Genomic DNA, 57671 nt, shown 5'->3' on the forward strand with positions numbered 1-57671 from the left:
AGCATCTAATGTTGCAGTAAAATATATATAGTTCGATTTTTTATCTTGGTAATTCGATAAGTGTTGGGCTTCTAATAAATCTCCAATTTTTAGTTCTGCTTTAGTACCATGAAAAAAAGGACCATTATCGAGGACATCTGTTTTGCCATTCATACTGATACACTCCTTATATTTTTAGATTTGTGTATAACAATAACAGTATAGTATGCGATTTATAAAAAGAGTAGTCTATAAATAGCCTGTAAGTAATGGTATAATGTAAATAGAGAGAATGGAATCGAACAAGAATTACCTATTTTTCAGTGAAAAATTACACTTAAACTAACGGTCTGCTTTACTAAAAAATAGACAAGAAAAAAGAGCTTGGATCTCCAAGCTCTTTTTTCTATATAAATCATCTACCTTATTTGCCTAATACTGTATTAAATAATTACTTCCTAGCAGCTGTTTGCATTGTTTTTTTACTTTAGTTGCATTCTCAGATAATTCGTAAATAGTTTGAGATTCACGATTTGTTAAACCTGCTATGGACATTGTTAAAAGCGGAAATTGTTCCTCTACTCCGTGCCTATTTTTTGAAATTATAAAACCTCTCATAATATCGTAGGCATAATAGTAGTTTTCAATGGCTTTACTGAATCTTTCAATAATCTCTTCACAAATTTCTTAGCTCCTTGCTACATCTGTAATTAGTATGAAATCATCTCCACCAATATGACCGATAAATCCATTAGGAGGACAGATGTTTTCTAATATCTTTGCTAGATCGGTTATTACCTTATCTCCTTTTTCAAAACCATATACATCATTATATGGTTTAAAATTATCAATATCCAAATACAGTACAATAAGTTCGTTATTATCTTCAATACATTTTTGTAGCTGCTGTTCAATGATAATATTCCCAGGTAATTCCGAAAGAGGATTTAAATGCTTGGCATAGTCTATCTCAAGCTGCATACTTTTTTCTAATAAATCCTTTACGGTGACAATTCCAAAATAATATTCGTCTTTTGTAATAGTGATGAAATCATATAAGTGTAATGGATCACGTTTCATTGCTATCTTCGCAACGACATCAATAGCCGTCCCAGCATCTACTTTCATAAACTGCCTGCTCATGATTGCCGAAATTGGTTTTTTATTGTATAAACTGAAACCGTATGGACCACTGAATTTCAAATGCAGTTTGTTCCTTGTAATTACACCTATAAGCTTATTGTTTTCTTTAATGCAAAAACCAGGTAAGGAATCGTTGGAATCCATTAATTTACTTACTTTGGAAATCGGCATATCACTAGAAATCATATGAAGAGGGGTAGCGATATGTTCAATCGATGTGTCCGTTATGCGATTAGAAATAATACTGTTTTTTCTATTATTATCTTTCTTAATAATACTAATCAATTCACTTCGAACAGGAAACAACATGGAATTTGGCTTTTGAATATAATAGCCTTGACCGAAGTGCACTCCAATATCGATAAGTGTTTGTAATTCCTCCATTGTTTCAATACCTTCAGCAATAATATGTATTTGTGAATAATTAGCAAATTCACATAGGCTTCGTACGAGTAATTGCTTCGTTCTATCCTTATTTATATTACGGGTTAGTTTCATGTCTAATTTAATATAGTGAGGACGCACATCCGTTATAATGTTTAAACCAGAATATCCAGAACCTACATCGTCTATTGCTATTTGATAATATTGTTTTTTGTAGTGATCTATTGTATTGATAAAATCTTTTAAATTGTTTATAGCCTCTCGTTCTGTAATTTCAAAAACAATGGAGTCTGAGTCCATTTGAAAGAGCGACAAAAACTCTTTCGTAAATCCTTGTTTAAACTTAGGATCATTCATAATATTTGGATTTACATTTAGAAAAAGTTTTCCTTCTGCTTGTAATTCGTAAGCACGCTTTAAAGCGTTGGCTCTACAAATATTTTCAAGTTCCCAAAGCTTTCCATTTTTCAGTGCATAATCAAATAAATTCTCCGGATTATACAATACTGTATTGCTAGGTCCTCGTGTTAATGCTTCATAACCGTATATTTGGCCAGTCTGTAATGAAATAATAGGTTGAAAAACTGTTTCTATCGCTTTTTCATCTATTATATAGCTAAAAAGGTCCTGATAAACATCTTCTAAAATTGCCATCCTGTGCTCCTCCTAAAATAAAGCAATATATCCTACCTTATAGTTTATAACTGACTTGTCACTTAAATATGATTTCTATGTTAAGAAATTGTAATAGTTTCCTATTAGTTATTGCAGTTGTTGAATAATTCAAAATGTTATTGACTATTATCCATTTCCAGTGTAATATTGCTATTACTTAATACTTTAGCGAGTTGAATCGCTGATGTGTTGGACGTATAAATGGGGGTTATAAAAGATGAAAAGTAAAAAGAAAAAATTTGGTATGGTTTTATCTGCCGCTGTATTAATATTAGCTGCATGTGGTGGAGAAAAATCCACTTCAACAAATAATACGGGATCCGAGGATACAAAAATATTTAAAATAGGGGTTACACAAATAGTTGAACACCCTTCATTGAACGCTGCTTTTGACGGTTTCCAAAAAGCGATTGAGGATGCGGGCCTTGAGGTCGAATATCAAAAAGAAAATGCACAAAATGATAATAATTTAAATACAACAATTGCTAATAGTCTAGTAAGCTCTGGGGTAGATTTAATATTTGCCAATTCCACACCTAGTGCTCAAGCAGTAGCAGCTCAAACAGAAGATATTCCAATTGTATTTACTTCTGTAACAAATGCTGTTGATGCTGAACTAGTAGATTCAATGGAAAAACCAGGAGGGAATGTAACTGGTACTGTTGATACACAGCCTGATGCTATTCCTAGCACTATTACTTTCTTGAAGGATGAGTTAGGAGCTAAAAATGTAGGAATGGTCTTTAATTCTGGCGAACAAAACTCTCGTTCCCAAGTGGATGCAGTAAAGGAACAAATGGCTGATGCTGGTCTAAACGTAGTGGAAGCTTCTGTTTCTACTTCTGCAGAGGTAAAGCAAGCAACCGAATCATTAATTGGTAAAGTAGATTCTCTATATATTATTACTGATAATACAGTTGTGTCGGCGCTGGAATCTGTTGTAGAAGTTGCCAACGAGCATAAACTTCCTATGATGGTAGGGGAGTTCGATTCAGTAAAACGTGGCGGCTTAGGAGCTTATGGATTTGAATACTATGATATCGGTTATGAAGCTGGTCAAATGGCAGTGAAAATTCTAAAAGGGGAAAGCACTCCCTCAGAATTACCGGTTCAATATCCACAAAATATAAAATTTGTTTTGAATAAAAATACGGTTGATGCCCTTGGAATTGAAGTAAAAGATGAATGGGAATCAGAATTTGTGGAATAGATAGGAGTTTGATGTATTATGTTTTCAGCAATCTTTGGCTCAGTTGAACAAGGATTTATATATGCACTTATGGCACTCGGGGTTTATTTGACATTCCGAGTGCTAGACTTTCCTGACTTAACCGTTGATGGTAGTTTTGTCACAGGGGCGGGAACTGCAGCTGCCATGATTGTCCTCGGTTATCATCCTGCAATTGCAACAGTAGTAGCTATTTTAGCAGGATTCTTAGCAGGATGTATGACTGGTCTGTTACACACGAAAGGGAAGATCAACCCGTTACTATCTGGAATATTAATGATGATTGCTTTGTATTCCATCAATTTACGAATAATGGGGTTCACTGTTGAAAATTCTGTTGGACGACCAAATATTCCTTTGATGAACTCAGAAACGCTATTTAGTCAGTTTTATAGCTGGTGGGGAAGTTTAGGTATAGATGAATCTATAAATGGTTTCTTGACTTCATTAGGAATTCAATACGTACCTAAGACATGGGGAACTGTATTAATAGTAGCTATTTTAATAATTATCATTAAGTTGGTTTTTGATTGGTTCTTAAAAACAGAAGTTGGATTGGCAATTAGAGCTACCGGTGATAATAAAAAGATGATTCGTAGCTTTTCTGCGAATACAGATATACTTGTCATTTTAGGTTTAGGTCTTTCCAATGCACTCGTTGCATTTTCTGGTGCTTTAATAGCGCAATATACAAAAGCTGCGGATATAGGATTAGGTATAGGGATGATTGTAATCGGTCTTGCTTCCGTTATTATTGGGGAAGCGATTTTCGGAACGAAAACAATTGTTCGAACGACGCTTGCTGTTATTGCAGGGGCTATTATTTACCGTATCGTTTTAGCTTTAGCGCTTCGAGTAGAAATAATGGACCCAGGCGATATGAAGCTTATCACGGCAGTCATTGTAATTATTGCTTTAATTTTACCGCAGTATTTTGAAAAACGTCGTGAAAAAAGCAGGAAAGTAAAACGACATGCTTTACGTGAATCTAAACGATTGATCAAAAGTAAGGAGAGTGAAAACCTTGCTTAAAATAAATAATATTAACAAGATTTTCAATGAAGGTACTGCAGATGAGAAAATTGCATTAGATCAAATAAATTTACATTTAAACATTGGTGATTTTGTTACGGTAATCGGCAGTAATGGTGCTGGTAAATCTACGATGTTAAATATGGTTTCCGGTGCACTTTCTCCGGACTTCGGACAAATTATGATAGATGGAAATGATGTAACAAAACTACCGGAGTTTAAACGCTCACGTTTTATCGGAAGAGTGTTTCAAGATCCAATGTCTGGAACAGCACCAACGATGACAATTGAGGAAAATCTGGCCATTGCCTACTCTCGAAATAAAAAAAGAAGCCTAAAGGTTGGCGTAGATAAGCAAAGAAAAGAATTCTTCCTGCACTCACTGGAAAGCTTGCATCTAAATCTAGAAAATCGATTAAATGCAAAGGTTGGTTTACTTTCTGGTGGTGAGCGTCAGGCATTATCGCTGTTAATGGCTACATTTACAAAGCCATCTATTCTATTATTAGATGAACATACAGCCGCTCTAGATCCTTCTCGTGCAGAACTAATAACGAATTTGACGGAAAAGCTTGTCAAAAAAGATAATCTAACGACACTCATGGTCACTCATAATATGCAGCAAGCATTAGACTTGGGTAACCGTTTGATCATGATGGATAAAGGGCAAATTATTTTGGAAGTGGAAGAAAAAGAGAAGAAAAATCTAACGATTGAAAAGCTAATGGAAGAATTCCAACGCATTCGCGGGGAGAAATTTACAAGTGACCGAGCACTATTAACCTCTTAAAAGAAAAGAAGGGCAGCAAAGTAGCTGCTCTTTTTATTTTGCTTAAAAATTGGATAAGACCATGAACACATGTAAAAGGGGAGGGACCAAGAGTAAACTGTTCTGTACCGAGAGTAAACTCCCAATAAAAGTTAGTATTCACCAAAAGCGCTGGAAGACTAGAGATAGCTATACGCTGGAATCTGAACAGGGAGGTTCACTTGTAAAAAGTTATCCGCATGCCAAGGGTATTATCCTTCTTAAACAATAAAAAAGGGCTAGTCATAACATCTGTTACGACCAGCCTCTTTTAGATTTACATATTAAGCCATTGCAGCTTCGACGTTGCCCCATGGAATTTCCATTGCTTGTGCAAGTCCTTGTCCATAGGCAGGGTCAGCTTTGTAGCAGTGAATAATGTGACGAATCTTGATAAATTCTTCTACGCCATTCATGTTACGAGCCGTGTTATCAATAAGAACTTCTTGTTGTTCTGGGCTCATCAATCGGAATAATTTACCCGGTTGCTCGTAATAATTATCATCATCTTCACGGAAGTCCCAAATGCCAGCGTCCCCATGAAGTGGTAAACGTGGTTCTTGATATTGTGGTTGAGCTTTCCATTGACCATAGCTGTTTGGCTCGTAATGAAGTGTTGCTCCTTTGTTTCCATCCACACGCATTGCTCCATCTCTATGGAAAGAGTGTACAGGGCATTTTGGTGAGTTTACTGGAATTTGGTGATGGTTAACACCTAAACGATAGCGCTGCGCATCTCCATATGAGAATAAACGACCTTGAAGCATTTTGTCTGGAGAGAAGCTTATACCAGGTACAACGTTAGCTGGTGTGAATGCAGCTTGCTCAACTTCTGCAAAATAGTTTTCAGGATTACGGTTAAGTTCAAATTCACCCACTTCAATTAGTGGGAAGTCTTTTTTGTACCAAACTTTTGTTAAATCAAATGGATTATAAGGCATGTTGTTAGCTTGCTCTTCTGTCATTACTTGAATGTACATTTTCCATTTAGGGAAGTTACCTTGTTCGATATTATCATAAAGATCACGTTGGTGACTTTCACGGTCTACTCCAACAACTTCAACCGCTTCTTGGTCCGTTAAGTTTTCGATATCTTGTTGTGAGCGCAGATGGAATTTCACCCAAACGCGTTCATTGTTAGCGTTGATCATACTGAATGTATGGCTACCAAAACCGTGCATATTACGGTATGTCTTAGGGATACCTCTATCACTCATTACGATTGTAACTTGATGAAGTGCTTCTGGTAGGGAAGTCCAGAAATCCCAGTTATTATTAGCGCTTCGCATATTCGTGCGAGGGTCACGTTTAACTGCATGGTTTAAATCCGGGAAATTAAGTGGGTCACGGAAGAAGAAAACAGGTGTGTTGTTACCAACTAAATCCCAGTTACCTTGCTCTGTGTAGAAACGCATAGAAAATCCTCTGATATCACGTTCTGCATCAGCAGCTCCTCGTTCACCAGCTACAGTTGAGAAACGAACGAACATTTCTGTTTCTTTTCCTATTTCAGAGAAAAGAGCTGCAGAAGTATACTGAGTAATATCATGAGTTACGGTGAATTTACCGTAAGCCCCAGATCCTTTTGCATGCATACGACGCTCAGGTATTACTTCTCGATCAAAATGAGCAAGTTTTTCTAACAACCATACATCTTGTAATAATAATGGTCCACGTGGTCCAGCTGATTGCGAGTTTTGATTGTCTACTACTGGTGCACCAGCTGCAGTTGTCAATTTGTTGTTGTTTTGATTTTCTGTCATTCAACTTCCCCCTAGATTAGAATATTTATAATACAAGAATTATTATATCAAACAGCCAAATATTTTGCTAGATTTGAGGTATGTAGATTATAAAAATTATATTTTAATGAAATAAAAAATGTAACACCAACTGTTATAAACGTTGATGTTACAAGGCTTTTAGTTATATAAGTAATTCAAATAATGTACTGTCCTTGTTTACTTCCTTATAAGAAAAACCATTCTCATTCATGCGTGAAAGGATACCGGAATAGTCGTTTCTATTTTTCAGTTCGATACCTACAAGAGCAGGACCACTTTCTTTATTATTTTTCTTTGTGTATTCAAAAGTAGTAATATCGTCATCTGGACCAAGTACTTTGTCAAGAAACTGGCGTAAAGCACCGGCTCTTTGAGGAAATTTTACGATGAAATAATATAGTAAACCTTCATAAATTAGAGATTTTTCTTTAATTTCTTGCATACGACCAATATCATTGTTTCCGCCACTAATAACACAAACTACGGACTTTCCTTTAATCTCTTCTTTAAAAAAGTCCAACGCTGCAACTGAAAGCGCACCCGCAGGTTCTGCAATAATCGCATGTTTGTTGTATAAATCTAAAATAGTTGTACATACTTTTCCTTCTGGCACAAGGACAATATCGTCTACGTATTTTTTACTTAGTTCGTAGGAAAGATTTCCGACACATTTTACTGCTGCACCGTCTACAAATTTATCAATTGAATCTAACATGATAGGTCCTTCGTTTTTAAAAGCGGCTTTCATACTAGCAGCACCCGCAGGCTCTACTCCAATAACTTTAGTGGATGGTGAGACGTTCTTAACATATGTAGAAAGTCCAGATATTAACCCTCCACCCCCAATGCTTCCAAAAACAAAATCTATTGGCACTTCGATATCATTCATAATTTCTACTGCTACAGTAGCTTGACCTGCAATAATATCAAGATCATCAAAAGGATGTATGAAAATTCTATCCTCTGCCTCCGCGTAAGCAGTTGCACTTTCCGCAGAATCATCAAAAGTATCTCCAGCTAGAATAATTTCTACAAATTCACGTCCAAACATTCTCACTTGATCTATCTTTTGTGAAGGTGTCGTTAGCGGCATGAAAATTTTCGCAATGATTCCTAATTGTGCACATGCGTATGCAACTCCTTGGGCGTGATTACCCGCGCTAGCACAGACTACACCTTTTTCCTTAGCCACTTTTTCGATGGTTTTAATCTTATAGTAAGCGCCACGTAATTTAAAGGAGCGGACATGTTGTAAATCCTCCCGTTTGAAATAGATAGATGCTCCATATTTTTCAGATAAATAATCGTTTTTTTGTAAGGGAGTATGGTAGACGACATCTTTTAAAAACTGATGTGCAATAAGTACGTTTTCGACCTGAATAGATTTCGTATCTGTTAATTGCATAATAGGGACGTACCTCCAATTTTTTGTAAAAATCATTAATATAGTTTAACACACTACATCACTGAAACGCTAGGTTTAATACCAATAATTCTAAATAGTTTAATAAATTTAAAGATTAAATTGTTCGAATTTAACATCTCATGTATAAATTAAACAAAATATATTGACATTAATGTTTGAATCGAACATAATATGTTCATAGTAAACGTTTTATAAAAAAAGGAGAATTGTATGACTCCAGTATTAAGAAAGAAACGTATCCTTGAAGAGCTTGCTAGAAAGGGAAAAATCGAGATTATAGATTTAGTAAATTTACTCGATGTTTCTGCTATGACAATTCGTCGCGATTTAGATGAACTAGAAAATCAGAAAAAACTTATAAGAACGCACGGGGGAGCTGCAATACCCGAGGCTATTATTGCTGAACAGAGCTACCTGCAAAAAATTTCAGAGGCTCACCCACAGAAAGTGGAAATTGCCGAAATAGCAGTAAAGTTAGTAAAAGATGGCATGAAAGTATTTCTAGATTCTGGAACAACAAACTTCGAGATTGCCAAACGTTTAAAAGGTAAAGAAAATCTTACGATAGTTACAAATGATATTAAAATTGCTGCGGAATTAATGGATAGTAAAGTTGAAGTCATTATGCTAGGCGGAAAAATACAAAATGGTGTTGGTGCAGTTTTTGGAACATACGCAGAAAACATGTTAAAAGAAATCCATGTAGATATTTTATTTCTGGGTGCACATGCGGTTCATTCAACTCTAGGAATTACTTCTGCTACATTGGAAAAAGCTTCGATTAAAAGAGAGATGATTAATAGTAGTGAAGCAGTTTATCTAGTAGTAGATGCACTGAAGTTTGGAAAGAAAGCGTTTGCTAAAATTGCGAGTATAGATTCAGTGACTGCTATAATAACTGATCAAACACTGCCAATAGAAGTGGAAGAATTATACAGTGAAATGACTAGCTTTATAAAGGGTGTGTAAAAATGAAAGTTGGAATTATTGCAGATGATCTAACTGGAGCTAATGCGACTGGAGTGCTACTCTCTAAAAACGGGTTTAATAGTGCTACCGTTGTATTTGGCGGGGAAGTACCAAAAATTGGAGGGTTTACCTCCATCAGTGTAGATACAGATAGTAGATATTGTGCACCTAGTGCAGCACAAACAAGGGTTTTAAGTGCATACGAACAGCTCTCAACATGGGGTGCTAGTGTATTTTGTAAGCGTATCGATAGTACTGTACGTGGAAACCTTGGAGTAGAAACAGACACGTTATTAGATGCCTTAGGAGAAAAAAGTGTGGCAGTAGTCGTTACTTCTTATCCGGATTCAGGACGAATTGTATCTGGCGGGTACTTATTGGTAGATGGTGTACCTGTGGAATCTACAGATGTTGCAAAGGATCCGATGAATCCGATTACAATTTCTCATGTACCAACGATTATGACTGAGCAAAGTAAGTATCCAGTTTCTCATATAGGATTAGGAAGAGTATTAAAAGGGAAAAATAGTATTCATTTAGAAATGATGAAACAAATTGAGGCAGGAAATAGAATTATTGTTGTGGACGCTGTGACCAATGAAGAGATAGATCATATAGCAGAATCGATGGCTGCTATTGATGGTGTCGTTTTTGTACCAGTAGATCCAGGTCCATTATCCGCATCATACAGTCGTATGATTGCTCATCAACATGTATTAACGAACAAATTCATCGTTACAGTTGGAAGTATAACTCCATTAACTGGTAGACAGCTAAATTACTTAATAGATAAGAAAAATGCTGATCCAGTTTATGTTAATACTGAGGCGTTAGCATCTACGACTAATACGTGGGATGAAGAAATAGAGCGTGCGGTGAATGAAGCAATTAGTAAACTGGATGAACAAGAAGTTCTGATTATCACTACTTATGCTCCTGGAGCAGAGAAATTAAACTTAAATGAAATTGCTGCTAGGGAAGGGGTAACTGAAGAAAAGCTTGCCAAACGCTTAACGGAAGGTTTGGCTAGGGTTACTCAAAGTGTTATTGACCAAACAGAACATACAATTGATGGAATGTTTTCCAGTGGTGGAGATGTGACAGCTGCTCTATGTTCTGTTAGTGATGCGCAGGCTATCGGTTTGCAAGATGAAGTACTTCCTTTAGCTGCGTATGGTCATTTTATAGGAGGAGCCTTCGATGGCATTCCTGTAATCACTAAAGGTGGCATGGTAGGGGATAAATACTCTATCTATAAATGTGTAAGATTCTTAACAAACAAAAAAGAAGAAGGAAGTGTTTAGGAAATGACTACAGTTAGAGAAATTATTGCGATTCCTATGGGAGATGCGGCAGGTATTGGTCCTGAAATTACTGTTAAATCTTTGGCAAAAGAAGAACTTTATACAATGTGTAAACCTCTAGTAGTTGGAGATGCGAACATACTTCGTAAAGCAATTGAAGTAACAGAAGTAAATTTAAGGGTCAATGTAGTTACATCACCTTCAGCAGGTTCTTATGAATTTGGGACAATTGATGTAATCGATTTAGCTAATATCAATATGGAAGATTTCGAACCAGGACAAGTTTCTGCGCAAAACGGACAAGCGGCATTTGAATTTATCAAACGTTCAGTGGAACTTGCAATGGCTGGTGAAGTTAAAGCTATCGCAACTACACCGATTAACAAAGAATCGTTAAAAGCGGCTAATGTTCCATATATCGGACATACAGAAATGTTAGAGGATTTAGGTGGGGCTCCAGATCCACTAACTATGTTCCAAGTAAAAGGAATGCGTATTTTCTTCTTGACTCGTCATGTGTCGGTAGCAGAAGCAATCACACAAATGACAAAAGAAAGAGTTCGTGATTACTTGAACAGATGTGACAAAGCTTTACAACGTCTTGGAGTTGAAAATCGTAAGCTTGCAGTTGCGGGATTAAACCCACATTCAGGTGAGGGCGGTCTCTTCGGTATGGAAGAAGTAGAAGAAATTAAGCCAGGTGTTGAGCTTGCGAAAGCTGATGGAATTGATGCTTATGGTCCAGTACCGGCAGATTCAGTTTTCTTCCAAGCATTAAATGGCAAATATGATGCGGTTCTTTCTCTATATCACGATCAAGGTCATATCGCAGCTAAGATGACGGATTTCCACCGTACAATTTCTATTACAAATGGTCTTCCTTTCCTACGCACATCTGTGGATCATGGTACAGCATTTGATATTGCATGGAAAAATATTGCATCTGAAGTAAGTATGTACGAATGTATTAAACTTGCGGCTGAATATGCACCAAAATTTACTCGTGAATCATTGTAAGTATTTTAAATGAAGGAAAGCATATCGCTTTCCTTCTCCTTTAAATAGAGAAATGGAAGGGGTTACATGGGAATGACTTTAGAAATGCAAATGTTACTGGGTTTAGCAATTGGTATTACAGTTCTAATTTTACTTGTTTTAAAAACTAAGATTCATGCATTCTTAGCTTTAATAATTGCTGCATCTATTACCGGATTGGTAGGAGGTATGGAACCACTTAAAGTTGTAAACTCCATTACTACTGGTTTTGGTAATACTCTAGCTTCAATTGGTATTGTTGTAGGGTTAGGTGTTATGATGGGACGCATTTTAGAAGTTACTGGAGCAGCAGAAAAACTTGCATATTCTTTAATCCGTTTGGTCGGAAAGAAAAAAGAAGAATGGGCGATGGCTATTGCTGGTTATATCGTTTCGATACCGATATTTGTAGACTCTGCTTTTGTTATTTTAAATCCATTAGTTAAGTCTTTATCACGTAAGACTGGTAAGTCGGTTGTTACTTTAGGTGTTGCTCTTGCTATCGGTTTAGTAGCCACTCATCATGCAGTGCCTCCAACACCTGGTCCTTTGGGTGTTGCAGGGATCTTTGGTGTTGATATAGGGGAAATGATTTTTTGGGGTCTAATTTTTGCTGTGCCAATTATAATTGTGGGGGTCCTATATGCTAAGTGGCTTGGTAAAAGAATTTATCAAATCCCTGAAGAGAATGGAGAAGGGTTTATTCGTAAAGAACCATCTGATATGGTGTATAACGACTTTTTAACGGCATCTGCTGATCGTGAAAAAGAACTTCCTTCACTATTTAAATCTTTTTTCCCAATTTTATTACCTATTATATTAATTTTCTTAAACACAACTTTGTCTGCATTAGAGTTCACTGGTGGAGCTTGGGATTATGTATTATTCTTAGGACAACCGATTATTGCCTTGGCTTTAGGGCTAGTGGCAGCTATTTACGGCTTGGCTAATTACATGAAACGTGAAGAAGCACTAGACAGAATGGAAGAAGGCATGACTACTGCTGGTATTATTTTACTTGTAACAGGTGCTGGTGGTGCTTTAGGTACTGTATTACGTGAGAGTGGTACTGGTGATTACCTAGCTGAAATAATTGTGGGATTACCACTTCCAGCAATATTAGTGCCTTTCTTCATCGCATCCATTGTACGTTTAATACAAGGGAGTGGTACAGTTGCAATGATAACAGCTGCTTCCATCTCAGCTCCAATTCTTGCAAATTTAGATGTTAATTTGGCTCTTGCTGCACAAGCAGCTGCGCTAGGTGCAATGTTATTCTCTTACTTTAATGATTCCATGTTCTGGGTCGTTAACCGTATGCTTGGTATTTCTAAATTGAAAGAACAAATTTTAGTTTGGTCAGTACCAACAACATTAGCTTGGTTTACAGCATTAATCATGTTAGTGATTGCTAATACAATTGCTGGTTAATAGTATATAAATTCAATGAAGTAGAAGTTGGGATCGCAATTTAGTTTGCGATCCTATTTCTTTGTGTTTGCGACAGCAAGCACTTTTTATTATAAAATATTGTGTTTATTATAGAATGGAAATGTCATAAGAAACCATACATTTTGTTCTTGACTATTACTGTTAGGAGCGAGAAGAAATGAATGATGAAATCGTGGAAAATTACTTTTTTCGGACGAATATTTGGCATCTCTATTGGGACCTTTTCCTTTATCTCGGGTAGAATCATAAAAACGTTTTTTAAGGTAATAGTGTAAGTCCGCAGCACAAGCGGATAATTGTGTGTCAGTTCTAGTAAGATTGGCATGAGGTGTTTCACTAATAGCTATATTAATTGCAGATATTTTTGTTTAATATTACGACAGAGGACGTTCATTGCGAGCGTCCTTTTTTGCGTTTAAGAAATATTTTATAGATGCTTTTATTTAAAAGGTGTATAGTGTTTTAGAGTGATTATTAAGATCGGATGTATTTATTGAAAGGAAGTAATAGGTTTGAAAAATGTTTTTAAAAAGTCAACGATGCTTCTATTGTTTTTGATCTTTGTTTGGGGAGCAAGTTGGCCAATATACAAAATTGCTTTACCATATACACCACCTATATTGTTTGCTGGCATGAGGGCTACACTTGGAGGGCTTTTTTTAGCAATTATATTATATAACAAAAGAGACAAAATAAAGTTGCGTGAAAATTGGCGTTTTTATTGTATTTCTGCATTATTAAATACAGCTTTATTTTTTGGGATTCAAACAGTAGGGTTAAATTATTTACCTGGTGGATTATTTTCCATTTTAGTGTACTTTCAACCTGTTCTTTTAGGTCTCTTTGCGTGGATTTGGTTAGGCGAATTTATGACTCCTGGAAAGATTATTGGGTTGTTAATTGGGTTTATTGGAATTGCCATTGTAAGCCTGGATGGGTTGACCTTTCATGTATCTGTAATTGGTGTAGTCCTAGGCTTAATGACTGCAATTTTTTGGGCATTAGGTGTTATTTATGTTAAGAAAGTAAGTCATCGAGTTAATGCATTCTGGATGGTTTCTATGCAGTGTATTATAGGTGGATTTGTGTTAATCATATTCGGTAGTTTTTTCGAAAACTTTTCCGATATCGTTTGGAATACTGAATATATTAGTGCATTAACTTTTGGTTCCATCCTAGGAATTCCTCTAGCTCAGTTAGTTTATTACAAGCTTATTAGAGAAGGTGAAGCTAGTAAAGTTGGATCCTTTACGTTTATGGTGCCAATTATCGCGGTAATCCTAGGAGCAGTATTCCTTGATGAGCCAGTTACATATTTGCTTGTTCTTGGTCTAATTATGGTTGGATTGAGTATTTTTATAGTAAACTATAGAAGCAAAAAGAAACTTATAGATTATCGTAAAATGGGTAAATAATTAAAACTGAAGGTGAGTATATGAAGAATAAGACCGTAGTTCGTTCAATGGACATCTTAACCTTGTTTCTTGAACACCATGAACTGACTTTTCAAGAGATAATCGAACTGTCTATGATACCGAAAACTTCTGTCTATAGAATGCTTCTTACATTGGAAGAAATGGGATTCGTTGAAAAAGGAAATGATTCAAAATATCGTTTAGGATTATTGTTTCTAACCTATGGGAACCTTGTAGCTTCCCGATTAAACCTAAGACAAATTGCTTATAATATTATGCAAGAATTACATAAAGAACTTAAAGAAGCAATAAACCTAATCATCCGTCAAGGTGATGAAACAATTTATATTGAAAAAGTGGACATCTATCAAAAAGTTCGTTTGTATACTGCTATCGGTAGAAGAAGTCCGCTTTATGCTGGTGCATGTGCTAGAGTTATTTTATCCTTTTTAACTGATCAAGAAATAGAAACTTATCTAAATAAAGTTGAGCTGGATAAAATTGCGTCGGGTACAATAACAACAAAAGAAAAATTATTAAAGACTATAAGAGATGCACGGATAAATGGATATACAATTAGCCATTCTGAATTAGAGGATTATACGTCTGCAATTGCAGCTCCAATTTTTGATTATAAAGGAGAAGTAATTGGGGGATTAAGTATTGCAGGTATTGAAGCAAATTACCAAAATGATAACATTGATTTTTACTCAAAAAAAGTAATGAATGCTGCTGATGAAATTTCTAGAAAGCTAGGATACAGAAAACCTCCTCAATAAAAATTGAGGAGGTTTTAAATTTAGTTTTTTTGTTTATAATTAATCGCTTTTTTAATAAGATTTATCTTTCGTTCATTTTGAATAAATGCATGTTCAGCTTCTTCTAATGTGACTTCTTTAAATTGGATAGTAGCTGTGGGTTGAAGTTGTGCTAGCGTAGGCAAATCTGCAGAAATAACTTGACCAATCTTAGGGTATCCACCAGTTGTTTGTCTATCAGCCATGAGTATGATTGGCTGTCCACTAGGTGGTATCTGAATTGTGCCAAATGTTACACCTTCCGACAGCAGTTCAAATTTTTCCGACAGGGAAAGAGAAGTTCCCTCTAAGCGATAACCCATTCGATCAGACTGTATAGATACAGTAAAAATCTCCATCCAGAGCTTATGTTGACTTTCTAAATCGAACCGATCAAATTCCGTACCCTTAATTACTCGAATTTCTTGATGTTTGCTAAAGTTTATCAACTCATTATAATTTATGCTCCAATTGTCAGCGTTATTGTTGTATGTTATTGGATTCTCGTTTTCTAAGTTATTGGAATGTAATAAAGGAAGAACATCTCCTTTTTGTAGCGCTCTCCCTTTAAATCCTCCTATACTAGCGCGAAGATATGTACTTTTACTACCCATCACTTCAGGAATATCAATTCCCCCAGCTATTGCTACGTAAGCTCGACTCCCTTTAATGGCTGTATTAAATTTTAAAATAGAGTCTTTCATGACAACTATTGGGCTCCATAATGGTGCTGGGATACCATTAATAGTGGGTAAGAAGTCGCCACCGGTTATGGCGATCAGCGTTTCTTTCTCAAATTGAAGAGTCGTCCCGTAAAGTGTTATTTCAAGGGCTCCCTCATTTTCCATATTACCTACTAATAGATTGCCAAGCCTCAATGAATAGGAATCCATTGCACCTCCAACTATTACACCAAACTTTTGTGAGCCATATCTACCTAAATCCTGAATGGTAGTCATAAGTCCTTGGTGAAGAATTTTTATACTCATGTCTTTAACTCCTCGTATGCTAAATATTCCTCCGGCGTAATGGATACAAATCTGATTTGATCGCCTGCTTGCAACAGAGTGGGAGGATTCTCTTTTGGGAGGAATAAATCAAGTGGAGTCCCACCAATAATTTGCCATCCTCCTGGTGTTTCCAACGAATAAATTCCAGTTTGTTTACCAGCTATACCTACAGATCCTCGAGGTATTTTTAATCTCGGAGTTTCTCTTCTAGGGGTTGCTATTCGCTCGTCCATACCGCCCATAAAAGGAAATCCCGGCGCAAATCCCAACATATAAACCAAACATTCACTACTTGTATGAATAGTAATAACTTCTTCTACGGATAGATTATTTAATGCTGCTACATTCACTAAGTCAGGACCAAATTGACCTCCATAGCAAACTGGAATAGTTACAATTCTTGCATCGGTTTTTTTATCCAATTTAATCTGTTTTGATATTTTCTTAATATGTCCACTAACTTTATCGTAAGCGCTATTCGAACCGGGGTGTGAATTATGCACTAAAAAGGGATTATAGTAAACAGTTATATTATTATAAGCAGGCACAAATTCTATTATCCCCTCAAAGGGTCTACTGGAAATTATCGCTGAGAGACTTTTCACTTGTTGGTGTAGTGTAAGATTTATTCCTTCTCCAAGCTGAATAATCAGTGCTGAATCGCCTAAAGGTTTAATGTTAACTTCTAATTGTGATGACTTCATAGCATGTAAACAACTCCTTTAGTTTCGAATTATGGTACTAGAGTTCTTAAAAACGAATTACATAAATTATTATAATTGTCTAAAATTAAATTACAAGTTTTGTTTTCTCGATTTATATAAATATACGATAATTAAAATAATATCTATTCAGAAAAATCAAACTGTGGTAAACTTTTTTTAAGTTTCAAAACTCATGTTCCATAATTCGGAACAAATGAGGTTAGAATCTTTATTTAGGTCTAAGGAGGGGCTAATAGATGTTTAAAGTAGATTTAAATTGCGATTTAGGAGAAAGCTTTGGCCGTTATAAATTAGGTGAACAAAAAGAAATATTAAAATATGTTACATCAGCAAATATTGCATGTGGATTTCACGCTGGTGATCCAAGTGTTATGCGAGAAACAGTAAAACTAGCATTGGATAACAATGTGAAAATTGGCGCGCATCCAGGATTGCCAGATTTGAATGGCTTTGGTCGTAGAGAGATGAATATCTCTACTCAAGAAGCATACGACATGGTTGTTTATCAGATAGGAGCTTTACAAGCATTTTTAGCAACATTTGGTGAAAAGATGCAGCATGTAAAACCCCATGGAGCATTATTCAATATGGCAGCGAAAAACAAAGAGCTTGCAGAGGCTATAGCAAGAGCAGTTTATGATGTGGATTCTTCCATAATTCTCTTTGGACTTGCAAATAGTGAACTACCTGCAGCAGGAGAAAGAATTGGCTTACAAACAGCTCACGAAGTTTTTGCTGATCGTACTTACCAAGCAGATGGAACTTTGACTTCTCGTCAACAGGCAGATGCATTAATAACTGATACGCATAAATCCGTTGAACAAGTTGTCAAAATGATTAAAGAAGGTAAAGTAATTTCTCAACAAAATACAGAAGTAGTGATAAAAGCAGATACAGTTTGTATTCATGGGGATGGAGAACATGCTGTGTCATTTGCACAACAGATTAAAGAAACGTTAGTGAGTAACAATATTACTGTTTCTTCATTAATGGACTAGGGGGAGAGAAAGATGTCAAAAAAGAATACTTTACCATTGAACAATAACAAGAAAGCCACTAATAGTGTATTACTTGGTGCTGCATTTCTTATGGCAACTTCATCAATTGGACCAGGGTTTTTAACACAAACAACCGTTTTTACACAACAATTGGCAGCAAGTTTTGGATTTGTTATTTTAATTTCATTGATATTAGATGTATTTGCCCAATTAAATATTTGGCGAATTATTACGGTTTCTGGTCTTCGTGGACAAGAGATTGCAAATAAGGTATTACCTGGACTAGGTGTGTTTTTAGCGATTCTCATTGTGATGGGTGGATTGGCTTTTAATATAGGAAACGTTGCGGGTGCTGGTCTAGGATTGAACGCTATGCTAGGGATTGATCCGATTACTGGTGCGGTAATAAGTGCAATGTTTGCTATTTTCATATTTATCGTTAAAGAAGCAGGAAAAGCAATGGATAAAGTGGCTCAAGTTGCGGGCTTTGTGATGATATTACTTATGCTATATGTAGCATTTACAACTTCACCTCCAGTTGGAGAAGCGATTGTTAGAACATTTGTCCCAACAGAGATTAGTATCTTTGCAATCGTTACATTGGTTGGTGGTACTGTCGGTGGATATATTACTTTTGCCGGTGGCCATAGATTACTAGATGCAGGTGTAAAAGGAATTGAATCGATTCCAGATGTAACGAAGAGTTCGGTGACGGGAATTGCAGTAACCGGTATTATGCGTGTTGCTTTATTCCTCGCTGTACTTGGCGTAGTTTCACAGGGGCTGTTAATTGATCCAGCGAATCCACCTGCATCTGTTTTTAATCTAGCAGCAGGTGAAATTGGTTATCGAATATTTGGTGTAATCATGTGGGCAGCAGCTATTACTTCCGTTGTAGGGGCAGCTTATACTTCCGTTTCGTTTATTCGCTCATTCCATCCAATGATCGAAAAATATCATAATTGGGTAATTATATTATTTATTATTGTATCTACTTTTACTTTTGCATTTATAGGAAAACCTGTTAACGTCCTACTATTAGTTGGTGCACTTAATGCATTAATTTTACCATTAGCATTAGGTACTTTATTAATAGGAGCTTATAAAAAAGAAGTTGTGGGAGAATATAAACATCCTCTTTGGATGGCAATCGGTGGGGGAATGGTAACGATAGTTATGGGTGTTTTAGGTATTATGACGCTTATCGAACAAATTCCACTGCTTTTCAAATAGTAAGGAGTGTGATTAAATGAATAACTATAATTCTATGCTACCTAGTAATATACGTGAATTGATAAGAGTTGGAAAAATAACTGGTCCTACAGCTGGAATGTCAAAAGGATATACACAAGCAAATTTAGCAATATTAAAAAAAGAATATGCTTATGATTTCCTGCTGTTCTGTCAGCGAAATCCAAAATCTTGTCCTTTGATAGACGTGACTGATGTCGGTTCTTTTGTTCCTAATTCAATAGCTAGAGATGCCGATATTCGAACTGATATCCCTAAATATCGAATATACAAAGATGGCGTTTATATTAAAGAAGTAACGGATATAACAGATTATTGGGAGAATGATATGGTGGCTTTTCTCATTGGTTGTAGCTTCACTTTTGAAACACCGTTACTAGAAGCAGGTATCTCAATTAGACATATTGATGAAAACTGTAATGTACCTATGTATAAGACGAATATCGCTTGTGCAAAAGCAGGCATTTTTGAAGGGCCGACTGTTGTAAGTATGAGACCTATGACCTCGGTAGATGCAATTAGAGCCATTCAAATTACGTCCAAATTTCCGGGAGTACATGGTGCGCCAATCCATATTGGTGATCCAAGTCAAATTGGAATAGCTGATATATCGAATCCAGATTTTGGAGATTCGGTTACGATAAAAGATGGGGAGATTCCAGTGTTTTGGGCTTGTGGAGTTACACCTCAAGCAGTGGCCATGCAAAGTAAACCTTCGATTATGATTACACATGCACCAGGATGTATGTTCATTAGTGATCTGAAGGACGAACAACTTAGTGTTCTATAATAAGTAAATCCATAATTACAAAAAATGCTGTTCATGCCGGTAGCCATGAACAGCATTTTTTTAGATACTAGTAACAATGAATAATCCTATATTTTCCGTTACATTTGGACGTTTGCAAGTTGAGCGAATAGCTATCATCATTTTTGATTGGAGCGCAGGGCGACGACTCAATTGGGAAAGCAAGCGGAAGAGACTTCAGGCTGGAGACAAGCCCGCGGAAAGCTTGCGACCGTATCGGAAATTAACGAATTATCTAGGTTTTTGAAGTTTACTATTGGTATTGCCCAAGTAACGAGAAGAAATGAATGACAAAATCATGAAAAACTTTTTCGGAAGGTGATAGATTTCGTGTAGCTGGGCTTATTATTCCAACGGTTCTTCGTATATTAGGCAACTCAATCGGGATCTTCTTCGTGAATCTCGGGGTAGAATCATAAAAAGTGCTTTCTGGTAACAGTGTTAGTCCAATTCCCGCAGAGACTAATCCTTTAATAGCATCCATATCTTCTCCCTCGGAAGAAACTTTAGGGGAGAAGCCGACCGAGTTACATGCTTCGACTACTAACTTTTGCATTATATAGCCTTCAGGAAAAAGTACAAAATCTTCATTTCGTAAATCTATAAGAGGAATTCTATCTCTATTAGCAAAAGGATGGTTTACATTTACTAGAATAGAGAAATTTTCCGTAAAAAGTATGGTGTTATTCAGATTACTATCTTTAGGTGGGAGAGGACCTAAAAATGCTAAGTTAAGCTCCCGTTGCTTAACAGCTTCTATTAAATAGTTGTATGATCCCTGGCGCAAATGAAAAGCAACATTTGGATGTTCTTTCTTAAACGCAGAAATAACGGTTGGTAATAAGTGTCCTGCTAAACTGGTTGGAAAACCGATTTTAATCGTTCCTTTTTCAGGATTTAAATAATCATCAATTTGATTCTTTGCGAAATCAATGGCTTGGATTGCAGATAGGGTATGCTCTAAGAAAATCTTTCCTATAGGTGTAAGCTTCACATTTCTACCAATTCGCTCGAATAATTGAACTCCTAGCTCATCCTCAAGATTCGCTATTTGTCTACTAACTGCTGACTGTGCAACATGTAAATGGACAGAAGCATCCGAAATATGCTCTCTTTCTGCAACTTCTATAAAGTACCTCAATTGGCGTAGTTCCATCGAATTCTCCTTATCTATCTCAAAATTAGATGATTTATATCCAAATTATATATTGTTTATATTATTTTGAAAACATACAATATTCCTATGATATTTTTTTAGTTTAAAAGGAGGTATAAACATGACATTTCACCAACTACCGCAAGCACAAGGTATGTATGATCCGACTTTTGAACATGACGCATGTGGGATAGGTTTATACGCACATATAAAAGGTAATGCAACACACGATATTGTAAAAAAAGGACTTGAGATGTTATGTCGCTTAGAGCATCGCGCTGGAAGAGGCGGTGATGGGAAAACAGGTGATGGGGCTGGATTAATGGTTCAAATACCTGACATCTTTTTTCGTGTTGTATGTAACGAATGGGATTTACCGGAAAAGGGTAAATACGGAGTCGGTATGTTATTTTTTACAAATGATTCTAACGAGCGCAAACTAATTGAACAAAAAATAAACGAATTGATAGCTGGGGAAGGGCAAGTGCTTATCGGATGGAGAACTGTGCCAATCGATGTAAGTGGTTTAAGTGATAAAGCCAAGGAAACTGCACCATTCGTTCGCCAAGTTTTCATCAAGTCAAATGATGAAATGGAATCATTGGCTTTTGAACGTAAATTATATATCATACGCAAACAAGCAGAACATTGGGCTGAACTTCAAAGTCTGAAATTTTATTGTGCCAGCTTTTCTAATCAAACGATTGTGTATAAAGGACTGTTAACTCCCGAAGAGGTCGATTTGTTTTATGTCGATTTGCAGGACGAATTATTTACTTCTGCGTTTTCACTTGTTCATTCTCGATATAGTACTAATACGTTTCCGAGCTGGGAGCGAGCACACCCTAATCGCTATATTGTTCACAACGGTGAAATCAACACATTACGCGGCAATATCAACTGGATGAAAGCTCGAGAAAAACAATTTGTTTCAAGAGGTTTTGGTGATGACTTAGCTAAGTTGCTTCCAATTATCGATACAAATGGTAGTGATTCTTCTATGTTGGACAATGCATTTGAATTATTTGTTTTAGCTGGTAGAACACCTGCTCACACCGCTATGATGCTTATACCAGAGCCGTGGACTGAGAATCCACATATTACGAAAGAAAAGAAAGCTTTCTATGCATATCATAGCAGTTTAATGGAACCGTGGGATGGTCCAACCGCAATTTCCTTTACAAACGGAAAACAGATAGGTGCCATTTTAGATCGTAATGGATTAAGGCCAGCACGATATTTTGTAACAAAAGACGATTATATTGTGTTTTCCTCTGAAGTTGGAGTAGTGGACATAGATGAAGAGAATATTTTGTATAAAGAACGTCTAAGCCCTGGAAGAATGCTGTTAGTTGATCTGGAGCAAGGAAGAATAATTTCTGACGAAGAAATAAAAACAGAAATAGCAACAGGTCACCCATATCAACTATGGCTCACAGAAAATATGTATAAGCTTCCTATAACAGAAGAAAAAGTAGAACAGCTGGATGATTTGTTATTCCGTCAAAAAGCATTTGGTTATACGTATGAAGATGTGCATAAGTATATGATTCCGATAGCGATTGAAGGTAAGGATCCCATCGGGTCGATGGGGAACGATACGCCCTTAGCTGTGTTATCTGATCGTCCGCAGTCGTTATTCAATTATTTTAAACAGCTTTTTGCCCAAGTTACTAATCCTCCGATTGATTCGATTAGGGAACATATTGTAACTTCAACGATGACACTACTTGGGGCTGAAGGAGATCTACTACATCCGAATTCTTCTAATGCAAAAAGGATATTCCTAGATACACCTGTCTTAACAAATAGTCAATTAGCACTTTTAAAAGAGAACAATATAGAGCACTTTACTAGTGCCGTACTCCAACTTAATATGTCTGAATGTTTAGAATTCGATTTAGACATTCTTTCTAAAAAAGTGGATGAGTTGATAGAACAAGGAACTTCCTTATTCATACTTTCGGATAGACAAATTTCAGAACAGCTGCATACAATTCCGGTTTTATTAGCAGCAAGTCATATACATCAGTATTTACTGCGAACCGGAAATCGGACGAAAGTTAGTATTATTGTGGAGTCTGGTGAAGTGCGCGAGGTACATCAGTTTGCTACCCTCATTGGATTTGGTGTAGATGCGATCAATCCTTATCTGGCTTATGCAACGATTGGAGAAGCTGTACAAGATGGACATATATCAAGTAGTTATTCAGAAGCAGTTGCTAAATATAGTAAAGGAATAGCGGATGGTGTTGTAAAAGTAATGTCTAAGATGGGGATTTCCACCGTCCAAAGTTACCGTGGAGCTCAAATCTTTGAGGCTGTTGGTATTAGTAAGGACGTAATTGCGCGTTATTTTACTGGTACAGTTTCCCAACTTGGAGGAATTGATTTAGATACAATTGCGAAGGAAGCTATCAATAGACATGAACAAGCAGTTACTTCTTCAGTTACTTCATTAGAATCAGGAAGTGATTTTCAGTGGAGAAGTACGGGAGAACATCATGCCTTTAATCCTAAAACGATTCATACGCTTCAATGGGCAACTAGAAGAGGTGATTATGGGTTATATAGACAATATGCAGAAATGGCCAATGAAGAGCGCATTGGATTCTTAAGAAATCTACTCACTTTTAAAAAAGGGATAAAAAGAATTCCACTAGAGGAAGTAGAATCTGTTGATAAAATAGTTAAACGTTTTAAAACAGGTGCCATGTCATATGGTTCACTTAGCCAAGAAGCGCACGAAACCTTGGCTATCGCGATGAACCGAATCGGTGGGAAAAGCAATAGTGGAGAAGGCGGAGAACACCCAAGTCGGTATGATCTGGATGCAAATGGGGACAATCGACGTAGTGCTATTAAACAAATTGCATCTGGCCGATTTGGTGTAAAAAGCCATTATCTCGTTCAAGCAAATGAATTACAGATTAAAATGGCTCAAGGTGCAAAACCTGGAGAAGGTGGTCAATTACCAGGCAACAAAGTATATCCATGGATTGCGGATGTCCGTGGTTCAACAACCGGGGTTGGTCTAATTTCTCCACCTCCACATCATGATATTTATTCCATTGAGGATATGGCTCAATTAATACATGATTTAAAAAATGCCAATAGAGCAGCTAGGATTAGTGTTAAACTTGTTGCAAAATCTGGAGTAGGCACAATTGCAGCTGGTGTAGCAAAAGGAGCGGCTGATGTCATTGTAATTAGTGGATATGATGGAGGAACTGGGGCCTCACCTAAAACGAGCATTAAACATACAGGGCTTCCATGGGAGCTAGGACTTGCTGAAGCACATCAAACGTTAATGTTGAATGGCTTGCGAGATCGCGTAGTGTTAGAAACGGATGGTAAATTAATGACAGGTAAAGATGTTGTAATGGCAGCTATACTCGGTGCCGAAGAGTACGGGTTTGCAACGGCACCACTAATTGTAATGGGCTGTATTATGATGCGTGCATGTCATTTAGATACTTGTCCCGTAGGAATTGCCACGCAAAATCCAGAACTACGTGATAAATTTACAGGAACTGCAGATTATGTAGTTAACTTCATGAAATTTGTAGCGGAAGAAGTTAGAGAATACATGGCATTACTAGGATTTAGAACGGTGGAAGAAATGGTTGGTCGAACTGATGTGTTAGAGGTTAGCGAACGTGCTAAATCGCATTGGAAGGCCAAACAACTAAACTTAGATTCTTTTTTGTATCAAGCTAAGGGTCCGAGAACTTGGAAAACAAAACAGGATCATAAAATTGACGAATCATTTGATATGAAAATTTTACTTCCTAAACTGAAAAAAACAATAGAAAGTCAATCTAAGGCAGAACTCAATTTCCCGATAACTAATAGAAACCGTGTTGTAGGAACAGTAATTGGAAGTGAAATTTCCAAACAATATGGTTCAAGAGGGTTAGCTGATGATTCCATCGTTTTAAGGTTTACTGGGGCAGCAGGTCAAAGCTTTGGTGCATTTGTTCCCAAGGGAATGACGATGTATATTACAGGCGATGTAAATGATTATTTTGGAAAAGGATTATCTGGTGGGAAGCTAATAGTTACAGCACCTATTCAAGGCATGACAGAACAAAATGTTATCGCCGGGAATGTTGCCCTTTACGGAGCAACAAGCGGAACTGCATTTATAAACGGACGTGCTGGCGAGCGCTTTGCGGTTCGAAATAGTGGAGTAGATGTTGTCGTTGAAGGTATTGGTGACCATGGCTGTGAATATATGACAGGTGGCCGCGCTGTAATTTTAGGGGATGTAGGAAAAAATTTCGGCGCAGGAATGTCTGGTGGAATTGCGTATATACTTGTGGATGATGTGAACGGGCTTAAAGAAAAATGTAATACAGAAATGATTGGATTTGAGCAAATACAAACTTCAGATGAGTTACATGCTGTACGCCAATTAATAATGGATCATTATTATTACACTAAAAGTACAAAAGCAATGAATTTATTGGATAACTGGGATGAAGCATCTAGTCGGTTTGTAAAGGTTGTACCAAATGATTATAAAAAAATGCTGGATAAAATCCAGTCATTTAAAGTGCAAGGTTTAACAGACGATGCTGCTGCTATGCAAGCCTTTTTAGCAACTTCAAATGGGAACAATGAAGAAACGAAAGCGCTAGCAAAAAAATAAGGAGAGGGGAGATACTTATGGGAAAACCTACAGGATTTATGGAATTTAAGCGTGAAAAAGGTAAAGAGATGGCCCCTCTCCAACGTATTAATAACTGGAAGGAATATTCTTCTAAATTGTCGGATGATTCGCTACAAAAACAAGGGGCAAGATGTATGGACTGTGGAACTCCGTTTTGTCATATGGGATATGAGGTAAGAGGGGCAACTTCTGGTTGTCCTATAAATAATCTAATTCCCGAATGGAATGATCTAGTCTACAGAGGGAAATGGGAGGAAGCATTAGAACGATTGCTAATGACTAATAATTTTCCAGAATTTACTGGAAGAGTTTGTCCAGCTCCTTGTGAAGGTTCATGTACCCTGGCAATTTCAGATCCAGCGGTATCGATTAAAAATATTGAGCGAACTATTATTGATAAAGGGTTTGAGAATGGCTGGATCATCCCAAGAATACCTCTATCGAGAACTGGTAAAAAGGTAGCCATAATTGGCTCTGGTCCTGCTGGTCTAGCGAGTGCAGATGACCTTAATCAGGCAGGGCATTCAGTTACCGTATTCGAACGAGCAGACCGAGCAGGGGGACTACTCATGTACGGGATTCCAAATATGAAGCTTGAAAAAGCTGTTGTAGAACGTCGAATTCATTTACTCCAGCAGGAGGGTATTGATTTTGTTCTTAATACAGAAGTTGGAGTGGACATTTCGGCAGAGCAATTAAAGGAACAATTTGATGCGGTAATCCTATGTATTGGAGCACAAAAACAACGTGTACTTCATATGGAGGGCAGTGAATCTAATGGGATACATCTTGCAATGGATTATCTTACATCCACTACAAAGAGTTTATTGGACTCTAATTTTAAGGATGGTCAATTTATCAATACCAAAGGTAAAGATGTCATCGTTATTGGTGGTGGAGATACAGGGGCGGACTGTGTAGCGACGGCACTTCGTCAAAAATGTCGCAGTGTAATCCAATTTGGTAAGCATCCACAGCTTCCAGTAACTCGAGCAGAAGATAATCAATGGCCTACAGATCCAACTATTTTTAAACTAGAATATGCTTATGAAGAAGCAGCTGCAAAGTTTGGAAAGGACCCAAGGGAGTATTTAATTCAAACAAAGAAAATCATTGCAGATGCGAATGGAAATGTTAAAGAACTGCATACGATTCAAATGGAAAAGATTCTAGGAGAAGATGAGTTTTACTATTTTAAAGAAGTTCCAGGTAGCGAGAAAGTATGGCCTGCTCAATTCGTATTTATAGCAATTGGTTTTGAAGGACCAGAGACTACATTAGCGGATCAATTTGGAGTTCGGATTACAAATAAAAAGATTGCTGCATCCTCTAAAGATTACTTAACAAACGTTGAGGGGGTCTTTACAGCTGGTGATGCTAGAAGAGGGCAAAGCTTAATTGTTTGGGCTATTAAAGAAGGGCAAGAAGTAGCAAAACGTGTAGATGAATATGTTAGAAAAAAACCGGTCATAATTTCATGACCGGTTTTTACTGTGCTAGTGCACTAAAGTTTTTGTTTTATTTTTCATCATCAGATGGCATAATAGAAACATAACGATATTGGGGGCAATTACATGATTGGAATTATTGATTATGGAGCAGGGAATTTACATAGTGTTTTAAAAGCGATTAAACAGCTTGGTTATAATACGAAACTCATTACGAAAGCAAGTGATCATACCGATGAGATTACTAGGTTGATCCTTCCAGGGGTTGGAAATGCCAAAGTGGCTATGGATGTTTTAAATAGCACCGGTCTAAGTGATTATTTAAATGGAAGAGTTTCAGAAGGGACTCCACTATTGGGTATTTGCCTTGGGATGCAACTTTTACTAGAAAAGAGCGAAGAGGGGAATGTGCCTTGTCTTGGATTTCTAAAAGGAACTGTACCTGAATTTACTGATGTGTCGGAGAAAATTCCGCATATGGGCTGGAATCAAGTGAAAGATGTTCAAAATCATTTTCTATTTGAAAATATTCCAGATGAAACGGATTTCTATTTTGTTCATTCCTATTTTGCAAAACCAGAGAATCAGAAAGATATCTTAGGTGAAACAAATTATGGTATAAATTTTGCTTCGGTAATTGGTAATTCACAAGTGATGGGCGTACAATTTCACCCAGAAAAAAGCGGTAAATATGGGATTCAGCTCTTAGATAATTACTGTAAACAAGGAGATAAATAATATGTTAAGAAAACGAATTGTACCAGCTATTGATGTATTAAATGATCAAGCTGTGAAATATGTTCAATTTAGAAATCCTACTATTATAGGGGATCCTGCGGAACTTGGTAAAAAGTATACCGAAGATGGTGCGGATGAATTAATTTATCTAGATACTACAGCATCGTTGAAAAACCAAGATCTGAAACTGGAATGGATTCAGCGAGTAGCTGAGCAAGTAAATATTCCTTTTTCAGTAATCGGAGGAGTTCGTACGGTAGAAGACTTCAAAAATCTGCTTAGAGCTGGAGCTGATAAAGTAGGCGTAAACTCCGCAGCTGTTCAGCGTCCAGAATTACTCAAAGAAGCTGCTGATATTTACGGAAAACAATGCGTCGTTCTAGGTTTGGATGCTATGCCAATTTATAATGATAATGAAGAAATTATTCGATGGGAAGTTTACACACACTCTGGTTATGAGAAAACTGGATTAGATGTTGTGGAATGGGCACAGCAAGCAGCTGAGCTAGGTGCTGGTGAAATAATTTGTACAAGTATCCATAAAGACGGCATGAAAAATGGCTATGATGTAGCACTTATAAAGTTATTGTCAGAAAAAGTAAATATCCCCATAATTGCTTCCGGAGGAGCAGGAAAAATTGAACACATTGAAGAAGTATTCTCAGAAGGGAAAGCTGACGCTGCATTAGTGGCATCTATGATTCACTACGGTGATTATACAATTGGTGAAATCAAATCCTACTTGCAAACTAAAAATATTAATGTGCGTCTTACCTAATAGAAATGACCTAGCCTTAGTTAAGGCTAGATCATTTTTACAGCTTAAAGTAATGAATCGGACGAATACAATAGTTAATCGGTCGAATAGATGGAACAATCGATGGAATCCTACTGAAAATCGGTCAAATAGCATGAATAATCGTTCGATTTCCATAAACAATCTGTCGGTTTTCGAATAGATTGGATCAGTGACTCCACCTTAATAGATTTCTTAGTTCATAATCTCCCAACCACGCTCACTAGCTAGTTTCTGGAGCTTTTCTTCGGGTCTTACAGCGACAGGATTTCCGACTAGCTCGAGAACTGGCATATCTGAAAAACTATCCCCATATGCATAGCTGTTATCCCAATCTATTTGGTGACCTTTCAAGGCTTCCTGCACCTTAAGTCTTTTTTGTTCTCCATTAATATGCGTGATCTCAGTTTTTGTATAAACTTTGTCATCCTGATAGAATATTTCGGTTCCAATTATTTGATTGAATACAATACCATCAGTCACACGCTCTAAAAACTGTGTATAAGCACCAGATACAAGGAGAATATGTACGTTTTCCTGTTGATGAAGCTTTAATCTTTCTAACACATTGTTATTAAAATCCTGCTGCATTTTAGTTCTGATTTCTTCGAAGTATACATCCATTTCCAGCTTGGTAAGACCTTCAAACGCTTCTAAATAAAGCTGCATGGAACGCTTTTTCATTTTGCTAGAAGGATATATTTTAAGCTTGTGTGCTATGTACGGCGGTACTATTGCACGATAAAAACGTTTATAGGATGAACGATAGGTAGGATGTTCTTTTAGATGCTTCATCAGTAATGTAAATGTTTCTTCTGCATAGATTGTCCCATCAAAATCAAAAATTGCTACTCGCATACATTTCACCCTTTTCATAAATAATAATATATAAATTATTATACATGAATGAACAAAAAATCGCCCCGATAAAAGGGGCGAGGTTAACTATTTAACTCATCATTTTCCCTTGAGCAGGAGCAAATGAGTTCAACATTGCTTGCATACTTTGTTGATCGAGCTGTGGAACCTGATAATAATGGTGCTTGTTTTGATAAATGGAAAGCTCATAAGCCATTTCAATACAGTTTGGAATAGAGTCAGCAAGTACTCGGCGAACAACAGGATTCGTTGTTTCTAAGGCAGCGGCAGTTTTAATAGTTGCAGCGGCTTTAGCAGCTCCAAGAAGGTATCCAGAAATTAGCTCGTCCGAAAGTTCGTTGGCTGATTGGATAGGTTTTTTGGGCTGTGAAGGTTTAACCCCGTATATAAAATCATTTCCAGTTTGCATTTTATAGCTAGTAGTAGGGTGAGATGGATCTGCACCTGTTTTAAAGCATTCTACAGTAATATTATATTCGTCTAATGCAAAAGCATGTTGTCGATCTAAAATAGAAAGCAATTCTTGGTCCTTCACATGTGGACGTAGAAGCGTTTTTAAGTTTAATCCAGATACAACTGTTGATAAAACCTCATGGACGTCAAAAGCTTCATGACCACCATGATTCATGTTTTGTGCAATATTGCCAGTTTGCATATTTTGATGAGTTTGACCTTGACCTTGTCCGAAAGGGTTTTGTGTCATTTTAATTTTTCCTCCTTGTAGAAAATGTGATGAAACATCCTTTGTAGCATGGACAAAATCGTTCATAATATGCAAGATAAGCGAAATAAAAAACAATCCCCGCTTTCTTGCTTTGGGATTGTTTGACGTTTAAATTTATTTTATACTCGCTACGAGCTTAAAGATTAATGTGTATAAAAATTGGTACACATCCTCAATCGTGAAGGAATCATCGTATCCTTTTAAATAATTGATCGGTAGATTTATTTCCCATAATCCTTCATTGCCAGCAAACATCATACTATATTGCACTTTCTCGGGATTGTAATGCTCATCTAAAAAAGCTCTAAGTTCATTTGTATATTTTTTTTGAATGAATAAACCAAACATTGCAGTGTACACTTCAAATACTTCGTCGTATTCAACTGCAATTGCATCCACACTGACATCATCTAATACTTTAGTTTCTAAAAAAGTATACTCCTGTAAATGTTCTTTATAAAATGTTAAAGGGTTTTGTAAAAATTCCTTCGTTTCTTTTGCTATTAGTTCATCAGTCTCTTTGTTGTATCGCTCAATAATGGCTTCGTTAAATAAGTTTTCTGCTTGTTTTGTATTCATAGAAATTGATTCCTTTCCTCTTCAGCTAATTCTTCTGCTACTACTTGTAAATTGTATGCATCGATAATAATCAATCGATAATTATTTTTTTCAGCGTATTGCTCAGCTAGTTTTTTAATAAACTTTGGTGAGCCCTCATTTTCTTCATCATATACGATTAGCATACCATCTGTGTTGCGAATAACGAATTTATTGCGCTCAACAAATTGCCAGGGAGCCTCATACGGTTTTTTCGTAACACTTGTATGATAATCCGCTTGCATTAAGAGCCGCTCATACTTTTCTTTCTTTTGCTCATTCCAATTTTTTTCTTGCTCCAAAAACGGGGTAATAATAGCATATTTTAGATGTGGATATTCATCCTTAAGTTCAAGAATTAGTTCGGCAGTCCATGTTTCTAAACCTTGTTGACCACCTAGAATAATCCATTCTAATCCTTCATCTAATAACACTCGTATTTGATTTTCAAGTGCTTTTTTAATGATTGGAATTCCTGCATGTGAATCATTAAATATACCTAATTCATGTGCTTTATAGCCTGTAACTAACAATCTTTTCATTATATTATCACCAACTTATTAAAACGTCTTCTTTCATCATAGCATGTTATCGCCAATTCTAGGAGAGATGATTAAGGAATAGCGTAAAATAACCAACTAAAAGGGAACTCCCTAGTATTCTTATTTGGTTTACAAATTACAATGAGGTTGTAGACATTTGCGAATTGGAAAATGGGAATGCATCTCAGCCAAATTTCGATAAAGAATGAAAAAGAGATGAGTAGATATATTGATATCTATAGAGAAAAAGAGTATATACCAAAGGATGATAAAGAAGCTTCCCAAAAATATGCGTATGAAGCATATAGCGCCGCTGGTCCTTTAAGAGAAAACTCTATGAAACTAGCTTATTTATTGGATAAACTAAATGTAGATGCTATTTTGTTGAGAACCGAGTATGTTGATGATACAGAGAAACCAGTATTGTTTAAGCAAGCAATTCAAATTGGGGAGCAGCAATTAGATCCCAATTTTGAAGCAGTATGGGGTTATTTACCGAACCGACCTTATTTAAGAGCCTTATTTAAATATGGCTTATGGTGTTTTGAGAAGCAGGATTTTAAGGAAGCATTCGATTTGTTTAACAAAATTTTGCAACTAAATCCAGCCGACCATCAAGGTGTTCGATATCCAGCAGTTGCAACATTAATCGCTTCAAACAGAATAGAGGAAGCGGAAAGTCTAATGAGTCATTATCAGGATTCCGACAATGCATTTTTTAGCTGGTTCAGATGGACAATCGAGAAAAAGAAAGGCTTTTTCTCGAAGGAAACACAAGATGCATTTGAGTTAGCAAGCGAAGATAATGCATATGTAGCGAACTATTATCGGACAAAAGCACCCGTTTCTACTTATCCAAATTCTGCGGCAATTACGCCGGATAGTCCGGAGGAAGCTAAAGTTATTTGGACCTTATTACAACCATTAATTTAGACCGATTGCAGTGAGTGCAACCGGTCTTTTTTTTCATCAGCTTTATAGCCCTTAAATTGGTGGAAATAGCCCATAAACCTACTTATTTAGCTCTACCACGCATTAGATAGCCCATAAATACTTTTAATTAGCCCTTAAATACATCATTATAGCCCATAAACCGGCTATTATAGCCCATAAAACCAATTATTCATCTCCCACGGATGATTGTAATCGGATAAAGACCACAGGATTTATAAAAGAACTACAATTTTTAAAATAAATTAAGTTTTCCGATACGCATTATTGCTTCTTTCAATCGATCTTCATCGACTAATAGACCGACTCGAATATATCCTTCGCCGTACTCGCCAAACCCATTACCAGCAGCAACTGCTACATCTGCTTCGTTCAACAGTAAATTTGCGAACTCTTCACTTGTGTAATTTGCAGGAACAGGTAACCATGCGAAGAAAGAACCCTTTGGCGCACTTACATTCCAACCTATTTGATGGCATGATTCGATAAGCGCCTTTCTACGACGTTCATATAAATCGACCAATTCTCTTACACATTGCTGACTTTCATTCAAAGCCACAGTTGCCGCATCTTGAACGGCGGGGAAGAGACTAACAAATAAATGGTCTTGAATAATATTAATCGCTTCAATCATTTTAGCATTTCCCACGGCAAATCCTACTCTCCAGCCAGCCATATTATACGTTTTGGAAAGGGTATACATCTCAATGCCAACTTCTTTTGCACCATCGGCCTGTAAAAAGCTGACTGGCTTCAAACCATCAAAACCTATCCCGCCATATGCAAAATCGTGGACAACAGCAATATCTTCTTCTTTTGCGAGTCTAACAGTTTCTTCGAAAAACTCTTTATTAGCAATGGCACCAGTTGGATTATTAGGGTAATTTAAATACATTAGTTTCGCTTTTTGTTTTTGCTCTTCTGTTAATGAACTGTAGTCTGGAAGGAAATCATTCTCCTCTAGTAATGGCATTGTGTTAAACTCGACATTTGCCAAATTTACTCCAGATAAGTAGTCGGGATAACCAGGGTCTGGTAGTAGCATTAAATCTTTTTCATTCATTAATGCTAATGGAAGCTCTACTAACCCAATTTTTGTTCCGAATAATATTGCGACCTCCGTTTCAGGATCAATATCAACGTCATATTCTCTTTTATAGAAATTTGCTGCCGCTTTTTTAAAATCGCTCGTTCCACGAAACGGGCTATATTTATGATTTAGCGGGTTGGCTGCTGCTTCTTGTAGTGCTTGTACAATATGATTCGGTGTCGGCTGATCGGGATTACCTTGACCTAAATTAATAACATCTCTACCTTCTTGAACTGCGTTTCCTACTTTTTTTACTAGCGTAGCAAAAAATTGAGGAGGCAGATTTTTTAAACGATTTGAAAATTCCATGGACATAACCTCGTTTTCTAATAAGTTGCATTTGTTAGTAAAATCTTATAACCTTTTTAGTATTATGTCTATAGGAGTGTCGAGATGAGAATTGCTTGTGTTCAGTTAAATATAGCTTATGGGAACCCTCAAGAAAATTTCAAAAAAGTTGAAGAGAAGATTCGAAAAGCAGCCATGTTAAATGCGGAAGTCGTTGTGTTACCTGAAATGTGGAACACTGCTTACGATCTGGATCGTCTAGACGAATTAGCCGATGTGGACGGAGGACAAACGAAAAGTCTTCTAAGTCGTTTAGCAAAAGAATTGCATATTCATATTATCGGTGGCTCCGTTTCAACGAAAAAAGACAACCAATTCTATAATACGATGTACATCGTAAATAGTATTGGAGAACTTATTTCTGAATACGATAAAGCACATTTGTTTAAATTGATGGATGAGCATCTATACTTAAAAGCTGGAACCAATAAAAATATTTTCACGCTAAATGATGTAAAAATGGGTGGAGTTATTTGTTATGATTTACGTTTTCCAGAGTGGTTCCGAGTACATTCATTGGCTGGCGCAAAAGTCATTTTTGTCCCTGCACAATGGCCAGCAACAAGAGTGGATCATTGGAAAATATTATTACAGGCTCGCGCAATTGAAAATCAATGTTTCATCGTTGCGGTAAATCGCGTTGGGGACGATCCGAATAATTCCTTTAACGGTAACTCGATGGTGATAGCACCTTGGGGAGAGGTTCTTTGGGTTGGAACTGACGAGGAAACGATCGGTGTAGTGGATATTAACATAGATGAGGTGGAGGAAGTAAGAAACAGAATTCCTGTATTTCAAGATCGAAGAGTGGATATATATTAATAGAATATGTCTATCTATGTTGACGTACTGATGGCTTTTTTGTATGGTTTCCTAAAGGGGGAATTTAATAATGGTAGAAAAAATTCACGCGATTCAAGATGAGTATCCAGAGGATTTTGCATGGTGCTATGGCTGCGGGAGGATGAACAAAGAAGGGCATCATTTCCGTACAGCTTGGGATGGGGAACAGACAGTAACGATTTACATGCCAAAGGAAGAACATATTGCAATTCCTGGTTTTGTATATGGAGGACTAATTGGGGCATTAGTCGACTGTCATGGAACCGGTTCTGCTTCACTTGCACTACATAGAAAGAACGGCTTTGAACCAGGTAGCGGGGTGACGCCTCCTCGTTTTGTAACAGGTTCGTTGCATGTAGATTTCTTAAAACCAACACCACAAAAGGTTGTGTTAAAAGCAGTTGGTCAAGTGGAAGAAATTCATCCAAAAAAATTTAAAGTGACTACAGAAGTTTTCGCGGGAGACGAGCTTTGTGCACGAGGTGAAGTGATTGCAGTGTTAATGCCTGCAACTTTTGGTAAACAATAGATAAATATGAACCTGTGATAATTAGTTTTTATCACAGGTTCTTTTATTTTCTGAGATTAGAAACTTGATAATTTGGGGATAAAATGAAAAGGAGGAGATTTCATGGATATGTTTTTATATATTATGTATGCAGTATTGTATACCGCATTATTAATATGGGGATTAAATGGAATAAGAAAGTACGATTTAAAGAAATGGACGAGTGTAATTTATATTGTCATTCTCCTTCTAATCTATGATAATGCAATACTCGCAACAGGTAAGTGGATTGGAGAAGGTGAATTATTGGAAAGCTTAAACTTTGCTCGTTTTTGCTTACATGCTTTAATCACACCATTGCTTGTTATGTATTCTGTTGGAACATTACGGGAAAGCGGTATCACCTGGGCTAGGAAGAAATGGTTAGTTATCGTAGGATTAATTTATACGTTATGTTTAATAGTATTAGAATTTTCTACAGAGGTAATTGGCTTGGAACTCGAAGTAGTGAAAGAATATGGCGTTGTAAGCTATTCGAACGTAGAAGAAGCAACCGGACCTCCAATTATGGTGCTTTTAGTTACAGTCATCCTTATTGTTGCTAGCGCGATTTTGTGGAAGAAAACAAAATGGCCAGTATTTTTTATCGGTGCTGTAGTGATGACTATAGGAAGTGCTGTACCTATAAATATAGAAAGTGGAGCAGTGACAAATGCCTTTGAACTTTTTCTTATTTTCACATTAATCTGGACGAAGCGTCGTCTACTAAAAAAACAACTTTATGTTAAATAAATAATAGGCATACTAAAATCTAGTATGCCTAAAGAACTTAAGAGTTTGCTACTACATCGACAGGGGGTGCTTCTTTCGGTTCAGGCACTCTTGTTAAAATGATGAAACCGATAATGAAAAGAATTACTAAACTAAATACACCGTAAGCTGAATTTCCGGTTATTTGAGCGGTAACCCCTACTAGTAATGGTCCCAGAATGGACGCAAACTTACCGAATATATTATAAAACCCAAAAAACTCATTGGAATTTTCTTTTGGAACTAGTTTACCGAAATAGGATCTACTAAGCGCTTGTATACCACCTTGAGAAGTAGCTACGAGCATCGCTAAAATCCAAAAATCTACAATTGTATCTAAGAAAAATGCATACGTACACACGATAATGTAAACAATGATTCCCACATAAAGCATTTTCTTCTCAGAAAATTTAGTAGCTAGTTTTCCGTATAATATAGCAAATGGAGCAGCGACAACCTGAGTGGCAAATAACACAATTAGTAAGCTCTCAGCACTCAACCCTAAATCTGATCCATATGCTGTAGACATAGAGATAATCGTTCCTACGCCATCAATATAAAAAAAGTAAGCGATTAAAAATAAAAATAAAGTCCGGTATTGTCTTATTTCTTTAAACGTATTTCCTAGTCTTTTAAAGCCTTCTACGACTAAATTTCCATCCTTTTCGATAAAGTGTATTTGTTTCACATTTTTGAACATGGGGATGGAGAATATCACCCACCAAGCTGCAGTGATCAAGAATGCAATTCGGCTTGCGTTTGTGGTGGAAATAGGAATTATTTCTTTACCAGCTAACAAAATGATGACGATACTAAGTAAAAATGGAATGGTTGAACCTATATAGCCAAGACTATATCCACGAGCTGAAACCTTGTGCATACGTTTGTTGGTTGTGACGTCAACGATAAAGCCGTCGTAAAAGACATTTGCTCCCGTTGCACCTAGCGCAGCAAGTGTATAAAAGATTAATAATAATAGCCAATTTTCAAATGGTACGAATGCGAGCATAGCAGTAAATGTAACGCCTAATACAAAGAAAAATGTGAAAAATTTCTTTTTCATTCCGCGATAGTCTGCAATTGTACCTAAAATCGGACCTAGTAAAGCAAGTATAAAAGTAAAAATTGCAATCGTATATCCTAGATAAGCAGTGGAATCTGCTGCATCTACACCTCCAGCAGTTGCCGATGCCTTGTAAAAGATAGGAAAAACAGCTGTAGTAATAGTGATTGAATACGCGGAAGAGCCCCAATCATAAAGAGACCAGCTATTCTCTTCTTTTGTGAATTTTTTCAAGATATTCATCCTTCCTACCATTGTTATCCATTATTGTACATGAAAAAAATCTTTGATAGTATATTAATTCATAAAAATAATTCAAAATTTACAATATTAAATCAACATTTTACTAATGCGATTTGAAATTTACATACTTTTAACATTTTAGGGGACATATAAGTAATAAACTATATATGAAGGAGTAGATTTTATGGAAACTTATAGTAAGCAAAAAGCGATAATAGATATAGGATCTAACTCTATTCGACTAGTAGTTTTTAGCTATAGCCAAGCAGAAGGTTTAATAGAGCATTACAATTTTAAAACGGTTGCTCGCTTAAGTATGCATATTGATGAAAAAGGAAACTTGACTGAAGAGGGTCAACATATATTAATTGAAACGTTATTGAAATTTAATAAAATATTAAATGATATCCATGTAACCGATGTGTTTGCAGCTGCTACAGCTGCAATTAGGCAGGCAAACAATCGTGAAAGTATAATACAACGGGCAAAAAAACAAACAGGAATTATGATTACCTTGGTTTCTGCAAAAGAAGAAGCGGAATACGGATATTTAGCGGTAATTCATTCTACCAATATTCCAACAGCTGTAACGGTTGATATGGGTGGAGGAAGTACCGAGATTACCTATTTTGAAAATAAAGAAATAAAGTTTTTACATAGTTTTCCCTTTGGAGCAGTTTCGCTAAAAAAGAAATTCATAACAGGCAGTTTAATTACAAAAAATGAAAAAGAAAATCTTATTGAATATGTTAGGGAACAATTTCAATCACTTGTGTGGTTACATAATTTACAAGTACCAATTATCGCTATCGGAGGGAGTGCTCGTAATATAGCGCAGGTTGATCAGCAACGTAAAAACTATTCGTTGCATGGAATACATCAGCACGAGTTAAGTAGAACAGATTTACAGGAGCTTAGCTATGGCTTTTCCAACGCTTCATTGGAAGGTTTAAAGAAAATAGATGGTCTTTCAAGTGATCGTGCGGATATCATCGTGCCTGCATTAGAAACGTTTCGCGTATTTATGGATATTGTACAAGGTACGTCATTTATATATAGTAAAAAAGGATTGCGGGAAGGCGTAATTTTAGCCCAGCTAATAAAACAGTTTCCAGCTGATTTTGATGAGAATAAGGTGAGTTTAAATGCTATACGACATCTATTAGGAAAATTTCATGTAAAGGAAGAAAAATCTCTTCATTTGTACGAAATATTTTCTTCTATATATGATACGTTTGCACAGTGGGGCTATATTACTCCACTAAATAACAAAGAACTACTTCGATATGCTTTCCAATTATTTCACATCGGGAAAGAAATAGACCAAGATGCGTTCAGTCAGCATACTTTTTATCTAATAACAAATTTGACAATCGATGGGATTTCTAATAAAGACCGATTGAAACTTGCCTTATTATCTTCATATAAAAATAAAGATACTTTTAAACAATATATAGAACCTTTCCAACATATTATTACTAATGCTGAAACAAAGCAGCTGCGTGACATTGGTGCTTTAATTCGCTTTACGAAAGGCATGGATATACTCGGGAGATCCCATATAAAAGATGTATCCATAAAGAAATCTGACAACATACTAGAATTCGCCTTCTCAGTTGTTGGAAATTATTTATTAGAGCAATATCAAGCAGATAAATTAAAAAAACATATAGAAAAAATAGTTCAGGTAGAAGTGAAGTTGACGTTTGTAGACATGGAGGAACTGTGAGATGAGTGACAGTAAAGTAGAAAAACATCCTTTTAACGACTATGCCTATTATAATAACAGGGAAATAAGCTGGCTCGCTTTTAATGAACGAGTGCTTGAGGAAGCCGAAGATAAAACGAATCCATTGCTGGAACGCTTAAAATTTTTAGCTATTTTTAGTTCGAATTTAGATGAGTTTTTTATGGTTCGAGTTGCTGGATTACAAGATCAGGTGAGGGCTGGATTCAACAAACCTGAAAACAAAGCTGGACTTACACCTAAAGCGCAGTTAAACAAAATCGCGTCTATCACCAAGGAATTAGTAAGTAGACAAATGAAAATTTATAAAGAGCTCATGGAAGAGCAACTACCAGAGCAAGGTATTTCTTTAGTTAAGTATGCTGAATTGTCAAATGCTCAAAAGAAGGAAATGGAAAAGCTATTTGAAGAAGAAATATTTCCTGTTTTAACACCAATTGCGGTAGACGCTTATCGTCCATTTCCAATATTATTAAGTAAAACAATGAATATTTTAGTAATGATAGAAGATCATCAGGATAACCAAATGGAACAAAATAAAATCGCAATTGTTCAGGTACCTTCTGTCTTAAAACGATTCATCCAAGTTACTACAGAGGATGGTTCATTTGTGGCAGTGCTATTAGAGGATGTCATCATTGAGCATATTTCAAAGCTGTTTCATGGCTTCCATGTGAAGCATGCTAATCCTTTCCGAATTACACGCAATGCAGATTTAACTATTCATGAAGAAGGTGCTCGCGATTTACTTATTGAAATTGAAAAAGAGTTAAAGAAGCGAAAATGGGGAGCGGTTAGTAGGTTAGAAGTTAAGTTAAGTGAAATAAAACCCAAACTCCTAAATTATTTACTAGATGAGCTAGAAATATCTTCTGAGGATGTATATAAAGTAGATGGACCATTAGATACGACTTTTTTATTTTCCTTTATTAAAACATTTGAAGGAAAATATACGGAGCTATTCTATGAACCTTTCATCCCCCAGCCGCCTTTGGATATAGCTAGTGATGAAGATATCTTTGATAAAGTACAGAAACAGGATTTGTTTTTTCATCATCCATATGAATCCTTTCAACCAATTATAGACTTTATCGAAAAAGCAGCAGACGATCCCTCTGTTTTAGCTATTAAGCAAACATTGTATCGAGTCAGTGGGAATTCTCCCGTAATACTTGCGTTAAAGCGAGCTGCAGAAAATGGAAAACAGGTGACTGTTTTAGTTGAATTAAAGGCTCGGTTCGATGAAGAAAATAATGTGCAGTGGGCAAAAGAGTTAGAGAAGGCGGGCTGTCTTGTTATTTATGGAATCCATAATTTAAAAACACATTCAAAAATTACTTTAGTGGTTCGTAGACGGAATAACAAAATTGAGCAATATGTACACTTGGGAACTGGAAACTATAACGATCAAACAGCAAGAATTTATACAGATATGGGAATAATAACAGCGAACAAAAAAATCGGTTCGGATGCTACTCAATTTTTTAATTTTCTTAGCGGCTATACAGATAAACCAAATTACGACAAATTAGTTGTTTCACCATATGATATACGTGATAAATTTTTAAGTTTAATAGATGAAGAAATTGAGTATCACCAGGCATTTGGAAATGGACATATAAAGCTTAAGATGAATTCTTTAACGGATAAAGATTTAATATTAAAGCTGTACGAAGCATCCTCTATTGGGGTAAAAGTCGATATGATTGTAAGGGGAACATGCTGTTTGCTGCCTCAAATACCTGGAGTAAGTGAAAATATAACTGTCACCAGCATTGTAGGGAGATTTTTGGAGCATTCGAGAATTTATTGGTTCCATCGCAATGGTGCTTCGAGATTATATCTGTCATCAGCGGATATGATGACAAGAAATATGGTGAAACGGGTAGAAATTTTATTTCCAGTTTTATCACCACCTATCAAAAAAAGAATAATGGACATTATGGATTTGGAATTGCAAGATACTGCCAAAGCACGAGTGCAGGATGAACATGGTAAGTATCATTATAAGGTAGCCGAGGAACCAAAAATAAACAGCCAACAAATATTACTAGAAAAGTCACTAATGCATATACCAGAGGATTAAAAAGAGCTGTACCCAACAACTATTTGGGGTACAGCTCTTTATTTGAAAGTATCTGCTACTTTGGAAACCTCGAAAGCTAAATCATCGTTCCCGAATAACTGTAGAAAATACATAACTGCTTCTGTATCAACATCTAAAGCGTGTTTTTCTGTATTTTCTTTTAGTTCAATCAAAATCTCATTGGAAGCTTGATTTGGATATGCATTTTGGTAAAGCTCAAGAGGATCTATATCATGGTTAGCGCACCACTGCACATAAATTTGAATCATTATATTTTCATCTGCTTCGTATTGTTCAATCACTTTGTTTTTCAAATCAAAACCTCCTTAAAGAGAATCAATTACCTGCCATAAATTCGAAGATATTTCTTTAATCTCTATTGATTGAGCAGTGTTTTTCATCGTATTCGAAAAACTATTTACGACAGCTTCCAATAAAAATTTTCTAGGGCTATTGTTTTTAAGTTCCTCCAAGATAAAGTTAATCATCTCTAATTCCGAAAAATTCATTTCCTTTTTATTTGCTTGTTTGAAATTCTCCAATAGTTGAATTACATGTTCTTTTGTAATTCGTACTTCATCATAATAATGATTAAAAACAAATGAATCGATAAGAACTTCTTCAGCTTCCATCAATTTAGGCATCAGTGAATCAATTCGTTTCATTACATAAGTTACTAATTCCTTTGAAGTGATCTCCTTAGACTTTACAGTCCATGGATGCTGCATTTGTTGTATCATTCCTAATAACAAGATAGCACTATCCACTGAATATTTCCGTGATTGTGCTCCATAAACATCAACTATTCTTTTTGATAACCATTTTACTTCTTCGTAATGATTTTTCTTAATAATGTTCCTCAGCTCGGAATCTTGCGAGTGGAAGATAACTAAAAAGATTGGAACTAAATTTCGTTCTTTGTATACGTCCATACGTACGATCAATTGTTGTATTAATATTTCTTTATTTGTTACATCTTGATGAATTAATAATTCTCTCCGTTTGAGGTCAGTTTCTTCCTTAGCGTTATCTATAATAGCGATAATACATTCGTTTTTTGACGAAAAGTAATTGTAAAATGTACCTTTCGATATTTTACTTTCATTAATAATGTCTTGAACAGAAGTGGCGGCGAAGCCTTTTTCTATAAACAATTTTTGAGCAGTCAATAATACCTTATGCTTTCTATTCTTCATAATTACACACCTTTGTACTTGAAGTCTAAATATTATAATACAAAACAAATCCCGTTAAATCAATAAATTTAAGATGTAAGCGTTTTTCCTTATTGCATTTTTTGGACTGAGGGTATAAAATGTTCAAAGTAGTGTAGCCCGTGTAATTATAGTCCCAAAATATTAGGAGGATAAAAGAGAATGAACGAAACGCAACATAAACCACCATATGCCATGATTGCTATCCTATTTGTTGGAGCATTCATAGCTTTTTTAAATAATACGTTATTAAACGTTGCATTACCTACGATTATGACTGAATTTAAAGTCGAACCTTCTGTTGTACAATGGTTAACAACTGGATATATGCTTATAAATGGTATTTTAATACCAGCTAGTGCGTATTTTGTAACTAAGTTTTCCAATAGAAAACTATTTATTACCGCAATGACATTATTTTCAGTAGGTACATTTTTAGCTGCAATCGCGCCAGAATTTTGGGTGCTTATTTTGGCTCGCATGATTCAGGCGGCAGGATCAGCCGTAATGATGCCGTTACTTATGAATGTTATGCTGACTGCGTTCCCTATAGAGCGAAGAGGGACAGCGATGGGGCTATTTGGTTTAGTTATGATTATGGCCCCAGCAATCGGTCCAACATTGTCTGGTTTCATCATTGAACACTATAGCTGGAGAGTGTTGTTTGAACTAATATTACCATTAGCAGTAATAGTATTGATATTCGCTATTTTTAAACTAAAAAATATTACACCAAATAGTGATATGAAACTTGATGGTTTATCACTTGGCTTATCGACCATTGCTTTTGGTGGCTTGTTATATGGGTTCAGTACTGCAGGAAGTAAAGGCTGGGATGCGCCAATTGTATATAGTACGATTGCAATTGGTGTAATTGGACTTGTGATTTTTGTCCTGAGACAATTAAAGCTAAATGAACCATTGTTAAATTTACGTATTTATAAATATCCAATGTTTGCTTTATCATCTATTATTTCAGTAGTAGTTTCTGCAGCAATGTTTTCTGGTATGATTTTAACACCGTTGTATGTGCAAACTATACGTGGTATTACACCGTTAGATTCTGGTTTGTTAATGCTTCCGGGTGCACTGGCAATGGGTTTAATGTCGCCGGTTACCGGGAAATTGTTTGATAAATATGGAGCTCGCTCCTTAGCGATAATCGGTTTAATAATTACTGCGGTTGCAACGTATATGATGAGTAATTTCACCGCTCATTCAGATTATTATTACATTATGATTATTTATACGATACGCATGTTCGGGATGTCTATGGTAATGATGCCTATAATGACGAATGGTTTGAATGAATTACCAATGAAGATGAATCCACATGGTACCGCAGTAAATAATACGTTACAGCAAGTATCAGGTGCTATAGGTTCTGCGATATTCATCACTATTATGAATGCTCGAATGGAATCGAAAGGTGCTAGTTTGTTTGAAGAGGCACTTAAAGCAGGTAATGTGCCAACTGCAGCGGATGCATTAAAGCAGTTCAAAGCCCAAATTGGTGCGCAAGCAATGTTAGAGGGAATTAATTTCACTTTCTTAATCGCTACGTTTGTTACAGTTGTCGCTTTAGTGCTATCACTATTTGTAAAACGAGTGGATATATCTAAAAGACAATAGAAATGTAGAAAAAATAAAAAGCACTTGCGAATTGCAGGTGCTTTTTTTATATGTTTAAGACTTTTGATTTATTTCCTCTGTTAAAGATTCCAACTCATCGATTAGTGAGCCTATATAAGCAATTGTATCTTTTAACGGTTCATCTGTCGTAATGTCGACACCTGCCATTTTTGCAAGCTCTACAGGAGTTTTAGTCCCACCAGCTTTCAATACTTCCGTCCACTCATCCACAGCAGTTTGGCCTTCTTCTAAAATTCTTTTAGATACCTGTGTAGAAATAGTTAAACCAGCACTATAAGTGTATGGATATAACCCCATATAATAATGTGGTTGGCGCATCCAAGTAAGCTCAGCACCCTCCGTGATTTCTACCGTATCTCCCCAAAATTCTTCTAACACACTTCGTTTATATTCGTTTAGAATTTGTGCATTTACATTCAATCCTTGATCAATGCGGTCATAAACTTTACGTTGATACGCTGCTTCCAACAGATGAGTTACAAAATTATGATAATACGTACGGGCTACTATAGAAGAAATGACCCATCGTTTAAATTTAGGATCATCCGAATTTTTCAGTAGGTGATTCGCCACGAGCATTTCATTCATCGTGGAAGGGGCTTCGATGAAATATAACGATGGGCGAGCATTGAAGATGTTTTGCTCTTTGTTTGCATAAAAGAAATGACCAGCATGACCTAATTCATGCGCAAGAACAAAGACTTCATTCATCCGGCTAGACCAGGAAATGAGAATATATGGGTGACTTCCGTACGGGCTAGAACAAAAAGCGCCTGTTGATTTTCCAACGTTTTGTGGGAAATCAATCCAACGTTCTTCATATGCGCGGTTGACCATTTCGATATATTCTTCTCCCATCACTGAAAGGGCATCATCAATATACTTTTTAGATTCATCCACAGAAATTGTAGGTTCATATGTTGGATCTAGAGATATTTTTAAATCCGCAAACGTCATCTTCTCCAAGCCGTGTTCTTTTTGAAGTAATTTTGCGTATTTTCGCATATGAGGTGCAAGTTCTTTCGTGATTAAATCGATTTGTCTGTTATATAAGGAACGATCTACCTCTTGGTTGAATAATAAGTAATCATAAATAGAGTCATAGCCTCGTATATCTGAAGTAGTTTTTTCCATTTGTAAATGCATATCGTATGTTTTAGCTGTTGTATGCTCATATTCTTTTAACTTTTTAGAAAAGGCTTCGAATGCTGCTCTTCTTTTTTCAGTGTCTGATTCAGCTTCCCAGTCATTCTCGAATGACACATAGCTAAGCGGATATTCTTTGTCATTTACTTTGAAGTTATCAAACTTAATATCAAGCATCTTCGTTGTATCATACAATTTGTATGGCGCTCCAAAAGAAGCAGAGTAGGCTGCAAGTGTTTTTTCTACTTCAGGATGAAGCTGGAATTTCTTCTTTTTAAGTAACTTTTCTAAGTAAAGCTGATGATCTGGAGATATGGAAATTGCTTCTTCGATAGTATTGTCAGGTAATTCTACAAGCTCACTGTTTAAGAAAGATAGCTGACTGCTCACCTTTGCAGAAAGAGACCCAAATCTACTCGCTCTCATTTGAGCATCCGTATTTGTTTGGTCAGTGCTTAAGGAAAGACTAGCAAATGTACCAGCTGGTACTATTTTCTCGTATAGTTTCGTATATTCTATCAGTGCCTCAACTACATCACTTGCACTTTGAATGGATCCCTTAAAACGGTTATTAAACTCTAACGTATTGTTCTCAATTTCTTTCAAAGCAACATCAAAATCGTCTTCAGTGTTAAACAAGTCTTTTAAATTCCATGTTTCTTCTAGTTTTACTTCTTCTCTTTTAGGCATTTTGTTTACCATTATATCTCTCCTTAATATTACGGATTTCGAACTAATATTAGTATATATATAAATAACAGAAAAGTAAAAACAATTAAATTTAACTTATAATTCTCCAAAATCGTTTGAATATCAGTATAAATAATAAAATATGTGCCTAAAACCTAAAATTTTAAAAAATTTTTTCCAGAGAAAACACAAGTAATTTGTCCTATAAATCCTTATATTATCAGTACTTTAAGCCTGTGTAATAAAGTTATTTTAAAGTAATATTGTTAATTTTCTAACTATAGGGAAAAATTAGTATAGACTGAATTTGAAGTTTGTTTTACAATAGGATTGTTCTTACAAAATGATAGTTTTTGAGTTTATGCTTGTTAGAGGGAGAAAGCAAGTAGTATGACTTATAAATTCAGAATTATCAATCAAAACGGGGGTTATGTTTATGAAGAAATCGAAATTTGCTTCACTGTTCCTATCATCATCATTGTTGATTGGAATTCTAGCTGGATGCGGGAGTGCCGGAGAAACAGGAACTAGTTCAGAAGGCGGGGACACTATTAAAATTGGTGCCAATCTTGAGCTTTCGGGAGGTGTAGCATCTTATGGTACATCAGAAGCAGATGCTATTGATTTAGCTGTTGAAGAAATCAATGCCGCTGGTGGTATTGATGGTAAGAAAATTGAACTTATCAAGGTGGACAATAAATCGGATGCAGCCGAAGCAACTAATGCGGCTATTAAATTAACAAGTCAAGACAAAGTAACAGCTATTATTGGGGCTGCGACAAGTGGTAACTCAGTTGCACAAGTTCAAATAGCAACAGATACTAAAACACCTATGATTTCGCCTTCAGGTACAAGTACAACAGTTACTGTTGGAGAAGATGGAAAAGTAAATCCATTTACATTCCGTACGGCGTTTATCGATCCATTCCAAGGAACGGTTGCTGCTAATTTTGCAGCTAACGAGCTAAAAGTAAAAACGGCTGCAGTATATGCTGACAATGCAAGTGATTACGCAAAAGGTCTTGCTGCTGCTTTTATTAAAGATTTTGAAGCAGCAGGAGGCAAAATTGTTGCAGAAGAATCCTATGTTGCAAAAGATACTGACTTCCGTTCAAATCTAACTCGTATTAAATCATCTAATCCTGAATTTGTCTTTATTCCTGGATACTATGAAGAAGTGGGACTAATTGTTAAGCAAGCGCGGGAATTAGGAATTACTGTTCCATTAATGGGTGCCGATGGATGGGATTCACCAACGATTGTCGACTTGGCTGGAGCAGATGCTTTAAACAATACTTTCATTATTACTGCTTATTCGTCTGAAGATCCAGATAGTAAAGCGAAGGAGTTTTCAGATAACTTTAAAAAGAAATACGGTAAAGAGCCTAACTCATTCAATGCGCTTGGTTATGATACGGTTTACTTATTAAAAGACGCAATTGAACGAGCAAAGTCTACTGATGGAACTAAAATTAAAGAAGCAATTGAAGCTACTGATCAATTAGAGCTTGTAACAGGATTATACTCTGTTGATGAAAATCATCATCCGATTAAATCCGCTGTAATAATTGAATTCGTAGATGGAAGTCAAAAATTTAAAACGAAAGTTAATCCTTAAGATTTGTAGGTTTTAGGGGGGGATTGATATCCCTCCTTTTCTATTTCTAAACTAATTGAAATCTTAAGCTATAGGAGTGAAAATATATGGAATGGATACAGCAATTGATAAACGGCATTTCACTCGGGAGTATTTACGCATTAATCGCCCTCGGTTACACGATGGTTTATGGAATTATTAAGCTGATCAACTTTGCACACGGGGATGTGTTCATGGTTGGTTCGTTCATAGGATTTTATTCTATTACCGTGTTTCATTTAGGTTTTTTTCCAGCTCTTATAATTTCGATGGCAGCATGTGCATTGTTCGGTGTAATTATTGAGCGTATTGCATATAAAAGACTGCGAAATGCTACTAGAATTGCAGCACTTATTACCGCAATTGGAGTATCGTTATTAATTGAGTATGGGGTAATTTATATTAGAGGGGCTCAACCAGAAGCATATCCAGATGTGTTTTCAAACCGATCATTTGCATTTTTAGGTGCCCAAATAAGTATGCAATCTATTCTTATTCTTTCAGTTTCTGTTGTATTAATGATCTTGCTACAGTTCATCGTACACAAAACAAAAACAGGAAAAGCGATGAGAGCTGTTTCTCATGACACAGAAGCTGCAAAATTGATGGGGATAAATGTTGATAACACAATATCTGCAACTTTCGCAATTGGTTCAGCTTTAGCTGGAGCAGCTGGTGTAATATTCGGAGTATATTATACAAAGATAGATCCATTGATGGGAGTAATACCTGGAGTGAAAGCGTTTGTTGCCGCAGTTCTTGGTGGAATTGGAATAATTCCTGGGGCAATGGTGGGTGGCTTAGTACTTGGAGTGGTTGAAACGGTTGTTAGTGCTTTAGGATTCTCTTTATGGAGAGATGCTGCAGCATTCATCATTTTGATTTTAATTCTAATCTTTAGACCATCAGGAATCTTTGGAAAAAATACCCGAGAGAAAGTGTAGGTGATACATAATTATGAAAAAGTCAAAACAGTTTTGGCTATTTATTATAGCGGCGATATTAGTATACACTGTGGTTCAATTTTATATTGCAAATGGAACAATGAATCAATTTTATTCTAATACACTTATATTTATAGCTATCAACATAATTTTAGCGGTCAGCCTACATCTAGTCATTGGTATAACAGGACAGTTTTCTATTGGTCATGCTGGTTTCTTAGCTGTAGGGGCATACGTTTCAGCTATAGTGACAATGAAATTAGATCTTCCCTTTTTCGTCGCTATTATTGTCGGAGGGATTGTTGCTGCTTTAGCGGGACTGATAGTCGGTATTCCAAGCTTAAGATTAAAAGGGGATTACTTGGCAATTGCAACGCTTGGTTTTGCTGAAATAATTCGTATTGTATTTTTGAATATTGACTACGTTGGTGGGGCTGCAGGGATGCAGGTTTCTCATTTGACGACTTGGACATATGCGTTTGTTTGCCTTGTCATCTCCATTGTAGTAATAGTGAACTTTACTAATTCAAGACATGGAATAGCTGCTATCTCTGTTAGAGAAAATGAAATTGCATCTGATGCGATGGGCATAAATACTACTTATTATAAAGTAGCTGCATTTGCCATAGGTTCCTTCTTTGCTGGGGTTGCAGGTGCTCTATATTCTCATAACTTTTATATCATCCAGCCGAGTCAATTTGGATTTTTAAAATCATTTGATATTTTAATATTTGTAGTTTTAGGTGGTTTAGGAAGTCTTTCTGGTGCCGTACTTTCAGCAATTTTATTAACTGTGGTTTCTACATATCTTCAAGGATATCCTGAAACTAGAATGATTATTTATAGTCTTGTATTAATTCTCGTAATGCTATATCGTCCAAAAGGCTTGATGGGTACGATGGAAATCACAGATTATTTCAAGCTTTGGAGAACGCCAAAAGGAGGCAATCAGCATGGAAAATAAACCATTACTTGAAGTGAAAAATGCTGGTATTCAGTTTGGTGGTTTAAAAGCGGTTCAAAACTTAGATATGATATTAAATCAAGGAGAACTTGTCGGCCTAATTGGACCAAATGGTGCAGGTAAAACAACTAGCTTTAACTTACTTACGGGTGTTTATATGCCAACTGAAGGAGATATATTATTCAATGGTGAGCGTATTAATGGATTGCCTCCTTTTAAAGTAACGAGAAAAGGGATCAGCCGAACGTTCCAAAACATTCGTCTCTTCAATGAGTTATCAGTTTTAGATAACGTAAAGGTTGCTTATCATTCTCTTGCTACACATACTATGTTGAGCTCTATACTTCGTCTACCTTCGCACTTCAAGGGTGAGAAAGAGATGGAAGAAAAGTCATTAGAATTTCTAAAGATTTTCAAACTTGACAAGTATAAAGATGAATTAGCAAAAAATCTGCCGTATGGTCAGCAAAGAAGATTAGAAATTGCAAGAGCGCTAGCCGCAGGTCCAAAATTACTGTTACTAGATGAGCCAGCAGCGGGTATGAATCCACAGGAAACCCATGACCTGATGAACTTAATTGGATTTGTACGTGAAAAATTTGATTTAACGATTTTATTGATAGAGCATGACATGAATTTAGTAATGGGAGTTTGTGAAAGAATATATGTACTCGATCATGGTCAACTTCTTGCGGAAGGATCACCAGAAGAGATCCGTAACCATCCTAAGGTTATTGAGGCTTATTTAGGGGAGGAAGTTCACAATGACAATGCTTAAAATAGAAAATATAGATGTTTTTTATGGGAATATTCAAGCGTTACGTGATGTTTCCATAACTGTTAACGAAGGTGAAATTGTTTCTTTGATTGGTGCAAATGGAGCAGGTAAAAGTACATTGTTGAAAACGCTTTCTGGATTACTGAAACCTAAAAAAGGAAAAATTGAGTTTCTCGACAAATCTATCTCTGGAAAACAAGCACAATCGATCGTTAAGGCAGGAATTTCACATGTTCCGGAAGGTCGTAGGGTATTTGCTAATTTAACAGTAGAAGAAAACTTGGAATTGGGTGCATTTCTTCGGAAAGATAAACAGGGAATTCATCAAGACATGCAAAAAGTATATGAAATCTTTCCAAGATTACTAGAACGTAAAAAACAGCATTCTGGAACTCTTTCTGGAGGGGAACAGCAAATGTTGGCAATGGGAAGAGCGATTATGGCTAAGCCCAAGCTTGTTTTGTTGGATGAGCCATCTATGGGACTTGCTCCTTTAATGGTAAAAACTATTTTTCAGGTTATTAAAGATATTAATCATGAGGGCACTACTGTGTTATTGGTGGAACAAAACGCTAATATGGCACTTTCTATAGCTAACCGAGGTTATGTTATAGAAACGGGAAGAGTTGTCCTTTCGGGGTCTGCCCAGGAATTGCAAAATAGTGAAGAAGTTAAATTAGCCTATCTTGGAGGGCACTAATCGAAAACTACGACTAGTTTAGTCGTAGTTTTTTTCATGCGAATCATATATGATAGGTATTAATTATTTACTCAAATTACTGAAGACTTCCTAGTAAAGGAGAGGTTAGTTGAAAACTTTAAGGTTTTGGATATTATCGCTTATTTGTTTTATGATGTTAGGGATAATTGTTAGTACATTAACTTCTAGTTACCTCGTAACGAAGAAAAGCTTGATTGAAAATTCACTAGAACAAAATAGTATGTATTCGAAGAAATTAGCTCAAATGACAGATGAAGTTTTTTTATATATGCAAAGTAACTTAGAAGCCAGAAAATCAGATGTAGTGGAGAATCTAGATGATCACGTAACTGTTACTAATATATTAAAACAGTTAAATATTAGTAGTAAGAATTTCAACTCATTATCCGTTATTAACGCTCAAGGAATAGTGATAGCAACTACCCCTAATTTAGGCATAGTTGGAAATACAGTTAATTCTGCAGGAGTTAAGGAAGCTATTGCAAGAAAAGAAGCCTTTATTTCAAAACCGTATTATGCACAAACAGGTAGATTGTTAATACTTATTACTACTCCTTTATTTGGAACAAATGGAGAATACTTTGGTATGTTGAACGGTACGGTATATTTGCAGGAGGATAATTTTATCCATAATATTCTGGCCGAACATTATTCTAAAGACGGGTCTTACGTTTACGTGGTTGACCAAGAGGGGGTACTGATTTATCATCCTGATAAAACTAGGATAGGACAATCTGTCAAAAGTAATCTAGTTGTGCAAAAGTTAATAGAAGCAAAAAGCGGGGCTTTACAATTAGAAAATACACTTGGAAATAACTTTCTAGCTGGCTATACATACATAGAGAAAAGTAGTTGGGGAGTAGTTTCACAGACCCCATTTGATAGTGCTTTAAAGCCTTTATCTGGAATCATGTTAACCATATTTTTATTCTCTTTACCATTTATTCTTCTTATTTTTGTTGTAGCGTTTTGTGTATCCAACAAGTTAGCAGCACCGTTACAAAACCTAGCCATTTATACTTTAAAAGATGGAGATAGACAAGAATGTAACCTGGATATTCCAACCTGGTATTTTGAGGCAAAACAATTAACGGAAACGATAAAAAATTATACAAAACGGCAAGAAGAAACTGTGGATAATATGAAGGTAATTTCCGTTACAGACCCATTGACAGGATTGAAAAATAGGAGATATGGAGATAGTTTACTCGAACAATTAGTAGCCCAGAAAGTCACATTTTCTTTAATAATGATTGATGTGGATCATTTCAAACAAGTTAATGATAAATTCGGACATATTTCTGGGGATGTAGTTCTCCAATTTATCGCCACAAGTATGAAGGACTTATGTGTTGACCATGAAGAGTGTATTCGACTAGGTGGAGAGGAATTTATCATTATACTTCCTAAAAAGGATATTAAGGGAGCATATTTTCTTGGAGAACGTATAAGAAAGATGGTAGAGAATTCGGTTTCACCTATCGATCAAACACTTACTATTTCCCTAGGAGTTGGTGAATATAAATCAAATGAAACGCTAACACAATTTTTACAAAGGATTGACAGAGCTCTTTACGAAGCAAAAGCTAATGGTCGAAATAATACTGTGATATCAGAACAATAAAACGAGCAGGGTGGATCAGTTTATCTAATCCTTCTGCTCGTTCTTTCTTAGTAAATAGAATATGGCTTCCACAAATAACCCTATAACAAAGCCAAATGCAGTAAAAATAAATAAGGAGAGAATTCCCGCTAGGTCACCAAATTCTTGTGGACCAGCAATAAATGAACGGTACATTTCGAAAAAGCCGATTATTAATCCAATAGTGAATATATAAAACGCTTTTTGCAGCTTATAAAGCAATAATGAGCCTGATAATACACCAATCACGATGGAAAATGCAGCGAATGCAAGCAAGTTCATAATAACTAAATCTTGACCAAGCACGTATTTAATACCTAAAATAAGTAAAAACATCGAAATAAAAATAATTGAAATGGCAATTTTCCCATAATTTTTTAACAAATAATTCGCCTACCTTCATTAACTAATCATACTGGAACTTTACAATATTTCCAATAGAATATGCATAAACCGAGAGGAATGATATGTATGACAGAACATAATTTTCATTTAAAAGCAAATTGGCCAGGTAACCGCAATGATATAGGAACTATTCATGCACAAAATCTCCAAACTAAGATTTCAATACCAACAGAAATGGATGGTCCCGGAATTGGTACTAATCCCGATGAAATGCTACTAGGAGCAGCCACTACATGCTATATTATTACTCTAGCTGCCATGCTAGAGAGAAGTCGAATAGAAAAGCGATCACTCATAGTTGAATCATCTGCTGTAGTCGATGTTACGAATGGCATTTTTACCTATAAAAAAATTATCCATCGACCTACATTAGAAATTGTAAATGAAAGAGATGCCAAGATGGCAAACCGTTTGCTAAAAAAAGCAGAGGATACATGTATGATTAGCAAAGCGTTAAAAGGCAATGTAGAAATTGTATTAGAACCAACACTAATTATTGCTCCCCACAAGTAATAAACAATATATTGTGAGGAAGGCTTTTTCCTTCCTTACAATACATATCCATACACGCAAATAAAGTGGAAAAGTGTCCCTAATAATATAAATAGATGAAAGATTTCATGAAATCCTAACTTTTTTATAAACGGAATATTTGGTTTTACTCCATAAATGACTCCTCCAATTGTATAAGCTACTCCACCCAATACAAGGTAAAGTAACCCTACAGAGCCTAAAGATTCAGCTAGAGATGGTGCTAAGAAAATAATCATCCATCCCATACCGATATAAATTGCTGTAGAAACCCATCTTGGACAATTAAACCAAATCATTTTAAACAAAATACCACTAACGGCTAGTGACACAATGATAACAAACAACACATATCCAGCAGTATTATTTAGGGTAATCAAACAAAATGGGGCATAGGTGCCGGCAATTAATATATAAATCATCGAATGATCTAAGCGACGTAGAAATTGTATATATTGAACTTTCCCTATCACCCAGTGATAAATAGCAGAAGCAGAATAGAGCAAAATCATGCTAACTCCGAAAACAACTATTGCAGTTAGTGTTAATGGAGTACTCCCATCCTCTGTTACCTTCATCCACATTAGTACTAATCCTACAAACCCCAATATCGCTCCAAGTAAATGTGAAAGACTATTAAATGGTTCTCTTATAAAAGCATTCATATGAATTTCTCCACCTCTCCATATAGTTTTAATAACTACTTATAAATATATAGATGTTATAAGACTTAGTCAAGGTTTACCTTATATCTTTTATAGGTTATGATAAACGTAATGTACAAACTGGAGGTATTTTAGTGAGCAAATCTGAGGAAATTACACAAAAATTGAGTTTGGAGTCCACTATCCGTGAAGAGGATATTCCATCTATAGACTTATATATGGACCAAGTGATTCAGTTATTTGATGCAACTTATTCTGATTCTTTACGCAATGAAGAGGAAAAAGTATTGACCAAAACGATGATCAATAATTATGCAAAAGGAAAATTGTTTATTCCCGTAAAAAACAAAAAATATTCTAAAGACCATATTATGTTAATAAGCTTGATCTATCAGTTAAAAGGTGCACTTTCCATTAAGGATATTAAATCTGTATTAGAGCCATTAAATGATAAAATGGATTCAAAAGATTTTTCATTAGGAAAGTTTTATAGTTCTTTAGTGAAGATCCAGCAAAAAAATGCACAGGACTTTTTGGTTGAAATGAAAAATCATGAAGTAGAAGTAGATAACCAGGAGACAGATGAAATGGATAGGCTAATTTTACTTATCGCGTCACTTTCGAATATGAGTAATGCTTACCGAAAAGCGGCCGAGCTCTTAGTAGATGAATTATCCGAACGAAGAGAGGGGACAAAGTGATGAAAACTCTATGGACAGAAGGCAAGATTTTTACGATGAAAGCAGACAAAGAGGTAGTCGAAGCAGTATTAGTTGAAGATGGGGTTATTATCAACACCGGATTAAAAAAGGATCTCCTCCCATTTGCAGATCATGTGGAATCATTAAATGGAAATGCCATGTATCCAGGATTTGTAGATAGCCACATCCATCTAATCGGTCACGGGGAGAAACTATCCTATCTAGACTTATCTACATTTACTTCTATTGAAAAAATAAAAGAAACGATACCCGCTTATATTTCGAGGGAACAGTGGTATGTAACAGAAGGCTGGGACGACAATAAATTGGAAGAGGGAAGAGAAATAACTAGTAACGACCTCGACTTCATCACGGAAACTGCAGTGGTGCTCAAAAGAGTGTGCAGACATGTCTTAGTAGCGAATTCAACAGCTATGAAACTAGCTGGAATATCTAAAGAAACACCCAACCCAGTTGGGGGCGAAATAGGTAAAGATGAAAACGGTGAGCTTAATGGCTTGTTCTATGATGAGGCGCAGCGACTAATAACAGAGCATATTCCATTGCCATCTATCGAATATTTGAAGGGGATTATTACATCAAGTATAGAGGACTTAAAATCGAAGGGTTTAACAGGTGTTCATACCGAGGATATGGCTTATTATGGACATTATAAAGTTACATTACAGGCTTATCGAGAAGTTGTAAACAATGATTTTAGAGTGCACTTATTACGACATCATCAAGTATTTGAACAAATGCAAAGGGAGGAACCGTCCACGTATATCGAATTTGGAGCAATGAAAATATTTGTTGATGGCTCTTTAGGTGGCCGAACCGCACTATTATCGGAGGACTATTCGGACGAACAAGGAAAAAAAGGCGTGGAGGTACATAGCCCGGAGAAGCTAGAGGCCTTAGTGAAAATGGCTCGCAGCTATGACGAAAATATTGCTGTTCATGTAATTGGAGATAAAGCAGTAGAGAAAATTTTAGATTTAATCGAAAAGTATCCAGTAGCAGAAGGCAAAAAAGATCGCTTAATACATGTAAATGTATTGCGTCCGGACCTTGTGGAGAGGATGAAAAAACTTCCAGTTGTACTAGATCTACAACCAATTTTTGTTCCTTCCGATTTTCCATGGGTAAAGGAAAGACTTGGATCTTCTAGATTACAATGGGCGTACGCTTGGAAATCTCTTCTTGAGCAAGGCTTCGAATGTTCTGGTGGATCTGATTCGCCAGTCGAACTAGCAGATCCGTTGCTTGGGATTGACGCTGCTGTTAATAATTCTTACCTACCCGAGCAATCGTTAACCTTATTTGAAGCAATATCATTGTATACATCTGGCAGTGCAAAAGCGATTGGTAGAGAGAATAATCGAGGAATGATATTACCAGGTTATGATGCCGATTTTACTATTTTAGATAATGTCTTAGATAACACAAACATACTTTCTACTTCGGTTGTAAATACAGTTGTAGCTGGTGAAATTGTGTATAAAAAGGAAAAGTGAAACTATTTAGCTTGTTTAACCGTATAAATAAGAGGAGAGGAGTGAGAAGAAATGGAAAACACAGGACTGAAAATTTTGCTACATGCAAGTACATGGTTTGCCCCTTTTCTAGTTCCATTTATATTATATTTAGTAGTAAATGATGAAGAAATTAAAAAGCTATCCATACAAGCTGTACTGTTTCAATTAGTTATGGCTGCATTGATAACAATCTCTGTAATTTTAATTTTTCTTTTAATCGGTATTCCGATGCTCATCATTTTTGGTATAATGGCATTTGTAGTTCCGATTATTGGAATTGTTAAAGCGATTACAGGAGACACATTTAACTATCCTATTGTAGGATCGTGGATAAAGTAAGTGTCATAACATAAAGGGGAATTTGAATGACTACTAGAATCGGTATTGACGCAGGTGGAACATTAACAAAAATAGCTTATTGGAATGAACATAATGAGATGATATTGAAACGATTTCTTTCATCGGATTTCCAAAAGGTTAAGGATTGGATTGAAACTAATCATCCGAATGCTTCTATCTGTGTCACTGGTGGTCGAGCGGAGCAATTAAAAATACATTTTAGCTCCAGTGAAGACATTCCATATATTGTAGAATTTGATGCAACGATGAATGGTGTGATGTATCAAATGAAACAAGCATCAATTGAACCAAATGCTGCCATTATTGCGAATATTGGTACAGGTACCTCAATTCATATTATGCAAGACAATACGCATAGCCGATTAGGTGGTACAGGGATAGGTGGCGGAACATTGCTTGGGTTAGGCATGGCTCTAACTGGTATATCCGATTTTGAAGAGATTATAAAACAATCACGTGTAGGAAGTAGATCCGACATCGATGTTTTAGTAAGCGACATATACAAAAACAATAAGCTTCCTATAAAGGGTACTTTAACCGCGAGTAATTTCGGGGGAATTGCATTGAACCCCAACAGCGATACGAGTGCTACCGATTTGCTGGCAGGTGTCCAAGG

General features: G+C 36.1%; 52 protein-coding genes (2 of these 52 cut by a window edge). 34 read left to right on the forward strand and 18 right to left on the reverse strand.

What is annotated here, in order from left to right; translation table 11 throughout:
• Nucleotides 1–153 carry the beginning of an NAD(+)--rifampin ADP-ribosyltransferase gene (gene arr, locus BLR36_RS06455; protein ID WP_093060916.1) on the reverse strand. 264 nt of this gene lie to the left of the window's left edge, so only the first 153 of its 417 coding nucleotides appear in the window; the start codon lies at nucleotides 151–153; its stop codon lies beyond the left edge, outside the window.
• Nucleotides 154–666: 513 nt separating this feature from the next.
• Nucleotides 667–2160, reverse strand: a complete 1494-nt coding sequence (locus BLR36_RS06460) for a GGDEF domain-containing protein (protein ID WP_217631735.1) — start codon at nucleotides 2158–2160, stop codon at nucleotides 667–669.
• A gap of 238 nt (nucleotides 2161–2398) precedes the next feature.
• Between BLR36_RS06460 and BLR36_RS06465 the strand changes: the two genes are divergently transcribed.
• Genes BLR36_RS06465 through BLR36_RS06475 form a run of 3 tightly spaced genes read left to right on the forward strand, consistent with a single transcriptional unit; the run spans nucleotide 2399 to nucleotide 5231 of the window.
• Complete coding sequence (locus tag BLR36_RS06465) at nucleotides 2399–3391, forward strand: ABC transporter substrate-binding protein (RefSeq protein ID WP_093060917.1); 993 nt, start codon at nucleotides 2399–2401, stop codon at nucleotides 3389–3391.
• A gap of 18 nt (nucleotides 3392–3409) precedes the next feature.
• Nucleotides 3410–4441: an ABC transporter permease gene (locus tag BLR36_RS06470; RefSeq protein WP_093060918.1), complete on the forward strand. Its 1032-nt coding sequence runs from the start codon at nucleotides 3410–3412 to the stop codon at nucleotides 4439–4441.
• Nucleotides 4434–5231, forward strand: coding sequence for an ABC transporter ATP-binding protein (locus tag BLR36_RS06475; protein WP_093060919.1), 798 nt, complete (start codon nucleotides 4434–4436; stop codon nucleotides 5229–5231). Before BLR36_RS06470 ends, BLR36_RS06475 begins: the two co-directional genes overlap by 8 nt.
• 302 nt (nucleotides 5232–5533) lie before the next feature.
• Here BLR36_RS06475 and BLR36_RS06480 read toward each other — a convergent pair whose 3' ends face one another.
• Together BLR36_RS06480 and ilvA are read right to left on the reverse strand one after the other, a co-directional pair.
• Nucleotides 5534–7012 carry a catalase gene (locus BLR36_RS06480; RefSeq protein ID WP_093060920.1) on the reverse strand — a complete coding sequence of 493 codons (1479 nt, stop codon included), beginning with the start codon at nucleotides 7010–7012 and terminating at the stop codon, nucleotides 5534–5536.
• Nucleotides 7013–7175: 163 nt separating this feature from the next.
• Nucleotides 7176–8438, reverse strand: a complete 1263-nt coding sequence (ilvA, locus tag BLR36_RS06485; protein ID WP_093060921.1) for a threonine ammonia-lyase IlvA — start codon at nucleotides 8436–8438, stop codon at nucleotides 7176–7178.
• Between the two features lie 231 nt (nucleotides 8439–8669).
• Between ilvA and BLR36_RS06490 the strand changes: the two genes are divergently transcribed.
• The 6 genes from BLR36_RS06490 to BLR36_RS06515 all read left to right on the forward strand — a co-directional run bounded on the left by BLR36_RS06490 (nucleotide 8670) and on the right by BLR36_RS06515 (nucleotide 15413).
• On the forward strand, nucleotides 8670–9428 hold the full coding sequence (locus BLR36_RS06490) for a DeoR/GlpR family DNA-binding transcription regulator (RefSeq protein WP_093060922.1): 759 nt from the start codon (nucleotides 8670–8672) through the stop codon (nucleotides 9426–9428).
• 2 nt (nucleotides 9429–9430) lie between these two features.
• On the forward strand, nucleotides 9431–10732 hold the full coding sequence (locus BLR36_RS06495; protein ID WP_093060923.1) for a four-carbon acid sugar kinase family protein: 1302 nt from the start codon (nucleotides 9431–9433) through the stop codon (nucleotides 10730–10732).
• A gap of 3 nt (nucleotides 10733–10735) precedes the next feature.
• The gene (pdxA, locus tag BLR36_RS06500; protein ID WP_093060924.1) at nucleotides 10736–11749 is read left to right on the forward strand and encodes a 4-hydroxythreonine-4-phosphate dehydrogenase PdxA; all 1014 of its coding nucleotides are present in this window, start codon (nucleotides 10736–10738) and stop codon (nucleotides 11747–11749) included.
• A gap of 72 nt (nucleotides 11750–11821) precedes the next feature.
• Complete coding sequence (locus tag BLR36_RS06505) at nucleotides 11822–13198, forward strand: GntP family permease (protein ID WP_093061249.1); 1377 nt, start codon at nucleotides 11822–11824, stop codon at nucleotides 13196–13198.
• A 533-nt stretch (nucleotides 13199–13731) separates the two neighbouring features.
• Nucleotides 13732–14634: a DMT family transporter gene (locus tag BLR36_RS06510; protein WP_093060925.1), complete on the forward strand. Its 903-nt coding sequence runs from the start codon at nucleotides 13732–13734 to the stop codon at nucleotides 14632–14634.
• 20 nt (nucleotides 14635–14654) lie between these two features.
• Nucleotides 14655–15413, forward strand: a complete 759-nt coding sequence (locus tag BLR36_RS06515; RefSeq protein ID WP_093060926.1) for an IclR family transcriptional regulator — start codon at nucleotides 14655–14657, stop codon at nucleotides 15411–15413.
• 20 nt (nucleotides 15414–15433) lie between these two features.
• On the opposite strand, the gene BLR36_RS06520 is transcribed toward BLR36_RS06515, so the two are convergent.
• Together BLR36_RS06520 and pxpB are read right to left on the reverse strand one after the other, a co-directional pair.
• On the reverse strand, nucleotides 15434–16420 hold the full coding sequence (locus BLR36_RS06520; protein WP_093060927.1) for a 5-oxoprolinase subunit C family protein: 987 nt from the start codon (nucleotides 16418–16420) through the stop codon (nucleotides 15434–15436).
• The gene (gene pxpB, locus BLR36_RS06525) at nucleotides 16417–17145 is read right to left on the reverse strand and encodes a 5-oxoprolinase subunit PxpB (RefSeq protein WP_093060928.1); all 729 of its coding nucleotides are present in this window, start codon (nucleotides 17143–17145) and stop codon (nucleotides 16417–16419) included. Before pxpB ends, BLR36_RS06520 begins: the two co-directional genes overlap by 4 nt.
• A gap of 257 nt (nucleotides 17146–17402) precedes the next feature.
• Between pxpB and pxpA the strand changes: the two genes are divergently transcribed.
• From pxpA to BLR36_RS06540, 3 genes are read left to right on the forward strand one after another with little or no spacing between them, the layout of a single operon-like run.
• A complete protein-coding gene (gene pxpA / locus BLR36_RS06530; protein WP_093060929.1) occupies nucleotides 17403–18164 on the forward strand; it encodes a 5-oxoprolinase subunit PxpA in 762 nt (253 codons plus the stop codon).
• A 12-nt stretch (nucleotides 18165–18176) separates the two neighbouring features.
• Nucleotides 18177–19397: an NRAMP family divalent metal transporter gene (locus tag BLR36_RS06535; protein ID WP_093060930.1), complete on the forward strand. Its 1221-nt coding sequence runs from the start codon at nucleotides 18177–18179 to the stop codon at nucleotides 19395–19397.
• Nucleotides 19398–19413: 16 nt separating this feature from the next.
• A complete protein-coding gene (locus BLR36_RS06540; protein ID WP_093060931.1) occupies nucleotides 19414–20205 on the forward strand; it encodes a putative hydro-lyase in 792 nt (263 codons plus the stop codon).
• A 271-nt stretch (nucleotides 20206–20476) separates the two neighbouring features.
• Here the strand turns inward: BLR36_RS06540 and BLR36_RS06545 are convergent, their stop codons facing one another.
• The gene (locus BLR36_RS06545; protein WP_093060932.1) at nucleotides 20477–21379 is read right to left on the reverse strand and encodes a LysR family transcriptional regulator; all 903 of its coding nucleotides are present in this window, start codon (nucleotides 21377–21379) and stop codon (nucleotides 20477–20479) included.
• A 121-nt stretch (nucleotides 21380–21500) separates the two neighbouring features.
• Here BLR36_RS06545 and gltB point away from each other — a divergent pair, with 121 nt between their 5' ends.
• The 4 genes from gltB to hisF all read left to right on the forward strand — a co-directional run bounded on the left by gltB (nucleotide 21501) and on the right by hisF (nucleotide 29018).
• A complete protein-coding gene (gene gltB, locus BLR36_RS06550; protein WP_093060933.1) occupies nucleotides 21501–26033 on the forward strand; it encodes a glutamate synthase large subunit in 4533 nt (1510 codons plus the stop codon).
• Between the two features lie 17 nt (nucleotides 26034–26050).
• Nucleotides 26051–27535, forward strand: coding sequence for a glutamate synthase small subunit (gene gltD / locus BLR36_RS06555; RefSeq protein WP_093060934.1), 1485 nt, complete (start codon nucleotides 26051–26053; stop codon nucleotides 27533–27535).
• Nucleotides 27536–27628: 93 nt separating this feature from the next.
• The gene (gene hisH, locus BLR36_RS06560; RefSeq protein WP_093060935.1) at nucleotides 27629–28240 is read left to right on the forward strand and encodes an imidazole glycerol phosphate synthase subunit HisH; all 612 of its coding nucleotides are present in this window, start codon (nucleotides 27629–27631) and stop codon (nucleotides 28238–28240) included.
• 1 nt (nucleotide 28241) lies between these two features.
• Nucleotides 28242–29018 carry an imidazole glycerol phosphate synthase subunit HisF gene (hisF, locus tag BLR36_RS06565; RefSeq protein ID WP_093060936.1) on the forward strand — a complete coding sequence of 259 codons (777 nt, stop codon included), beginning with the start codon at nucleotides 28242–28244 and terminating at the stop codon, nucleotides 29016–29018.
• Nucleotides 29019–29231: 213 nt separating this feature from the next.
• On the opposite strand, the gene BLR36_RS06570 is transcribed toward hisF, so the two are convergent.
• The 4 genes from BLR36_RS06570 to BLR36_RS06585 all read right to left on the reverse strand — a co-directional run bounded on the left by BLR36_RS06570 (nucleotide 29232) and on the right by BLR36_RS06585 (nucleotide 31781).
• On the reverse strand, nucleotides 29232–29894 hold the full coding sequence (locus tag BLR36_RS06570; protein ID WP_093060937.1) for an HAD family hydrolase: 663 nt from the start codon (nucleotides 29892–29894) through the stop codon (nucleotides 29232–29234).
• A 91-nt stretch (nucleotides 29895–29985) separates the two neighbouring features.
• On the reverse strand, nucleotides 29986–30618 hold the full coding sequence (locus tag BLR36_RS06575; protein WP_093060938.1) for a spore coat protein: 633 nt from the start codon (nucleotides 30616–30618) through the stop codon (nucleotides 29986–29988).
• Nucleotides 30619–30753: 135 nt separating this feature from the next.
• The gene (locus BLR36_RS06580) at nucleotides 30754–31218 is read right to left on the reverse strand and encodes a hypothetical protein (RefSeq protein ID WP_093060939.1); all 465 of its coding nucleotides are present in this window, start codon (nucleotides 31216–31218) and stop codon (nucleotides 30754–30756) included.
• Nucleotides 31215–31781: an SLOG family protein gene (locus BLR36_RS06585; protein WP_093060940.1), complete on the reverse strand. Its 567-nt coding sequence runs from the start codon at nucleotides 31779–31781 to the stop codon at nucleotides 31215–31217. The genes BLR36_RS06580 and BLR36_RS06585 overlap by 4 nt, the downstream gene beginning before the upstream one ends.
• 213 nt (nucleotides 31782–31994) lie before the next feature.
• On the opposite strand from BLR36_RS06585, the gene BLR36_RS06590 reads away from it, so the two are divergent.
• Nucleotides 31995–32711 (forward strand): tetratricopeptide repeat protein, encoded by a 717-nt coding sequence (locus tag BLR36_RS06590; RefSeq protein WP_175453993.1) that lies wholly within the window; start codon nucleotides 31995–31997, stop codon nucleotides 32709–32711.
• Nucleotides 32712–32964: 253 nt separating this feature from the next.
• Here the strand turns inward: BLR36_RS06590 and BLR36_RS06595 are convergent, their stop codons facing one another.
• A complete protein-coding gene (locus BLR36_RS06595) occupies nucleotides 32965–34128 on the reverse strand; it encodes a pyridoxal phosphate-dependent aminotransferase (protein WP_093060942.1) in 1164 nt (387 codons plus the stop codon).
• Nucleotides 34129–34212: 84 nt separating this feature from the next.
• Between BLR36_RS06595 and BLR36_RS06600 the strand changes: the two genes are divergently transcribed.
• From BLR36_RS06600 to BLR36_RS06610, 3 genes are all read left to right on the forward strand, one after another.
• Nucleotides 34213–34989 carry a carbon-nitrogen family hydrolase gene (locus tag BLR36_RS06600; protein ID WP_093060943.1) on the forward strand — a complete coding sequence of 259 codons (777 nt, stop codon included), beginning with the start codon at nucleotides 34213–34215 and terminating at the stop codon, nucleotides 34987–34989.
• A 70-nt stretch (nucleotides 34990–35059) separates the two neighbouring features.
• Nucleotides 35060–35539 (forward strand): PaaI family thioesterase, encoded by a 480-nt coding sequence (locus BLR36_RS06605; RefSeq protein WP_093060944.1) that lies wholly within the window; start codon nucleotides 35060–35062, stop codon nucleotides 35537–35539.
• Between the two features lie 102 nt (nucleotides 35540–35641).
• Nucleotides 35642–36310: a hypothetical protein gene (locus BLR36_RS06610; RefSeq protein ID WP_093060945.1), complete on the forward strand. Its 669-nt coding sequence runs from the start codon at nucleotides 35642–35644 to the stop codon at nucleotides 36308–36310.
• A gap of 37 nt (nucleotides 36311–36347) precedes the next feature.
• On the opposite strand, the gene BLR36_RS06615 is transcribed toward BLR36_RS06610, so the two are convergent.
• Nucleotides 36348–37628 carry an MFS transporter gene (locus tag BLR36_RS06615; protein WP_254771355.1) on the reverse strand — a complete coding sequence of 427 codons (1281 nt, stop codon included), beginning with the start codon at nucleotides 37626–37628 and terminating at the stop codon, nucleotides 36348–36350.
• Nucleotides 37629–37818: 190 nt separating this feature from the next.
• Here BLR36_RS06615 and BLR36_RS06620 point away from each other — a divergent pair, with 190 nt between their 5' ends.
• Both BLR36_RS06620 and BLR36_RS06625 read left to right on the forward strand, forming a co-directional pair.
• A complete protein-coding gene (locus BLR36_RS06620) occupies nucleotides 37819–39363 on the forward strand; it encodes a Ppx/GppA family phosphatase (RefSeq protein ID WP_093060947.1) in 1545 nt (514 codons plus the stop codon).
• A 1-nt stretch (nucleotide 39364) separates the two neighbouring features.
• The gene (locus BLR36_RS06625) at nucleotides 39365–41467 is read left to right on the forward strand and encodes an RNA degradosome polyphosphate kinase (protein ID WP_093060948.1); all 2103 of its coding nucleotides are present in this window, start codon (nucleotides 39365–39367) and stop codon (nucleotides 41465–41467) included.
• Between the two features lie 38 nt (nucleotides 41468–41505).
• Here the strand turns inward: BLR36_RS06625 and BLR36_RS06630 are convergent, their stop codons facing one another.
• Both BLR36_RS06630 and BLR36_RS06635 read right to left on the reverse strand, forming a co-directional pair.
• Nucleotides 41506–41781 (reverse strand): hypothetical protein, encoded by a 276-nt coding sequence (locus BLR36_RS06630; RefSeq protein WP_254771344.1) that lies wholly within the window; start codon nucleotides 41779–41781, stop codon nucleotides 41506–41508.
• A 12-nt stretch (nucleotides 41782–41793) separates the two neighbouring features.
• Nucleotides 41794–42663, reverse strand: a complete 870-nt coding sequence (locus BLR36_RS06635) for a TetR/AcrR family transcriptional regulator (protein WP_093060949.1) — start codon at nucleotides 42661–42663, stop codon at nucleotides 41794–41796.
• Nucleotides 42664–42843: 180 nt separating this feature from the next.
• Between BLR36_RS06635 and BLR36_RS06640 the strand changes: the two genes are divergently transcribed.
• A complete protein-coding gene (locus tag BLR36_RS06640) occupies nucleotides 42844–44313 on the forward strand; it encodes an MDR family MFS transporter (protein WP_093060950.1) in 1470 nt (489 codons plus the stop codon).
• Between the two features lie 54 nt (nucleotides 44314–44367).
• Here the strand turns inward: BLR36_RS06640 and pepF are convergent, their stop codons facing one another.
• Nucleotides 44368–46182: an oligoendopeptidase F gene (gene pepF / locus BLR36_RS06645; protein ID WP_093060951.1), complete on the reverse strand. Its 1815-nt coding sequence runs from the start codon at nucleotides 46180–46182 to the stop codon at nucleotides 44368–44370.
• Nucleotides 46183–46606: 424 nt separating this feature from the next.
• Here pepF and BLR36_RS06650 point away from each other — a divergent pair, with 424 nt between their 5' ends.
• From BLR36_RS06650 to BLR36_RS06675, 6 genes are all read left to right on the forward strand, one after another.
• Nucleotides 46607–47788, forward strand: coding sequence for an ABC transporter substrate-binding protein (locus BLR36_RS06650; RefSeq protein ID WP_093060952.1), 1182 nt, complete (start codon nucleotides 46607–46609; stop codon nucleotides 47786–47788).
• An 86-nt stretch (nucleotides 47789–47874) separates the two neighbouring features.
• A complete protein-coding gene (locus BLR36_RS06655; RefSeq protein WP_093060953.1) occupies nucleotides 47875–48750 on the forward strand; it encodes a branched-chain amino acid ABC transporter permease in 876 nt (291 codons plus the stop codon).
• 13 nt (nucleotides 48751–48763) lie between these two features.
• Nucleotides 48764–49714, forward strand: a complete 951-nt coding sequence (locus BLR36_RS06660; protein ID WP_093060954.1) for a branched-chain amino acid ABC transporter permease — start codon at nucleotides 48764–48766, stop codon at nucleotides 49712–49714.
• Nucleotides 49704–50492: an ABC transporter ATP-binding protein gene (locus BLR36_RS06665; RefSeq protein ID WP_093060955.1), complete on the forward strand. Its 789-nt coding sequence runs from the start codon at nucleotides 49704–49706 to the stop codon at nucleotides 50490–50492. The genes BLR36_RS06660 and BLR36_RS06665 overlap by 11 nt, the downstream gene beginning before the upstream one ends.
• Nucleotides 50485–51192, forward strand: a complete 708-nt coding sequence (locus BLR36_RS06670) for an ABC transporter ATP-binding protein (protein ID WP_093061251.1) — start codon at nucleotides 50485–50487, stop codon at nucleotides 51190–51192. Before BLR36_RS06665 ends, BLR36_RS06670 begins: the two co-directional genes overlap by 8 nt.
• Nucleotides 51193–51301: 109 nt before the next feature.
• Entirely contained in the window at nucleotides 51302–52837 is a 1536-nt protein-coding gene (locus BLR36_RS06675) for a sensor domain-containing diguanylate cyclase (protein WP_093060956.1), read from the forward strand.
• Nucleotides 52838–52861: 24 nt separating this feature from the next.
• Here BLR36_RS06675 and BLR36_RS06680 read toward each other — a convergent pair whose 3' ends face one another.
• Entirely contained in the window at nucleotides 52862–53239 is a 378-nt protein-coding gene (locus BLR36_RS06680) for a hypothetical protein (RefSeq protein ID WP_093060957.1), read from the reverse strand.
• 87 nt (nucleotides 53240–53326) lie between these two features.
• Between BLR36_RS06680 and BLR36_RS06685 the strand changes: the two genes are divergently transcribed.
• Complete coding sequence (locus BLR36_RS06685) at nucleotides 53327–53773, forward strand: OsmC family protein (protein ID WP_093060958.1); 447 nt, start codon at nucleotides 53327–53329, stop codon at nucleotides 53771–53773.
• A 35-nt stretch (nucleotides 53774–53808) separates the two neighbouring features.
• Here BLR36_RS06685 and BLR36_RS06690 read toward each other — a convergent pair whose 3' ends face one another.
• Complete coding sequence (locus BLR36_RS06690) at nucleotides 53809–54456, reverse strand: PAQR family membrane homeostasis protein TrhA (RefSeq protein ID WP_093060959.1); 648 nt, start codon at nucleotides 54454–54456, stop codon at nucleotides 53809–53811.
• A gap of 134 nt (nucleotides 54457–54590) precedes the next feature.
• Here BLR36_RS06690 and BLR36_RS06695 point away from each other — a divergent pair, with 134 nt between their 5' ends.
• The 4 genes in view from BLR36_RS06695 to coaW are tightly spaced (at most 51 nt apart) and all read left to right on the forward strand, a layout consistent with a single transcriptional unit that may run on beyond the window.
• Entirely contained in the window at nucleotides 54591–55157 is a 567-nt protein-coding gene (locus BLR36_RS06695) for a DUF1836 domain-containing protein (protein WP_093060960.1), read from the forward strand.
• Nucleotides 55157–56674, forward strand: coding sequence for an amidohydrolase (locus tag BLR36_RS06700; RefSeq protein ID WP_093060961.1), 1518 nt, complete (start codon nucleotides 55157–55159; stop codon nucleotides 56672–56674). Before BLR36_RS06695 ends, BLR36_RS06700 begins: the two co-directional genes overlap by 1 nt.
• 51 nt (nucleotides 56675–56725) lie before the next feature.
• Entirely contained in the window at nucleotides 56726–57034 is a 309-nt protein-coding gene (locus BLR36_RS06705; RefSeq protein ID WP_093060962.1) for a DUF4870 domain-containing protein, read from the forward strand.
• Between the two features lie 26 nt (nucleotides 57035–57060).
• Nucleotides 57061–57671 carry the 5' portion of a type II pantothenate kinase gene (gene coaW, locus BLR36_RS06710; RefSeq protein WP_093060963.1) on the forward strand. It continues 220 nt past the right edge of the window, so the window shows 611 of its 831 coding nt (coding positions 1–611); its start codon is at nucleotides 57061–57063; its stop codon lies off the right edge, out of view.

This window comes from Psychrobacillus sp. OK028 (assembly GCF_900103605.1).
Lineage (GTDB): Bacteria > Bacillota > Bacilli > Bacillales_A > Planococcaceae > Psychrobacillus.

Coding starts and splice junctions, on each gene's coding strand:
- BLR36_RS06505 (WP_093061249.1), top strand. CDS start 11,822: ATGACTTTAGAAATGCAAATGTTACTGGGTTTAGCAATTGGTATTACA.
- gltB (WP_093060933.1), top strand. CDS start 21,501: ATGACATTTCACCAACTACCGCAAGCACAAGGTATGTATGATCCGACT.
- BLR36_RS06685 (WP_093060958.1), top strand. CDS start 53,327: ATGACAGAACATAATTTTCATTTAAAAGCAAATTGGCCAGGTAACCGC.
- BLR36_RS06535 (WP_093060930.1), top strand. CDS start 18,177: ATGTCAAAAAAGAATACTTTACCATTGAACAATAACAAGAAAGCCACT.
- BLR36_RS06600 (WP_093060943.1), top strand. CDS start 34,213: ATGAGAATTGCTTGTGTTCAGTTAAATATAGCTTATGGGAACCCTCAA.
- BLR36_RS06480 (WP_093060920.1), bottom strand. CDS start 7,012: ATGACAGAAAATCAAAACAACAACAAATTGACAACTGCAGCTGGTGCA.
- BLR36_RS06635 (WP_093060949.1), bottom strand. CDS start 42,663: ATGAAGAATAGAAAGCATAAGGTATTATTGACTGCTCAAAAATTGTTT.
- BLR36_RS06610 (WP_093060945.1), top strand. CDS start 35,642: ATGGATATGTTTTTATATATTATGTATGCAGTATTGTATACCGCATTA.
- hisF (WP_093060936.1), top strand. CDS start 28,242: ATGTTAAGAAAACGAATTGTACCAGCTATTGATGTATTAAATGATCAA.
- pxpB (WP_093060928.1), bottom strand. CDS start 17,145: ATGAAGTCATCACAATTAGAAGTTAACATTAAACCTTTAGGCGATTCA.
- BLR36_RS06650 (WP_093060952.1), top strand. CDS start 46,607: ATGAAGAAATCGAAATTTGCTTCACTGTTCCTATCATCATCATTGTTG.
- BLR36_RS06495 (WP_093060923.1), top strand. CDS start 9,431: ATGAAAGTTGGAATTATTGCAGATGATCTAACTGGAGCTAATGCGACT.
- BLR36_RS06580 (WP_093060939.1), bottom strand. CDS start 31,218: ATGAATACAAAACAAGCAGAAAACTTATTTAACGAAGCCATTATTGAG.
- BLR36_RS06640 (WP_093060950.1), top strand. CDS start 42,844: ATGAACGAAACGCAACATAAACCACCATATGCCATGATTGCTATCCTA.
- BLR36_RS06540 (WP_093060931.1), top strand. CDS start 19,414: ATGAATAACTATAATTCTATGCTACCTAGTAATATACGTGAATTGATA.
- BLR36_RS06575 (WP_093060938.1), bottom strand. CDS start 30,618: ATGACACAAAACCCTTTCGGACAAGGTCAAGGTCAAACTCATCAAAAT.
- BLR36_RS06460 (WP_217631735.1), bottom strand. CDS start 2,160: ATGGCAATTTTAGAAGATGTTTATCAGGACCTTTTTAGCTATATAATA.
- BLR36_RS06470 (WP_093060918.1), top strand. CDS start 3,410: ATGTTTTCAGCAATCTTTGGCTCAGTTGAACAAGGATTTATATATGCA.
- BLR36_RS06705 (WP_093060962.1), top strand. CDS start 56,726: ATGGAAAACACAGGACTGAAAATTTTGCTACATGCAAGTACATGGTTT.
- pdxA (WP_093060924.1), top strand. CDS start 10,736: ATGACTACAGTTAGAGAAATTATTGCGATTCCTATGGGAGATGCGGCA.
- BLR36_RS06700 (WP_093060961.1), top strand. CDS start 55,157: ATGAAAACTCTATGGACAGAAGGCAAGATTTTTACGATGAAAGCAGAC.
- BLR36_RS06520 (WP_093060927.1), bottom strand. CDS start 16,420: ATGAGTATAAAAATTCTTCACCAAGGACTTATGACTACCATTCAGGAT.
- pepF (WP_093060951.1), bottom strand. CDS start 46,182: ATGGTAAACAAAATGCCTAAAAGAGAAGAAGTAAAACTAGAAGAAACA.
- BLR36_RS06625 (WP_093060948.1), top strand. CDS start 39,365: ATGAGTGACAGTAAAGTAGAAAAACATCCTTTTAACGACTATGCCTAT.
- BLR36_RS06660 (WP_093060954.1), top strand. CDS start 48,764: ATGAAAAAGTCAAAACAGTTTTGGCTATTTATTATAGCGGCGATATTA.
- ilvA (WP_093060921.1), bottom strand. CDS start 8,438: ATGCAATTAACAGATACGAAATCTATTCAGGTCGAAAACGTACTTATT.
- BLR36_RS06545 (WP_093060932.1), bottom strand. CDS start 21,379: ATGGAACTACGCCAATTGAGGTACTTTATAGAAGTTGCAGAAAGAGAG.
- pxpA (WP_093060929.1), top strand. CDS start 17,403: ATGTTTAAAGTAGATTTAAATTGCGATTTAGGAGAAAGCTTTGGCCGT.
- BLR36_RS06665 (WP_093060955.1), top strand. CDS start 49,704: ATGGAAAATAAACCATTACTTGAAGTGAAAAATGCTGGTATTCAGTTT.
- BLR36_RS06490 (WP_093060922.1), top strand. CDS start 8,670: ATGACTCCAGTATTAAGAAAGAAACGTATCCTTGAAGAGCTTGCTAGA.
- BLR36_RS06465 (WP_093060917.1), top strand. CDS start 2,399: ATGAAAAGTAAAAAGAAAAAATTTGGTATGGTTTTATCTGCCGCTGTA.
- BLR36_RS06595 (WP_093060942.1), bottom strand. CDS start 34,128: ATGGAATTTTCAAATCGTTTAAAAAATCTGCCTCCTCAATTTTTTGCT.
- BLR36_RS06515 (WP_093060926.1), top strand. CDS start 14,655: ATGAAGAATAAGACCGTAGTTCGTTCAATGGACATCTTAACCTTGTTT.
- BLR36_RS06570 (WP_093060937.1), bottom strand. CDS start 29,894: ATGCGAGTAGCAATTTTTGATTTTGATGGGACAATCTATGCAGAAGAA.
- BLR36_RS06605 (WP_093060944.1), top strand. CDS start 35,060: ATGGTAGAAAAAATTCACGCGATTCAAGATGAGTATCCAGAGGATTTT.
- BLR36_RS06690 (WP_093060959.1), bottom strand. CDS start 54,456: ATGAATGCTTTTATAAGAGAACCATTTAATAGTCTTTCACATTTACTT.
- BLR36_RS06670 (WP_093061251.1), top strand. CDS start 50,485: ATGCTTAAAATAGAAAATATAGATGTTTTTTATGGGAATATTCAAGCG.
- gltD (WP_093060934.1), top strand. CDS start 26,051: ATGGGAAAACCTACAGGATTTATGGAATTTAAGCGTGAAAAAGGTAAA.
- hisH (WP_093060935.1), top strand. CDS start 27,629: ATGATTGGAATTATTGATTATGGAGCAGGGAATTTACATAGTGTTTTA.
- BLR36_RS06655 (WP_093060953.1), top strand. CDS start 47,875: ATGGAATGGATACAGCAATTGATAAACGGCATTTCACTCGGGAGTATT.
- BLR36_RS06590 (WP_175453993.1), top strand. CDS start 31,995: ATGAGTAGATATATTGATATCTATAGAGAAAAAGAGTATATACCAAAG.
- BLR36_RS06620 (WP_093060947.1), top strand. CDS start 37,819: ATGGAAACTTATAGTAAGCAAAAAGCGATAATAGATATAGGATCTAAC.